We start from the raw sequence: 56,271 nt of genomic DNA, 5'->3' as shown, positions 1-56,271 counted from the left end.
CGCCGGCCTCGCCGGGGACGACCGCCGCGACATCCCCGCCACCGTCCGCGATCACCCGCGCGTTTTCGCCACCCTCACCGCCCCCTCGTTCGGTCCGGTCCACAACCGGCCCGACCACGGCGGCCCCTGCCGCTGCGGCGACCGGCACGCGTCCGACGCCCCGGAGCTGGGCACCGCCCTCGACCCGGACGCCTACGACTACGCGGGCGCCGTCCTGTTCAACAACCACGCCGGACAGCTCTGGCAACGCTTCACCACCCGGCTCCGCCGCGAACTCGCCGCCCGCGGCGGCCTGTCCCGCCGGGAACTCGCCGACCATCTGCGCGTCTCGTACGGCAAGGTGGCCGAGTTCCAGAAGCGCGGGGCCCTGCACTTCCACGCCGTCGTACGCCTCGACGGCCCCGACGGACCCGGCGCACCGCCGCCCGCCTGGGCCACGCTCGACGTACTCACGGACGCGATACGGGCCGCCGTCGCGCACTCCTACACCTCGGTCTCCGTCCCGGCCGCCGCCGACCAACCCGCCCGGACGTTCCGATGGGGCCGACAGCTCGACGTCCGCCCGGTCAAGGCCTTCGGGGACGGCTCCGACATCACCGAACAGGCCGTCGCCTCCTACGTCGCCAAGTACGCCACCAAAGCCGCCGAGAACACCGGCACTCTCGACCGCCGCATCGGCGAACTCTCCGAACTCGACCGCCACGGCGTCCCCGACCACACCCGGCGGCTCATCACCGCCTGCCGCGACCTCGACGCCCTGTACCCGGACCGACGCCTCTGGGCCTGGGCGCACATGCTCGGCTTCCGCGGGCACTTCTCGTCCAAGTCGCGCGCCTACTCCACCACCCTCGGCGCTCTCCGCCAGGAACGCGCCGACTTCCGCGCCGCTCAAGAGGCGTCCGCCCTCGGCCTCGACGACCGCGAACCGGACACCGTCCTCGTCCTGACCGACTGGCAGTACGCCGGCCACGGCCACACCCCTGGCGAAGCCGCCCTCGCCGCCACCATCGCCCGCAACCTCCAGACCAACCGCGAGACCGCCCGCGACGCCCTGCGTGACAACTTCACCGAGGAGGGAACCGCAGCATGACCACCGCCACCGCCACCGCCGAACTCCTGACCGTGCCGGAGGTCATGGCCCGGCTCAAGCTTGGGCGTTCCAAGGTCTACGACCTCATCCGATCGCACCGCCTCGCCTCCATCAAGATCGACGGCGCCCGCCGCATCCCTGCCCACGCCGTCACGGACTTCGTCCTCGGCCAGATCGAGGAGGCTGCCTGATGGCCGGTCAGCGCAAGCGCAACCCGAACGGCGCCGGCACCATCACCAAGCGCAAGGACGGCCGCTTTCACTGCGCGGTCTACGTGCTCCAGCCGGACGGCACCCGCGCCCGCAAGTTCGCCTACGGCAAGACGTGGGCCGAGTGCGACGCCAAGCGTCGGGAACTGCTCGACAAGGTCGACCAGGGCGTGCCCGTCCCCACCAAGTCCGCCAAGCTCTCCGAGTGGCTGCCGTACTGGCTGGACAACGTCATCAAGCCCCGGCGCAAGCTCAGCACCTTCGACAAGTACGAGGCGCACGTCCGCCTCTACCTCGTGCCCCTCCTCGGCTCCAAGCGGCTCGAATCCCTCGGCGTCGCCGACGTCCGCCGCTTCCTCGTGCGCCTGGAGAAGGAGACGACCGCCGCAACCGCCAAGGAGTCGCACCGGGTTCTGCGCTCGGCGCTGACTTCCGCCTGTCGCGAGGAACTCATCACGCGCAACGTCGCCAAGCTCGTCGAGCCGCCGCGCACGGACAATCGGGAGTTGCAGCCCTGGAGCCTCGACGAGACGCTCGACTTCCTCGCCGCCTCTCGTAGGGATCCGCTCTACGCGGCCTTCGTCCTCGCCATCGCCATGGGCCTGCGGCGGGGCGAGATCATCGGTCTCCGCTGGTCCGACCTCGACCTCGACAACCGCGTCCTCCACGTCCGCCAGCAGACCCAGCGCCGTCGCGGCGTCCTCTACGACGACGATCCCAAGAGCCGGCGCCGGCGTATCGTCCCGCTGCCCGCGCTCTGCATCGCGCCCTTGCGCTGGCACCGGATGCGGCAGGCGGCGGCTCGGGCCAGGGCGGGGGAGACCTGGCAGGAGTCGGGCTACGTCTTCACCACCCGTACCGGTCGTCAGGTCGAGCCGCGGAACGTCTACCGCTCCTTCACCCGTGTCGCCGAGTCCGCCGGCCTTCGCGTCATCCGGCTGCACGACGCTCGCCACGGCACCGCCACCCTCCTCACGGCGGCCGGAGTCGCGCCCCGCGTCGTGATGGAGATTCTCGGGCACAGCCAGATCAGCATCACCATGGACGTGTACACGCACGTCGTGCAGGACACCCAGCGCGAGGCCATGAGCCACATGGACCGGTTGTTGAAGAGGCGTCCCGATTCGAGCTGACCGCCGTCATCCCCCATACGAGACACGGAGCCCCTGGACCATGACAGTCCCGGGGCTCCGTGGCCTTTCAGAGGTTGGTCTCGGGCCCTCCGTGCTCGACAAACGCGCGGGCGGCGACAAGGACCTCTTCCTTGAGCTGCTCCAGCGGAGTGCTCCAATCGGCGTTCCAGTCGTCCAGCTGGATGGCAAGCTCGACGATCGGCTGCAGGCGGTCGGGATAGTCGAGTTCCATCGCTGCTTCGCCCCATATGAGGTCGGCGCCGGTTGCCGGGTCCAAGGAACCGTCAACGATCTGAGCGGCCAACCAGGAGGCCAAGGCCCACTTGGCGGTGATCGGATCCGCAGGTGCCTCGAATCCCAACCCCAGCTCGTCCACGACGTGGTCGAACAACTCCTGTGCCTCATGCTCCTCACGGCGGCCCAGGCCGGCCAGGAGGGCAAGCGACGGGGAATCGACATCGGCCAGGAGAGCGTCGAGGCCGGCTTGGATCAGGCGGTCCGAGCCGACGTGACGTCCGAGTGCCCGAGCTCGTGCCAGCTGCCTCAACCGGTCGAGGCCCTCGTCCCTCGTCACGCCGGATGCACCCCGTTCCGCCCGCGTTGATGTCAAAACTGGATGTCAAAGGCCCCGGACCATGATCGGTCCGGGGCCTTTTCCCTGGTGCCCCCGGCAGGATTCGAACCTGCGACACCCGCTTTAGGAGAGCGGTGCTCTATCCCCTGAGCTACGAAGGCGTGGACCCGTGCGTGTGGGTCCAGGCGTCAGCGTACCGGAATCGGTTGGGGGTGTGGGGGTCAGGTCAGGGGGACGGGGGTGAAGCGGGAGGCCGTGTGGAGGTCGGTCTCGATGTGGGTGGCTGTGGTGGTCAGGGCGGGGAGGAGGGTGTCGAGGCAGTCCTGGGGCGTGCGGCGGGCGGTGTGGGTGGAGGTGGTGAGGGCGGCGACCGTGTGGCCGGTGCGGTCGTGGAGGGGGACGGCGAGGGTGCGGACGCCTTCCTCCAACTCCTCGTCGGCCAGGGCGTGGTCCTGGTTCGCCAGGAGGACGCGGCCCACCGCCGTGTCGGTCGTGGCCGGGACTCGCGCACCGACGCGGATGTCGACGCGCATGACGTGGCGGGCGGTCACCCGGGCCGTGTACTGGATCTCGTCGCCCGTTTCGGTGAGGGCCGCGAGGCAGGTCGTCTCCTGGATGCGGTCGGTCAGGGTTCGCAGGTGGGGTTCCGCGAGGCGGGGGAGGGGGGTCCCCGCGAGCGGGGGGAAGCCGAGGGAGAGGACTCGGGGGGAGAGGGTGAAGGTGCGGTCGGCGGCGTCGTGGGTCACCAGGTTCAGGTGTTCGTAGGTGATCAGGGCTCTGCGGGCCGTCGCCCTGGCCAGGCCCGTGGCCTTCGCCACCTCTGTCAGGGTCAGGGCCGCCCGGCCCTCCCCGAACGCCGTGAGCACGGTCAGGCCGCGGGCCAGGGATTCGATGAACTCGCGGCCCAGTTCCTGCTTCGACGCGCTCGTCCAGGTGGCCAGGCCCGTGGGCGGTGGGCCCGGTTCGGCGTACGGGGCCCGGCGCAGGTCCTCCTCCATCGCCGCAACGGCCCTACGGAGCCGGGGCAGGAGGGTGTCGCGCAGGTCGGCCGCCGTGTGCCGGCTGGTGTGGCTGACGACGTTGGCGACGCAGGCGAGGCGTCCCGTGCGGGGGGCCCGTACGGGCGCGGAGACCGCCACCAGGCCGGGTTCGATCAACTGGTCGTCCAGGGACCAGCCGTCCACGGCCGCCCGCTCGGTCCTGCGTACGAAGTCCTTGTCGTCGTCGTCCTCGTCCGGACGCGTGGGCGGGACCGGGGCCGGGACCGGAGGGACGGCGGGGAAGGTGCGGTCCTGGGGGTCCGCCGACCGGCGGGTGCGCCAGCGGGTCCAGTCCGCTTCGGTCCATTCGGTCGCGAACAGCGGCCCGGGGGCGGTGCGTTCGGCCGGGAGCAGGTCTCCGATGCGGAAGCTGAGGGACATCGCGCGGCGGCGGGTCGCCTGATGGATGAAACGGATGCCGTCGCGGTCGGCGACCGCGAGCGACACGGACTCGTCGAGTTCGTCGGCGAGGGCGTCGGCTCGCGATCCGAGGAGGACGGGCAGGCGCAGTGCGGCCAAGTAGGCGTTGCCGAGTTCCATCACCCGCGGGGTCAGGACCGCGTCCCGGCCGTCCATGCGGACGTACTCCATACGGGCCAGCGTCGCCACGATCCGGTCGACCGTGGAACGGGCCAGGCCGGTGGCGCGTTCCAGGGCGCTCGGGCTCGTCGTGCCGCCCGCCGCGGTCAGCGCCTCCAGGACGGCGACCCCGCGGATCAACGGCGTGACCGCCCCCTCCGGTACCCGGCTGCTGTCCGGGGCGGTGACGGTGGCGGCCGGGGTGGCGATCGGGGTGGGCGTCCTGGCGGGCATCGTCTCTCCGGTACGGCGGTGGCGGGTACGGCGGGCGGGGCGGTGGCGGGTACGGCGGTCGCGGGCGGGGCGGTGGATGGTGCGACGGTCGTACCCACGACCGTCGTGGGTACGGCGGTCGCGGCAGGTCGCCTACGCTAGCCGCGCCCCGGCACACCCGGCGTCCGGGACACCGGCCTCCACCGGCACGCCCGGCGCCCGGCGCCCGGCGCCCGGCGGTCGGCGAAGGCCGGTCACAGGCCCTGCAGCCGGCGGAAGGCCTGTCGCACGCCCTGCAGCAGGCGAAGGCCGGTCACACGTCCTCCGGCCGGCTACTTGCGGGTGATCCGCACCCGGTACGTCCCCTCCAGGTCCGCCGCCACCACGGAGACGCGCACCCCTCTCTCCGTGTCCTTGAACGTCTCGCCCGGCACGAGCGGCGCGTCGGACAGCTCGGCGTGGACGTTCGGGCTGCGGGTGCAGCCGCCGCTGTCGCGCTGGGAGTCGTGGACCGTGACCGGGCCCATGCCGGTGTCGATGTTTGCGTCGACCCGGTAGACGAGGACGCCGGGGCGGCACACGGCCTCGTCGTTGCCGCCGCGGGTGCGCAGTTCGACGGCGTACCCGGCGCGGCTGTTGAGCGGGACGAAGACCAGTTTGGGGCCGCCCCGTTCGGAGAGGGGGGTGAGTGCGTACTCCCTGGTGCCGGGGGCGGACGCGCAGCCGATCTGGTCGGCGTCCAGCCAGCCCAGCTTCCATTTGTGCCAGCCCAGGAAGTCGTTGTTGGCGCCCCAGTCCTCGCTCATGATGTCCCAGTGGCCGACCGCGCCGCCGCCCTCCTGGGTGTAGAGGTCGGGCAGGCCGAAGACGTGGCCGTTCTCGTGCGGCAGGACGCGGTAGCCGGTGCGGTCGTAGGAGCCGGAGCCGTCGTCCTGGCGCGAGTAGACGAAGGACGCGTTCGCGACGGGGACGCCGTCGGCGACCGGGGCCTCGTGATTGCCGGCGAACGTCACCGACAGGACGGTGTCCAGCGCGGAGGGGCCCGCGTTCGGGGTGACCAGCACGTTCAGGAAGTCGTACGCCCGGAAGTCGACGGTCGGGTCGGCGGCGGCCACGATGTCCTGGACCAGCTCGCGGTAGCCGGGATCGAAGGGCGCGCCGCGCTCTATGCCGTACGACCGGAACGGCTTGGGCATGCGCAGCCAGTCGGGTACGGGGGTCTCGGCGCGGTAGTCGAGACGGCCGTAGGACGCGGTGCTGAACCACTCCTGGGTCTGGGGGAAGAACTCGCGGAACCGGTCCTGCGCCTTGCCGCGGCCGGGCGCGTCCGAGAAGTCGATCATGAGGGTCAGGGCGCGGACGGTGCCCGTGGCGCGGGCGTAGCCGCCGGTCGTGGGGACGCCCTCGGACATCTGGACGGTGGATCCGGCGGTGATCAGGCAGGGAGCGAGGGCGGGGGTGCGGGCCAGCGAGATCGGACCCGCGCCGGCCGGGCTCGGGCGCGGCGCGAGGGGACCGGTGCCGGCCGAGGTGCTGACCGCGAAGGTCAGCGCGGTCACACAGGCGAGTCCGGCCGTGCGCCGCCGGCGTATGCGTCGGCGGAGCGGCTCCTGAGGCGTGCCGCGACGGCCTGCCCCGGGTCGCTCAGGCTGCGGCTGCATGCGGGAACCCTTCGCGCCAGGCAGCCGCAGGTCACCGGCTGCACCCTTTCGATCACCCTTGTCGGGAGCGGTCGGCGGCGCGCGCTGAAGCGGCCGATCGTGGGTTACCGGGGGGTAGGCGGGAGGCAGGAGGGTCTGTGACCCAGGTCACGTGAAAAGAATCGGCATCCGGGAAATAACCGGGGATCGTCTCCCCGTTTAGCCATGTGTCCGACCGAAACGGGGAGAGCTTCCCCGGATCGCGCGACAGCGGCGGCATCAGCAGTACGTCGCAGCGTCAGCGGCACCATCAGCGTCATCGGCACCACCGGCACCACCGGCACCATCAACGCCACCGGCACCATCGGCACCGGTGCCGACAGTGGCACCAGCACCATCGGTACCGGCAGCGGCATCGGCGCCGGCGGTACCGACAGCAGTACCGGCAGGCATTGCCCGTCACGTCATCGACCCGAGGAGTACGCCGTGCAGACCGCCACCGCCCCCGCGCAGCGCAAGGTGACCCGGCCGCGCGCCGACGCCCTGCGCAATCGGGAGCGGATCGTCACCGCCGCCCGCGAGCTGTTCGTCGAACTCGGCCCCGAGGTGCCGCTCGACGACATCGCCCGCCGGGCCGGTGTCGGCAACGCCACGGTGTACCGCAACTTCCCCGACCGGCAGGCGCTCGTCCGCGAGGTCGTCTGCTCCGTCATGGACCGTACCGCCCAGGCGGCCGCCCAGGCGCTCGCCGAGACGGGCGACGCCTTCGGCGCGCTGGAGCGCTTCGTGCACGTGGCCGCCGACGAACGAGTCAGCGCGCTGTGCCCGATGATCGCCAGCACGTTCGACGAGAACCACCCGGATCTCCTGGCTGCCCGCATGCGGGTCGAGCGGCTCGTCGAGGAGGTCATGGAGCGTGCCCGGCAGGCCGGTCAGCTCCGCGACGACGTCGGCTTCGGTGACCTGATGGTCACCGTGGCCCAGCTCAGCCGGCCCCCGGCGGGCACCGCCTGCCTCAACGCCGACCGCTTTCTCCACCGCCATCTCCAGGTGTTCCTGGACGGACTGCGGGCCCCGGCCCGGTCGGTCCTGCCGGGTACGGCCGTGACCATGGAGGACCTCCGCCAGGCCTGAGTCACCGCAAGCCACCGCGAGTTACCGCAAGCAGGCAACTGCAAGCCGCCGCGAGTCACCACAAGCAAGCCACCACAAGCAAGCCACTGCCAGCCACCGCAAGCCACTGCCAGCCACCGGAAACCATCCCGAGCCACCGGAAACGGCCACCGGCCCGCCGCCGACCGACTGATCGGCGCCGTCGGCCGACCGATCCCTCCCGCGACCGTCGCCGTCGACGAGCCGCCCTCTCGCTCCGCCCTTTTTCTTTCACCAAGTCATGACTTTTCCGTCACGAAGTTCCGAAGTGGGTACCTCCATGTCTGACACAGCCACCACGGCTCCGGGCGTCCGCCACGCGGACCCGGCCCGCTGGAGAGCGCTCGTGTTCATCGCGCTCGCCCAGCTGATGGTCGTCCTCGACGCGACCATCGTGAACATCGCGCTGCCCTCCGCCCAGCAGGACCTCGGGATCTCCGACGGCAACCGCCAGTGGGTCGTCACGGCCTACGCCCTCGCCTTCGGCGGTCTCCTCCTCTTCGGCGGCCGTATCGCCGACCTCTGGGGCCGCAAGCGCACCTTCGTCCTCGGCCTGGTGGGCTTCGCCGCCGCCTCGGCACTCGGTGGCGCGGCCACCAACGAGGCGATGCTGTTCGGCTCCCGCGCGCTCCAGGGCGCCTTCGGCGCGCTGCTCGCGCCTGCCGCGCTCTCCCTGCTCGCCGTGATGTTCACGGACGCCAAGGAGCGCGCCAAGGCGTTCGGCATCTACGGCGCCATCGCGGGCGGCGGCGGCGCGGTCGGCCTCATCCTCGGCGGTTTCCTCACCGAGTACCTGGACTGGCGCTGGACGTTCTTCGTGAACATCCCGTTCGCGGTCGTCGCCGCGGCCGGTGCCTACTTCGTCATCCGTGAGCCCGAGGGCGGCCGCAACCGCTCCCCGCTGGACGTCCCGGGCGTCGTCCTGTCGACCCTCGGCCTGGTGGCCCTGGTCTACGGCTTCACCCGCGCCGAGTCCGAGGGCTGGAGCGACGCCCTGACGATCGGCATGTTCGTCGCGTCCGTGGTGCTGCTGGCGGCCTTCGTGGCCGTCGAGGCGCGGGTCGCCTCCCCGCTGCTGCCGCTGCGCGTGATCACCGACCGCAACCGCGGCGGCATCTACCTCTCGCTGGGTCTCGCGATCATCGCGATGTTCGGCCTGTTCCTCTTCCTGACCTACTACCTCCAGATCGTGAAGGGATACACGCCGGTCAAGACCGGTTTCGCCTTCCTCCCGATGATCGTGGGCATGATCACGGGCTCGACCCAGATCGGTACCCGGCTGATGACCCGGGTCGCGCCCCGGCTGCTGATGGGCCCCGGCTTCCTGGTCGCCGCACTCGGCATGCTGCTGCTGACCCAGCTGGAGATCGGCTCCTCGTACGCGGCCCTGCTGCTGCCGGCGATGCTGCTGCTCGGCCTCGGCATGGGTACGGCGTTCATGCCGGCCATGTCCCTGGCCACCCAGGGTGTCGAGCCGCGGGACTCCGGTGTCGCCTCCGCGATGGTCAACACCTCGCAGCAGGTGGGCGGCGCGATCGGTACGGCGCTGCTGAACACGATCGCCGCCTCGGCCACGACCTCGTACGTCGCCGACCACATCGGCGACGCGGGCACCCGCTCCCAGCAGGAGCTGGTCCAGCTGGAGGGCCTGGTGAACGGCTACACCAGCGCGATCTGGTTCGCCGTCGGCATCCTGGTCGTCGCCGCCACGATCGCCCTGACCTTCGTCAACGCCGGCAAGCCGGACATGAGCGCGTTCACGGGCGCCGGCGAGGGCGCCGAGGAGGCCGTCCCGGTCCCGGTGGTCGCCCACTGACCTGACGTACCGCCCCGGCCGCGGCGGTCAGGGCCTGTCCGGCACGATCCGCCGGACAGGCCTCAGCGCAGCCAGGGCAGGTCGGCACCCGCTTCGTTCGGCTGGAGTCCCTCGGCGACGATCTGCATGATCTCGCCGAGGGACTTCTGCTGTTCCGGGGTGAGCCGGTCGAAGAGCGCGTTGCGTACGGCGGCCACGTGGCCCGGTGCCGCGCTCCCGAGGACGTCCAGGCCCTCGTCGGTCAGCACCGCGAACTGGCCGCGCTTGTCGGAGGGGCAGTCCTCGCGCCGTACCCAGCCGTTCTTCTCCAGGCGCGCGACGGCGTGCGAGAGACGGGAGCGGGTGATCTTGGCGTCCCTCGCGAGTTCGGTCATCCGCAGCCGGTGGTGGGGGGACTCGGCGAGCTTGACGAGGAGGCCGTAGTAGACGTGCGGCATCCCGGCGTCGCGTTGCAGCTGCCGGTCCATGTGGTCCTCGAGGAGGGTGGTGGCGTGCAGATACGAGCGCCAGATGCGCTGCTCCTCTGCGGTGAGCCACTGCGGCTCGGGAGCGGGTGCGGCTGCCTTCGTCATGCGTTCCACTCTACGGGCTCTATTCTTGAAAATTAAACAAGTGGGGTCTACAGTTACGTACGAACGGGAAATTTAGAGTTCAAGGAAATGTGGGCCCGTCCCGTCCGCACACGCCGAGCCGCCGAGGGAGTTGCCGCCATGTCCGCCGCCACCCAGGAGCGTGCCGTTCCGCGGGAGCGCATGCCCGCCCTGTATCTCAGCCACGGCGCCCCGCCCCTCGCGGACGACCCCGTCTGGCCCGGCCAGCTCGCCGCCTGGTCGGCCGGCCTGCCCCGCCCCAAGGCGATCCTCATGGTCTCCGCCCACTGGGAGGAGGCCCCCCTCGCCCTCGGCGCGGTCGAACCGGTCCCCCTGGTCTACGACTTCTGGGGCTTCCCCGAGCACTACTACCAGGTGCGCTACGACGCCCCGGGCGCGCCGGCGCTCGCCGAGAGCGTGCGCAAGCTGCTGAGCGCCCCCGGCGCCCCCGTGCAGGACATCCCCGACCGGGGCCTCGACCACGGCGCGTACGTCCCGCTCGTCGAGATGTTCCCGGCCGCCGACATCCCGGTCCTGCAGATCTCCATGCCGACCCTCGACCCCGTGAGGCTCATGGAGATCGGCCGCAGGCTCGCGCCCCTGCGCGACGAGGGGGTCCTCATCGTCGGCTCCGGGTTCTTCACCCACAACCTGGCCGCGCTGCGGCACACCGGCGGGGGAGTGCCCACCTGGTCCTCCGAGTTCGACGACTGGGGGCGGCGCGCCCTGGAGAACCGTGACTGGGACGCCCTGCTGGACTTCCTGCACAAGGCCCCGGCGGGCCGGTACGCCCACCCGCGCACCGAGCACTTCGCCCCGCTGTTCGTCACCATGGGCACCGCGGAGGTCTTCGGTGAACTGGACGCGCAGAAGTCGGTGATCGACGGGTTCTGGCTGGGGCTGGCGAAGCGGTCGGTGCAGTTCGGCTGACCCGCCCGCCCGTCGGCCCGCCCGTCCGTCGGCCCGCCCGTCCGTCGGCCCGCCCGTCCGTCGCCCCGCCCATCCGCTGACCTGTCTGCTCGCCTGCCTACCCGCCCGCCCGCCGACCCACCGGTCTGCCCGCCGGTCGCCCCGTCGGCTACAGGGGCTTCTCGTACCAGGCGACGTCCCAGTAGCGGCCGAACTTGCGGCCCACCTCGCGGTAGGTGCCCACGTGCCGGAAACCGAAGCGTTCGTGCAGCCGCACGGACGCTTCGTTGGGCTGGGCGACACCCGCGTACGCCCGGTGCAGGTCCTCGCCGGACAGGGCCTCGAAGAGCGCCTCGTACAGCAGCGTGCCGACGCCGCGGCCGCCCGCGTCCGGGCGGAGGTAGACCGTCACCTCGACGGAGGTCGCGTAGGCGGGCTTCGCGCGGAAGGGGCTGGAGGTGGCGTACCCCAGAATTTCCTGTGAGTGCGGGTCCGTGGCAACCATCAGCCGGTACGGGCCGTCTTCAGGGTGGGAGAGCAGCCAGGGGCGGCGCTCCTCCGGAGTGAAAACCACGGTGTCGAATGTGATCGGCGTCTCACGTATGTAGTGGTTGTAGAGGTCGGTGAGGGCTTCGAGGTCCTCCTCCATCCCCGGCCTGACCTGCGCCTCTGTACGTTCCGACCACATGCGTCCTCCTCCTGGGGCCGGACAGGGTACTGCATGATCAGAAAAATCGAGGGACGGGTGGGGAATTCTGTCCTGATTCCAGTCGTTGTATCCGTCGGATGCAGGGCACCCGAGGAGAGTCCCGAGAGAGTCCCGGGAGGACCCGAGTCGGTGCACCGGTGTCCACGGACCACCCGCTGACCCCACCATCGCAAGGGAGCACGCATGGCAACCCGTGCCGTCGCCCGTCGTCAGTCCGCCTCCGGCGAGACCGGCGCGGCAAGCAGCGCTCGCGTCCACGGCGGAGAGATCGCCGACCGCGATCTGGTCGGCATGTACCTCGACGAGATCGCGCGCACGCCTCTGCTCGACGCCGCCAAGGAAGTCGAGCTGTCGCAGATCATCGAGGCGGGTGTGTTCGCGCGGCAGGTCCTCGACGGATACGAGGAGTCCACGGCGGACGCCTCCCGTGAGGAGCTCGAGGCGCTCGTCGCCGAGGGAGAGCGCGCCAAGGACGTCTTCATCCGTTCCAACCTCCGGCTGGTCGTCGCGGTCGCCCGCCGCTACCCGCGCAGCGGCCTGCCCCTGCTGGACCTGGTCCAGGAGGGCAACGCCGGCCTGGTGCGCGCGGTCGAGAAGTTCGACTACCGCAAGGGCTTCAAGTTCTCCACGTACGCCACGTGGTGGATCCGCCAGGCCATCACGCGGTCCATAGCGGACCAGTCGCGCACGATCAGGCTGCCCGTCCACCTGGTGGAGGAGCTGGGCCGTATCCGCCGCGTACAGCGGGAGTTCAACCGCGAGCACGGCCGCGACCCGGAGCCCCTGGAGATCGCCACCGAGCTGGGTTCCACGCCGGAGCGCGTCACCGACGTGCTCGACTGGGCGCGCGACCCCGTCTCGCTGAACATGGCGGTCGACGACCAGGGCGAGACCCAGTTCGGCGACCTGCTCGAGGACACCTCGGCGGTCTCGCCGGAGCAGTCCGTCCTCACGCTGCTGCGCAGCGAGGAACTGGACGGCCTCATCGACCGCCTCGACCCGCGCACGGCCTCCATCATCAAGATGCGGTACGGCATCGAGGACGGCCGCGAGCGCACGCTGACCGAGGTCGGCAAGGAGCACGGTCTGACGCGCGAGCGGATCCGTCAGATCGAGAAGCACGCGCTGCTGGAACTGAAGAAGCTGGCCCGGGACACCGGGTTCGAGGCGGCGGCCTAGAGGGACGCCGCACCCGCGGGGGTTCGCGTCCGGGACGGTGTTCGTCCCGGGCCGGGGCCCCGGCGGGTGCGGAGCGTGCCACCGGCGGGTGGCGGAGCGTGCTACCGGCGGGTGGCGGAGCGTGCTACCGACAGGTGCACAGCCCGCCCACGGGCGTACGCGGGTGGCGGAAGTACGCGCAAACATGGCGCAGAAGGTCGCTTTCAACCGGTGGCGCCGGGGAAAAAGACTTCTGGGCGCGGGAGTTCGGGCGCAGAAGTGCGGACCGACCCACCGGACCCCGTAGCCCTACGGCGTCTGCGCAACCTCTCGTTTTCCGTGTCCGGTGACCTCTCGTGAACGACATGGGCGTCATGAGAGACGTCCACTGAGTCACGTCCAGCCACGTCCCGACGCACACCCCCCCGGCGCCGGGACTCTCCCGAGTCGGGCTTCGGCGCCTCCCCCCCGGCGCCGGAGCCCGACCCCTTTGGCGGAGCCCTGAAATCAGGGCACGGGCGGGAACCCTGACGTCCCGGACCGGGCCTCGGATTGCGGCCGCACACGGGAGGGGAGGGCCGCCGCGGCAGCGACGCGGCCACCCGGGGCGCGGCCGTGCGGACGTACCGGCATGCTGAAGGGCGGGGCACCCCGTACCTGAACTCCGGGGTGACCCGCCTGGATGGCAGATTGTGCCACATGGGCATAGCCTGCCGATGTGACAAGCTCCACCCCCGCACCGCCTCCCTCCTCCGCCACCCCACCGGCCCCGGCTTCGCTCACCGAGCGGCGCAAAGCGGCGACCAGGATGGAGATCGCCCGAGCGGCCGCCCGCCTCTTCGCCGCGCGCGGGCTCAGGGCCACCCGCGCCGAGGACATCGCCCAGGCGGCCGGCGTCGCACCGCGCACGTTCTACCGGTACTTCGCCACCAAGGAAGAGGCGGTCGCCCCGCTGTACGCGGCCGGCGCCCGGCGCTGGGTGGAAGCGGTGCGCGAGGCCCCGCCCCGCCTGTCCACGCCCGAGGCCCTGGAACACGCGGTACGGCAGACCCTCACGCCGGGCGTCGGCGTGTCGGCGGCGTCCTGGGAGTGGGTCCGCACCCTCATCCGCCTCGCCTCGACCAGCCCCGCCCTGGGCAAGGTCTGGGCCGAGGTCTGCCACACCTCGGAGGGCGCCCTGGAGGAGGTGCTCAGGGTGCGGGGCGCGGGGGACGGGGCCGGGCTCGACAACGTTGCCGAGCCCGCCGAGCCCGCCGAGCCCGCCGAGCCCGCCGAGCCCGCCGAGCCCGCCGCGTGCGCCGGGTCGGCCGAGTCCGCTGAGCCAGCTGAGTCCGCTGAGTCGGACGAGCCTGCCGCGCCCGCACAGCCTGTGGGTCCCACCGGGCCCACGGACCCTGCGGGGCCGATCGAGCCCGCCGAGCCGATCGAGCCCGCCGGGCGAGCCGAGCCCGCCGAGTTCGCCGGGTCGGCCGCGCCCAGCGGGCGGGCCGCGCCCGCCCCTCGCCGTCGCTTCGTCGCGGCGGTCGCATGTGCCGCGGTCCGTGTCGCCGTGGAGAGCTGGGCCGCGACCGACAGCTCCCCGAGCGGTCCGCGGGGCCCGGCGGAACTGGCCCTGCGGAACCTGGAAGCGGTGCGGGGGATGGAGTGGGGGAGCGGCGCCGGCGCCTCCGGCTGACCGGCACCTCCGGCTGACCGTTCCCACCGGGTTCCGCGGCCGTGCCGGGTTCCGCGGCCCCACGGGCGTTCCCTGCCGCCAGGGTCGCCTCCGCTCCGGCCCCCGCTGCCGGTTGCGCTCAGGCCCCCGCTGCCGCCTGCGTTCCGGCCCCCGCTCCCGCCCGCCCCAGCCGCCTCCCCAACTCCTGCACGCACTGCACCAGTTCGCTCGGGGAGTGGACCGTGAACTCGTGGCCCAGCACGGCCAGGCGGACCGCCAGCCATTCCACGGGATCGCCGGTGACGGACCGCAGGCGGCAGCCTCCGGGGGTCGGCTCCGGGCGTTCGAGCCAGGCCGGGAGCTGTGCGGCGACGGTCTCCGCCGGGGCCTGGAAGGTGACCTCGAACTCGTACGTCTCCCCGTGGCGTTGGATCGACCGGCGCAGGTATTCCGCCGCGTCCCCCTGCGGTACCTCGCGCGGGGCGAACCGGGTACCCGTGGCGAAGGGCTCGCCCACCCGGTCGACGCGGAAGGTGCGCCAGTCGTCGCGTTCGAGGTCGTAGGCGACGAGGTACCAGCGGCGGCCCGTCGAGACCAGGCGGTACGGCTCGGTCAGGCGGCGCGACCCGGTGCCGTCCTTCGCGCGGTAGGCGAACCGCAGCCGCTCGTGTCCGGCCACCGCCGAGGCGATGACGGTCAGCGTCTCGGGCGCGATGCTGGCCCCGTCCCCGCTGGTCAGCGGGGTGGTCGCGGCCTGGAGGGTGGAGACCCGGCGGCGCAGCCGGGCCGGCAGTACCTGCTCCAGTTTCGCCAGGGCCCGCACCGACGCCTCGTCCACCCCCTCCAGCGCGTGTCCGGCACCCGCCCGCAGGCCGACCGCGATCGCCACCGCCTCCTCGTCGTCGAGGACGAGCGGGGGCATCGCCTTGCCCGCGACCAGCCGGTATCCGCCGTCGGAGCCCTTGGTCGCCTGGACGGGGTAGCCCAGTTCCCGCAGCCGGTCGATGTCCCGCCGGACCGTGCGGCGGGACACCCGGAGCCGGTCGGCGAGTTCGCCGCCGGGCCATTCGCGGGGCGTCTGGAGCAGGGAGAGGAGTTGCAGCAGCCGAGCCGGGGTGTCCGTCGTCATGCGTCGAGGATGCCGTACCACTAGGACACGTTCTGGCCTACTGGCTCCCTAGTGTCCTCGCATGACCTCCAACGAGACCAAGTTCTCCGCCGGTTCCGGCCCGGCCGAGCGCCCCGCAGGAGCCGATGTCCGGGCGGCCGGGGACGTGGCCGACCGCCGCCGGTGGTTCGCTCTGGCGATCGTGATGACCGCGGCCTTCATGGACCTCGTCGACGTCACGATCGTCAACATCGCCATCCCGTCCATGCAGCGCGACGCGGGCGCCTCCGACAGCCAGATCCAGTGGATCACCGCCGGTTACGCGCTCGCCTTCGCCGCCGGCCTCATCACCGGCGGCCGCCTGGGCGACATCCACGGCCGCAAGCGGGTGTTCCTCCTCGGCATCGGCGGCTTCACCCTCGCCTCCGCCCTGTGCGGCTTCGCCGCGAACCCGGAGATGCTCGTCGCCTCCCGGCTCCTCCAGGGCGCCATGGCGGCGCTGATGGTCCCGCAGGTGCTGTCGATCGTGCACGCCACCTTCCCGGCGCACGAACGCGGCAAGGTCTTCGGACTCTTCGGGGCGATCGTCGGCCTGGGCGCGGTCTCCGGACCGCTGCTGGGCGCACTACTGACGGAGTGGAACCTGTTCGGACTGGAGTGGCGGCCGATCTTCCTCATCAACCTGCCGGTCGGCGTCGCGGCCCTGATCCTGGGCGGTCGCTTCATCACCGAGTCGCGGGCGCCGAAGGCGCTCAAGCTCGACCTGGTCGGCGTCGCGCTGGTGACGCTCGGTCTGCTGATGCTGCTCTACCCGCTGACCCGCGGCCGTGAGCTGGGCTGGCCGCTGTGGGGGCACCTGTCGATGGCCGGCGCGTTCGTCGTCTTCGGCGCGCTGGTGGCGTACGAGCGGCGCAAGGGCGCGCGGGACGGCTCGCCGCTGATCGAGCTGTCCCTCTTCCGGGTCAAGAGCTTCGCCGCCGGCATCGCCGTGCAGACGGTCTTCGGCGTCAGCCTCGGCATCTTCTTCCTGGTCTGGACGCTGTACCTCCAGATCGGCCTCGGCTGGAGCGAACTGCGCGCCGGTCTGACGGGCATCCCGTTCTCCCTCGCGGTGTCGACGGCCGCCGGTCTCTCCGTGCAGAAGCTGGTCCCCCGCTTCGGCCGCAAGGTGCTCCAGGCGGGCGCGCTGACCATGGGGGCGGGCGTGCTCCTCTACCTGTGGGAGTCCGGGCGCCACGGCCTCGGCATCGCCCCGTGGCAGATGATCCTCCCGCTCACGGTGATGGGCGCCGGCATGGGGCTGATCGTCGCCCCGCTGACCGACGCGGTGCTGTCCGAAGTGCCGCGCGAGCACGCCGGGTCGGCGTCCGGCCTGATCAACACCGTGCAGCAGATGGGCAACGCGCTCGGCCTCGGCCTGGTGTCCGTCGTCTTCTTCGGCCGGATCGGCGACCGGCTGGCCCCCGCCGACATCGGCCCGGAGTTCGTGGCCGCCTTCCGGTACGCGCTGGGCTGGGTGGCCGCCGTGATGGGCGTGATCTTCCTGCTGATGTTCGCCCTGCCGAAGCGGCCCGCCCAGCACGTGGAGGGCGCGGGGGAGACGGGGCTGCCGGTGACCGGGAAGGAGCCGGAACTCGTGTCCTGAGGGGCGGAGGGTCCGGAACGGCCGGGACGGTACCGGAACGGTCGGGACGGTACCGGAACCGGCCGGGGCGGGACCCGGCCGGCCGGGAAGGGCCTGGCACCCGTGAGGGTGCCGGGCCCTTCGCTCGTGTCCGGGCGCCCGCGGGTGCAGGTGAGTGAGCGCGCGCTGGTGCCTGCGGGCGCCCGCGGGTGCAGGTGAGCTCACGCGGGTGCACCCGGGGCGTGATCGGGCGACACCGGAAGTCCGTTCATGCCCGAATGGCATCCGAATCTGTTTACTTTCCGGAAATCTGGGCGTAGCCTCCGGGTGAAACCACAAATTCGGGCATGAACCCGGGAGCGGTCGGAGGCGAACGGACATGTACGCACCGGAGCGGCAGCAGGAGATCCTGCGGCTCGCCCGTGACGGCGGCCGGGTGGACGTCCTGTCGCTGGCCGAGGAGTTCCAGGTCACGGCGGAGACCATCCGCCGCGATCTGAAGGCCCTCGACCGCGCCGGGCTCGTCCGCCGCGTGCACGGCGGTGCCATACCGGTCGGACGCCTCGACTTCGAGCCGGACCTCGCCGAACGCGAGTCCACCTCCGCCGACGAGAAGGACCGCATCGCCAAGGCCGCCCTGACCGAGCTCCCGGCCGAGGGCACGATGATCCTCGACGCCGGTACGACGGTCGCCCGCCTGGCCGCCGCCCTCCCGCTGGAGGCCTCCCTCACGGTGGTCACGCACTCCCTGCCGATCGCGGCCCGCCTCGCCGACCACCCCGGCATGCAGCTCCATCTGATCGGGGGGCGCGTACGGCACCGTACGCGCGCCGCCGTGGACGCCTGGGCGCTGCGCGCGTACGGCGAGATCCGCGCCGACGTCCTGTTCGTCGCTGCGAACGGGTTCTCCGCCGAGCACGGACTCACCACCCCCGACCTCGCCGAGGCGGCGGTGAAGCGGACGGCGATGGCCGCGGCCCGCCGGGTCGTGCTGCTCGCCGACTCCTCCAAGCACGGGCAGGAGCACTTCGCCCGCTTCGGCGGCCTGGGCGACGTGGACCTGCTGATCACCGACAGCGGGCTCAGCCCCGACGACGCGGCCGCCATCGAGCGCGGCGGCACGGAAGTAGTACGCGCATGATCCTCACCGTCACCCCGAACCCGTCCCTCGACCGCACCTACGAGGTCCCCTCCCTCGACCGCGGCGAGGTCATCCGCGCCACCGGTGAGCGCATGGATCCCGGCGGCAAGGGCGTGAACGTCTCCCGCGCCGTCGCCGCCGCCGGACGGCGCACGGTCGCCGTACTGCCCCTGGGCGGTGCGCCGGGCGCGCTCGTCGCCGACCTGCTCGACGCGCAGGGCATCGAGGTCGCGCCGGTCCCGGTCGCCGGGGCCACCCGCTCGAACATCGCCCTCGCGGAGTCCGACGGCGTGCTGACGAAGATCAACGCGCCGGGTCCGGAACTCTCCCCGGCGGAGCAGGAACTCCTTCTGGAGACCGTGCGCGGGCAGTCCCGCGACGCCGACTGGATCGCCTGCTGCGGCAGCCTGCCCCGCGGGCTCGCGCCCTCCTGGTACGCCGAGGTGGTCGCGCGGGCGCACGCCGGGGGCGCGCGGATCGCGCTGGACACCTCGGGGCGCGCGCTGCTGGAGGCGCTGCGCGAGCGGCCCGACGTGGTGAAGCCGAACGCCGAGGAGCTCGCCGAGGCCGTCGGACGCCCCCTGGCGACCGTGGGCGACGCGGTGAAGGCGGCGGAGGAACTGCGCGAGATGGGCGCGCACGCCGTGCTCGCGAGCCTGGGCGCCGACGGGCAACTGCTCGTGGAGGACACGGGCACCTGGTTCGCCACCGCGCGCGTCGACGCCGTCCGCAGCAACGTGGGGGCGGGGGACTCCTCCCTCGCCGGGTTCCTTATCGCCGGCGGCAGCGGCCCGCAGGCGCTCGCCTCCGCCGTCGCGCACGGCGCGGCCGCCGTCCAGCTGCCCGGCAGCGTGATGCCGACCCCGGCCGACCTGGACCCGGCGGCGGTGACGGTCACCTCGGACGTACCGGTGGACCGCGAACTGAAGGAGCCCGTGTCATGACCCCCGACCCGGCGCCCGGCACGGGCTTTTGTCCGGCCCCCGTCGTGGCTCTTCGAGCGAGGCCCGCCACGGCCGTCCACTCCGCGCCCGCCACGGCCGTCCACTCCGCGCCCGCCACGGCCGTCCAACCGGGGCCGTGCCAGGCGGCCACGCCACCGGTCCCGTCCGCACCGGCGGCCCGTACGGAGTTCCGCACCGGGACCCGTACGGGGGCGAGGGCCGGGGCCCGGACGAAGGCCCCGACACCGGCGCCCGCACCGGCTCGAACAGCGGTAGGGGTGCGGCGGGGTTCCCCCTTACTCGCCGCCCAGCACGGGCGGCGGGGCGTCCCGAGCCGCCCCGCCGACCCGGGCGCGCAGGACCCTGACCGGCCTGCCGCCCAGCGGAAGCGGGGCTTCCCCGGCCCCGTCTCCGTACGCCTCACCTCCCCCCACCGCACCCCCGTCCCCTTTTGCGCCCAGCACACCCCCCGGGCGATACGCGAGCGAAGGAGCCCGCGATGAGCGAGATGATCACCGCGGAACTGGTCGACCTCGACCTGTCCGCCGACACCAAGGAAGCAGCGGCGCGGTCCCTCGCCGAGCGCATGGTGGCCCAGGGCCGGGTGACCGACCTGGAGGGCTTCCTCGCCGACGTCGCCGCCCGTGAGGCCCAGATGCCCACCGGCCTCGACGGCGGCATCGGCATCCCGCACTGCCGCAGCGCCCACGTCACCGAGCCGACGCTCGCCTTCGGGCGCAGCGCCGCCGGCATCGACTTCGGCGCCCCGGACGGCCCGGCCGACCTGATCTTCCTGATCGCCGCTCCCGCGGGAGCCGACGACGCCCACCTGACGATCCTGTCGTCACTGGCCCGTCAGCTGATGAACGCCGACTTCACCTCCGCGCTGCGGTCGGTGCGGGCCGCGGCGGCCGCGGCGGCACTCATCCGGGGGGAGGAGCCGGGCCGGGCAGCCGCGGAGGGCGCGAGCGCCCCCAAGGACACCGCTGTGGCGTCGGCGGCGGCCTCCGCCGACGCCACAGCGGCTGACACGGCACCCACCGGCACCCCGTCCGCCCCGGCTCCGGCTCCGGCCCCGTCCGCCCCGGCTCCGGCCCCGTCCGCCCCGGCCCCCGCCGCGTCCGCACCGGACGCCGCCCCCTTCCGCATCGTCGCGGTCACCTCCTGCCCGACCGGTATCGCCCACACCTACATGGCGGCCGAGTCCCTGGAGAACGCCGGACGTGCGGCGGGCGTCGAACTGGTCGTCGAGACGCAGGGATCGGCCGGTTTCACCCGCCTCGACCCGGCCGTCATCGCCGCCGCGGACGGCGTGATCTTCGCCCACGACGTCCCCGTGCGCGACAAGGACCGCTTCGCGGGCAAGCCCACCGTGGACGTCGGCGTGAAGGCGGGCATCAACCGGCCCGCCGAGCTGATCACCGAGGTGCGGGGCAAGGCGGAGCGCGGCGAGGTCACCTCCGGGTCCGCCCCCGGCACACCGGTCGAACGCGCCGGTGACTCCACCGAGGGCTACGGCACCAAGCTCCGCAAGTGGCTGATGTCCGGCGTGAGTTACATGGTCCCGTTCGTTGCCGCGGGCGGTCTCCTGATCGCCCTCGGCTTCGCGATCGGCGGCTACGAGATCAACAAGGCGCCGTCGGTCATGGAGCACTTCGTCTGGACCCAGGCGGACAGCTGGGGCGCCCTGCTCTTCCAGATCGGCGCCGTCGCCTTCGGCTTCCTCGTCCCGGTCCTGGCCGGTTACATCGCCTACGGCATGGCGGACCGGCCCGGTCTGGTGCCGGGCTTCGTCGGCGGCGCGATCTCGCTGACCGTCAACGCGGGCTTCCTCGGCGGTCTGGCGGCCGGCCTGATCGCCGGTGGCGTGGTGATGGCGATCCAGAAGGTCCGGATCCCGGCGGCGCTGCGCGGCATCATGCCGGTGGTGGTGATCCCGCTGATCTCCTCGGCGGTCGTCGGGTTCCTGATGTTCGTGGTCATCGGCAAGCCCATCGCCGAGGCCCAGAAGGGCATGACCGACTGGCTGAACGGTCTCACCGGCACCAACGCCGTCCTCCTCGGCGCCCTGCTCGGCCTGATGATGTGCTTCGACCTCGGCGGTCCGGTCAACAAGGTCGCCTACGCCTTCGCCACCGCCGGCATCGCCGTCGCCGACCCGAGCGACTCCGCGATGAAGGTCATGGCCGCGGTCATGGCGGCCGGCATGGTCCCGCCGCTGGCGATGGCCCTGGCCACGACCGTCCGGGGCAAGCTGTTCACCCGGACGGAACGCGAGAACGGCAAGGCCGCCTGGGTCCTGGGCGCCTCCTTCATCTCCGAGGGCGCGATCCCGTTCGCCGCGGCCGACCCGCTGCGCGTGATCCCCGCCTCGATGGTGGGCGGCGCGATCACCGGCGCCCTGTCGATGGCGTTCGGCGCGACCCTGCGCGCCCCGCACGGCGGCATCTTCGTGGTCCCGCTGATCGGCAACCCGTTCCTCTACCTGGTCGCCATCGCGGCCGGGGTGTGCGTCACGGCGGCCCTGGTCGTCGTCCTCAAGGGCCTGCGCAAGCCGGTCACCGGGGCCGCCGCCCCCGGCACGGAGAACGGCGCGGCCGCCACGGCGGCGGGGCGGAAGCAGCCGGTGGCGGCGTAACCCCGCACCGCAGGGGGCCTTCGGGCGACCTGCACCCACCTGCGAGATACGTCACGGTCCGGGACGAAAGTCCCGGACCGTGACGTGCGCGGTGTCTACTGGTCGGTATGCCTGAGTTCCTCTCGATCCCCCACCCGACGGGCGCGGCGGCCGTCGCCCTCGCCGTGGCGGGAGTCGCCTGGCTGGTCGCGGTGACCGTCCTGCTGCGCCGCGGTCGTCCGGGCGAGGGCGCCTGGGGCTTCCGCGCCGGCGCACGGCGCACGCGGCGCCCGGCCCTGGGCGCGACGCGCCCCGGTTCCGACGCGATACGCCCGGACAGGGGCCTGCGCCGTCCGGACCCCGCCGGTCCGCCCCGCTCGTCGGACCAGCGGACCCTCCCCGCCGTCCCGCCCCAGGGGCAGGCCGGACCGCACCGGGAGGCCGTCGAACTGACCCCGGCGGAGCGGGCCGCCTTCGAAGGCCTGGTCCGCCGGCTCAGCGGCGACCGCTGAGGGGAAGCCCGGCCCGGTGCTCCGGGCGGGGCGCCGCGGGCCGGTGGGGCCGGCCCGGCTCAGGAGACCTGTGCCGCCCGCCGCTCCATCGCCTCGCGGGCCGCTTCCTCGGTGGGATACACCTCGCACATGTGCCGCCCGTCGGGTGTGGCCGTGTGCTCGACCTCCCAGAGGGAGACCTCCCGGCCGTCACGGAGCAGGAACGCGTGCTCGTACAGCGCGAAACCGAGGCCGATGCGCCCCGCACGGCAGGGCCGGCCGAACGCCTGGGTGATCTGGTGTGCGAAGGCCGACCGCAGCAGCGCGGCCGTGTCGGCGCCCGGCCGGTCCGCGTTCTCCGCGCGGCGCAGCAGCCGGCGCGCGTGATCGGCCGAGTCGTCCGGCACGTACACGTGCCGGGGGGCGGGGACCGGCGCCAGCTGGACCAGTACCGGCAGTTCGAAGTCCGGCGCGTCCGCCGGGAGCGGCAGCCGGGTCGTGGCGGCCCGCAGCTCCTCCTCGTCGACGTACACCTCGTGCTGCGGTTCGCTGCCGGGGGTGGGGTTGTGCACCAGCTCCCACAGGGTGAGCGCGGAGCCGTCCGACAGCAGCCAGGTGTGCCGGTACGTCTCCCGGTGCAGACCCGCACTGTGGTGCGCGGAGTGCAACGAGCTGTCGTGCGCCAGGGCGCAGTCCAGCCGTCTGACGCACTCGTCGGGCAGTTCGAACGAGTTCAGGGCGCGACCGAGGAGCCGCGCGAGGTGCTCCTCCGGAGTCTCGGGCGACTCGGCTGCTTCGTGCGCTGCCGTCTCGTACGGAACGCTCAAGGTTTCTCCCGGCGTTGCTGCATGTCACCTTGTGGGTGCATACCGTAGCCCCTCGGTCGGACATCATGTCCGGGAACCGAGAAAACGTACGCCGGGAAAACGCGAAAGCCGCGCGAGAAGTTCCCGCGCGGCCCGATTTTCCGTCAGGAACCGCCGGTCGGGGGCCCCTTCCGCCGGAACGGAGGGCTCCCGGACCGTCAGGCCGTGCTCCCCGCGCTTCCCGCGATCCACTCGCTCCACGCCAGGTTCCACCCGTTGAGGCCGTTGTCCGGGGCGACCGTCTTGTCGGGGGAGTTCTTGACGATCACCACGTCGCCGACGAGGGAGTTGTCGTAGAGCCACTTGGCGGGGGTGTCGCCCTGCGCGCCCCGCACGTCCGCGAGCCCGACGCAGCCGTGGCTGGTGCCTTCCCGACCGAAGGGCGGATTGCCCTTGTCGTACCAGTAGTTGCCGTGGATGAAGGTGCCGGACTGTGTCAGACGCATCGCGTGCGGCACGTCCGGGATGTCGTACTCGCCGCCCAGGCCGACCGTCCGGCTGTTCATCCGCGTCTGCGTGAACTTCTCCGTGATCACCATCTGGCCGTTGTACGTCGTGTGCTCGGCGCTGCCCGAGGAGATCGGGACCGTCTTCAGCGTCGTCCCGTCCCGCACCACCGACATGGTCTGGGCGCCGACGTCGACCGTGGAGACCTGCGAGCGCCCGATGGTGAAGGTGACCGTCTTCTTCTGCACGCCGTGGACGCCGTCGGCGCCCCGCACGCCGTCCAGGTCGATCTTCATCGTGACCTTGGAGCCGGCCTTCCAGTACTCCTCCGGCCGGAAGTCGAGCCGCTGCGACCCGAACCAGTGCCCGACCACCTTCTGGCCGCTGCTCGACGAGACCGTGATGTGCGACTGCACGGCCTTCTTGTCGTCGATGGCCTTGTCGAAGGTGAAGGACACCGGCATCCCGACACCCACCGTCGTGCCGTCGTCCGGCGTGTACGTCCCGATGAAGCTGTTGGCCGGGGACACCGTGGTGAAGACCGAGTCGGCCGCCACCGTCCGGCCGTTCGCGCCCTTCGCGGTCGCCGATATCTCGTACTTCGTGCCGCGCTCCAACTGCTCCTTCGGCTTCCAGCTGCTGCCGTCCGCAGCCAGTGAGCCCGCCACGACCTGCTGCGTCCCGGCCACCGTCATCCTCACGGTGGTCAGCCGGCCGTCGCTCACCTTCACGCCGGTGCGGTTGATCGACGCCCCCGTCGAACCGTCCTCGGCCGAGATGGTGATCTTCGCGGTGGCCGTCCCGGAAGAGCCCTTGCCTCCCTTGCCGTTGTCGTCCTCGGCGTTGGCGCTGCCGCCGCAGGCGGTCAGGGTGAGGGCGCCGACCACCAGGGCGGCACAGGCCCCCAGTGCGCGCCGCGCTGTTTTGTTCGGCGTTGTCACGGTCTGCTCCAGCTTCGTGTGAGGTGCGTGGTCCGCTCCAGTACGCCGGTGAAGAGGACCACCGCGGCCGCCGGGGTTCCCGTCGTCCGCCCCTGAGCCCATCGCGTGACAGAACCGGGACAATGACCCACGCGTCGTGACGACTCCGGGCTCCTTCCGCCGGTCCTACCGTTTTCCGTACAGCTCCCCGTACGACGGCCACGTCCCGCCGGCCGCCGTCACCGACTCCGCGGCCCGTACGGCACGCACGATCGCCCGCGTCACCATGTCCGCGCCCGCCGCGAGGACGTCGTTCAGGGCGAGCGGATGCGTGGTGCCGAGAAGGCCGGCGCCCAGCGGACGCGTGCCGGTCGCCAGTGCGAAGACCGTGTCCCCGTCGTGCAGCAGATGCACCGGCCGGGCGGCGCGGGCGATGCCGTCGTGCGCCGTGCCCGCCAGCTTCTGCGCCTGCGCCTTCGTGAGGTCCGCGTCGGTCGCGACCACCGCGAGGGTCGTGTTCAGGGGCGGGGGCGCGCTCGTCGCGGCGCTCTCCGCCAGGCGCCGACGCGCGGACTCGTGCACCCGCGTCTCCGGATACCGCACCCGCCCCTGGAACAACTCCCCGTACAGCACGCCCGTTTCCGGGGCCATGACCGAGCCCGCCGCGTTGGCGACCACCAACGCGGCCACCGTGATGCCCGAGTCGAGCACGACGGCGGCGGTGCCGACGCCGCCCTTCATCGGTCCGACCGCGGCGCCCGTCCCCGCGCCCACACAGCCCTCCGGCACCCGGGCACCGGGCCCGCTCGCCGCGGCGGCCTCCACCGCGGCGCGGCCCAGCGCGGCGTCCGGCCGGGCCCGGAAGTCGCCGCCGCGCCCCAGGTCGAAGACGCACGCGGCGGGCACCACCGGCACGACGTGCGCCGGGTCCGTGCCGACCGGCACCCCGCGGCCCCGCTCCTCCAGCCAGGCCATCACCCCGGACGCCGCGTCGAGTCCGTAGGCGCTCCCGCCGGTCAGCACGATCGCGTCCACACGCTGTACCACATTGCGCGGATCCAGGGCGTCGGTCTCCTTGGTGCCGGGACCACCACCGCGCACATCCACGGCGGCCACGGCCCCGCCCTCCGGCGCGAGGACGACCGTGGTGCCGGTCAGCCAGCCGTCACCGGCACGACCGGCATGCCCCACGTGGATCCCCGCGACATCGGTCAGGCCACCGACTGTCAGAGCGTCAACTGTCATACGGCCCAGTCTCCCGCGCCGCCGTCCCGCGCCGCCGCGCCGCCGCGTCCCGTTCCGCACGGCGGCCGTGAGGGGGACGCCGTCACCGCCAACGTCACACGGCTCCCCTCACACCACCTCCCCGGCGCTCCGCGGTACGCCCTCGCGCACGGTCGTGCGGGCCGTCAGCGCCGCCCCGGTGACCACCGACAGCGCGCACACCAGGCCCGCCGCGAGGACCGCCCAGTCACCGAGGAAGGTGCAGCAGATCACCAGCAGCGCGGCGCCCGGCAGCACCATCTGCTGGGCGAGGCCCACCTTGAAGTGGCGTGAGTGCAGCGCCCAGACGGTCAGCAGGTACAGCGCCGTCGGCAGGGTCACCGCCGCCGACGCGGCGAGCGTCGACAGATGCGCCTCGCCGACCGCCTGCTCGACCGCCACCTCCAAACCGGCACCGATCGCGGCGGCCGAGGCGAAGACGACGTAGTGGCCGTAACCCCACCGGAAGGCCTCCTTGCTGGAGCGCAGCCGACCGTGGACGGGCACCGTGAAGTAGATCCACCAGGCGGAGAAGATGACGAGCAGGCCGCCCGCGGCGATCGGGAGCAGTTCGTCGAGTGCGTCGTTCTCGTCGATGCCGACCTTCACGGCGATCGTGGCCGCGGCGATCGTCTCGCCGAGCACGATGATCGTGAACAGCCCGTAGCGCTCGGCGATGTGGTGCGGGTGCCAGGAGGTCGGGTGGTCCTTCTCCGCGTAGACCGGAACGCTCATCTCCAGCAGCGCCATCACCAGGAACAGCCACGGTCTGCCGCCCTCGGGCAGGAGCAGCAACCCCAGCCAGCCGACCTGGCAGAGCGCCACGCCGACGGCGTACCGCAGGGCCATCGCTCTCTCCGGGCCCTCGCTCGACAGGGCGACGCGCAGCCACTGGGCGGTCAGGGCGAGCCGCATGACCAGGTAGCCCACCACGACGGCCAGCCAGTCGTGCTCCTCGAACGCCCGCGACACCCCGGCGGCCAGGACCAGGACACCGGCGATCTGTATGAGGGTGACGACCCGGTACAGGACGTCGTCGTTGTCGTAGGCCGAGGCGAACCAGGTGAAGTTCATCCACGCCCACCAGATGGCGAAGAAGACCATCGCGTAGTTGAGGACGCCCTCGCCCGCGTGGGACTCCGCGACGGCGTGCACCAGCTGGATGCCCGCCTGGGCGATGGCCACGACGAAACAGAGGTCGAAGAACAGCTCGAGCGGGGAGGCGACGCGGTGGGCCTCGCCCCGTCCGCGAGCGGTGAGCCTGCGCAGCGGCTTGGCATGAGCCGGCACGCCGGGGGAGGAAGGGGGCGAAGGGGAGGAGGGGGACGCTGGAGAGGACGACGAGGACGACGAGGACGGCGAGGACGGCGAGGACGGCGAGGACGGCGAGGACGGCGAAGGGAGGGGACTGGACGTCATGGACCCCAGCACAGCAGATGAACCAGGGAAAATCTTGCCGAGGAGCGCACGATCGGGAGCCCGGGTCAGCCGCGCGTGAAGAGGCGGATCAGAAGGGTTCCGCAGGGTCCGAGAGGTGGGGACCCTGGTGCGGCCCGAGACCAATCCCGGCCCCCGTCCCGGCCCCCGTCCCGGTCCTCGTTCCGGCCCCCGTCCCGGCCCGCGCCCGGGACCGTACCCTGGAGGCATGAGCACCCCCGCCGCCCCCGAGCCGCGCGAGCCCAAGGCCGCGCTGGTCTTCGACGACCCACTGGACCGGCAGTCCTCGGACGACACGGACCACGGCTGGGGCGAGCGGTCCGGATCCGGCTCGGACAGCGCGGCCGACCTCAAGCGCTTCCTCGACGAGAAGCCGCCCCACCACATCTGAACCCGGCAGGCCCGGACCGCCGCCCGCAGCTCCCCGCACAGGACCGCTACGGCTGCCGCTGCCCCTCGCCGTGCCCGGAGCCGCGCTGGGCGACCAGGGCGTCGCGAATCTCCTTGAGCACCTCCAGCTCGGTGACCTCCATGACCTCGCGCGTGCTCTCCTTGGCCTTCCGGCGGGCTTCCATCCTCGCCAGGTACTTCGACATCGGCAGGACCATCAGGAAGTAGACGACGGCCGCCGTGATCACGAAGGTCAGCGTCGCGCCGAGCACGGAGCCCCAGAGGATCCGGACACCCGTCGCGGTGTCGCCGGTGCCGGTGCAGGGGCCCTTGAGGCAGGAGCTGTAACTGTCCAGGTTCTTGGTCCCGACGGCCCCGACCAGCGGGTTGACAACCCCCTTCACCACCGAGTTGACGATGTTCGTGAAGGCCGCGCCGATCACTACCGCGACTGCCAGATCGACGACGTTCCCGCGCATCAGGAAGGCTTTGAAGCCTTGCAAGACGCTCGTCTTCTCGCTCACCTAGGTGACACTCCTCACATGTACAGGTTGTAGAACAAACAGCTCCGCAACCTACGTCACCCAGATGCGGGCGTGTCCAATTCGGCAACCCCGAGGAGGGGCTCGACGGCAAAGCCCTCCAGGGACGGACGGTGAGACTCACCACAGGGTCACCGCCAGCCGGGCCGTGACACTCGCGCCCGCGAGGCGGGCCGCAGTGGACCGGGCCACGGACAGCACGACCAGCGCGCCGTCGTCACCGGCCCCCTCGACGCCCAGGTCGGTACCCCAGTCAGCGCCGTCGTGACCGGCTCCGTCCGAGCCGGCCGACGGCTCCGGCACCCTCGTCACGAGCGCACCGCGCACGACCACCCGGGCCTCGCCGTCCCGCACGCCGGGCCGCTCGGCAGGGTCGACGGCGATGACGTCCACCCGGTCACCGGGGCGCAGCAGCCGGACGGTTGCCGCGTCGGCGATCCGCACCGGCGCCCGCACCCTTCCGGCGGTGCGACGGCCCTCGGAGGGGGCGCGCGCCGACGACTGCGCGCGGACGTGAGAGCCCCCGCCCGCACAGGAGGCTCCGCCCGGGTGTCCGCGAGCCGTCTCGCCGTCGCGAGGGCCCGCCGCCACGAGCGCGGCGGTCGTGACGGCGAGGCCGACCGCGAGAGCCCGCCTCCGGGTCCGTACCAGCAGGCGCAGTCGGTGCAGCCCGCCCCGCACACGCACCGGAGCGAACTGCGGTACCTCGCACGAGGGCGGCACGGGCAGAGACGGAGACGGAGGCACACCGGGAGAAGGAGGGGCAGGAAGAGAAGCAGAGACAGAGGAAGGGGAAGGCACACGAAAAGACAACGGGATCACCACCAGTGACGACGGACGAGCCTGCCCGTCCACGATGGGTCCTGCCGTCGCCGCCCGCCCGAGCCGGTGGATCACCGCCCGACTGTGGACAACTTCCTCACCCGAACGATGAGTTCCGCCCAGCGTTCAGGCCCCCAGGCCCTCGGCGCCCAGGCCCCCAGGTTCCCGGCGCCCAGGGGATCCCCCGGTCGTCGAGGGATATCCCGCCCGCTACGGCAGCTCGAACCCCGGGTTCAGCCCGCCCAGCGCGTTCACGCACAGACAGTTCCGTTCCTCGGCGGAGGGCAGCGCGGCCACCGCGTCGAACAGGACGCCCCGCAGCCGGTCCACGTTGGCGGCGAACACCTGCAGCACATCCTCGTGGGAGACGCCCTCACCCGTCTCGGCCCCCGCGTCCAGGTCCGTGACCAGTGTCAACGACGTGTAGCAGAGCTCCAGTTCACGGGCGAGAGCTGCCTCGGGGTGGCCCGTCATGCCCACCACCGACCAGCCCTGCGCCTGGTGCCACAACGATTCTGCGCGGGTGGAGAAGCGGGGTCCCTCGATCACGACGAGCGTTCCGCCGTCCACCGGCTCCCACTCCCGCCCGCGCGCCGCCTTCAGCGCGGCCGAGCGGCCGGTGGGGCAGTAGGGGTCGGCCAGGGACACGTGCACCACGTTGGGCACCGAGCCGTCGGGCAGCGGCAGTCCGTCGAAGTACGTGCCCGGCCTCGACTTCGTCCGGTCGACCAGCTGATCCGGCACCAGCAGTGTCCCGGGGCCGTACTCGCTGCGCAGACCGCCCACCGCGCACGGGCCGAGGACCTGGCGCACGCCGACCGAGCGCAGCGCCCACAGGTTGGCCCGGTAGTTGATCCGGTGGGGCGGGAGATGGTGACCGCGGCCGTGCCGGGGCAGGAAGGCGACCCTCCGGCCGGCGATGTCACCGAGGAAGAGGGAGTCGCTGGGCGGCCCGTAGGGGGTGTCCACCTGGATCTCGGTCACGTCGTCCAGGAACGAGTAGAAGCCCGAGCCGCCGATTACACCGATCTCTGCGTTCGCCATGACCAGCACAGTAGCGGGCGCCGCTGCCGCCCCGGATCCGCCTCCGGAATCCCGGCGGCTCCCCGCGCCATCGGCCACCCGGACCCACCGGGCTGACTCCCCGGGCCGGGCCCGCCGACCGGCTCCCTCGACCGGCTCCCCCGACCCGCTGACCGGCTTCCCCGACCCGCCGACCCGCTGACCCGCTGACCGGCTCCCCCGACCCGCCGACCCGCCGACCGGCCACCCCGGCCTCACCGACCGGCCACCCCGGCCTCACCGACCGGCTCCCCGGGCCCGCCGACCGGCTCCCCCGAGCAGTCGGCCGAATCCCCGAGCAGCCGGCCGGTGGCGAGGGAACACCGAGGACCCCGCCGTCGTACGACGGCGGGGTCCCGGAAGGGAGTCCTACGCGGCGGAGGTGCCCGCCGAGGTGCCGGAGCCGGCCGGCTTCGAGTCCGAGGAGGACGACGAAGCGGTCGAGGACGCCGAGGACGCCGACGACTTGGACGTCGAGGACGCCGGCGAGCTGCTCGACGAGGAGCCGCGGCTGTCGTTCCGGTAGAAGCCGGAGCCCTTGAAGACGATGCCGACGGCGGAGAACACCTTCTTGAGGCGGCCAGCGCAGTTGGGGCACTCGGTCAGGGCGTCGTCGGTGAACTTCTGCACCGCCTCGAGGCCCTCGCCACACTCGGTGCACTGGTACTGGTAGGTCGGCACTGTCTTCCTCCTGGCACTCTCACTCAATGAGTGCTAACGACGGTCCATACTGACGCATTCCCCGGGTTCAGTCCACTGTGACCGGCGAGCGGTGACCGACGCCACGTGCGACGGTGCGTGCCCGCGGGCGTGCCACCAGCCGCGAACGCAGTGCCAGCAGGGTCCCCAGGGCCAGGACCGTACCGGCCAGCGGCACCAGGAAACCCGCGCCGCCCCAGAAGCGGTCCTCCAGCTGGCCGGCGGCGGTGACCGCCGCCGCCTGACCGAGCGCCACCGCGCCGGTGAGCCAGGTGAACGCCTCGGTGCGCGCGCCCGCCGGGACCAGGCTCTCGACCAGCGTGTAGCCGGTGACCAGCGCGGGTGCGATGCACATGCCGACGAGGAGGCCGAGGCCGGCCAGCAGCGGCACGGAGTGCGCCGCCCACAGGCCGGAGGCCGTCAGGGTCAGCGCCGCGTATCCGGCGACCAGGCGGTGCTGAGGGGCCGCCTTCCAGGCGACGGCGCCGCAGACCAGGCCGGAGATCATGTTGCCGGCGGCGAAGGTGCCGTACAGGACGCCGTTCAGGCCGGGCTCGCCGATCGACTCGGTGAACGCGGCCAGCGAGACCTGCATGCCGCCGAAGACCGAACCGATGCCGAGGAAGGCCACGATCAGCACGCGCACCCCGGGGATCCGCAGGGCGGAGGCGTGCTCCACGCGCGCGTGCCCGTCGACGGCGACCGGCGGCTGGGTGCCCTTCCGCGCGGCGAACAGCAGACCGCCGAGCAGGGTCAGCGAGGCCTCCGTCACCAGTCCGGCGGCCGGGTTCACGGCGGTGCACAGGGCGGTCGCGAGGAGCGGGCCGACCACGAAGGTGAGTTCGTCCGTGACGGACTCGAAGGCGGCCGCCGTGGTCATCAGGGGCGAGCCCTTCAGCTTCACGCCCCAGCGGGCCCGCACCATCGGGCCGACCTGCGGGACCGAGGCGCCGGTGGGCACGGCCGCCGCGAACAGTGCCCACAGCGGGGCGTGGGCCAGCGCCAGCGCCGTCAGGGCCAGCCCCGAGGCCGCGTGCACCAGGACGCCGGGGACCAGTACGGCGCGCTGGCCGTAACGGTCGGCGAGACGGCCGGTGTACGGGGCGAACAGCGCCATGGAGACGCCGGTGACGGCCGCGGCGGCGCCCGCCACGCCGTAGGAGCCGGTGGTGTGCTGCACGAGCAGCACGATGGAGATGGTGAGCATCGCGAACGGCTGCCGCGCGGCGAAGCCGGGCAGCAGGAACGTCCAGGCGCCGCGGGTGCGCAGCAGTTGCCCGTACCCCGGGCGGGGTGAGGCCGACGAGTCCTTCGACGGCTCGGAGGTGACCGTGGATGCCACGGCCCGTGCCTTTCTGCCGCCTGGTAGCGCGACCCCTCGTGTGTCCGGGCGGCGCCGAGAGCTGTCCTCTTGCGCGCACTGCGGTAGATACCGGTGCCCACTCGGGAGGTGTTCCGGCCGCCATACGGTCGCGCCAGCTCTGCGTCAGGCAGAGTTGGTTCGATCAAGGTGCGCCTTCATCGTACAGGGATCACTGCCCGCGGTGCCTGTGAAAGTGAGCACCATGGGCGAGCGCGCCTCCGAATGAAGGGGGTGTGAACGGTATGAAACCTGTACTTAACGTGCGCCGGAACGCGTCCTCACCGGGTGTCCGCGCCGTCCGTGCCCAGCCAGTCGGCCAGTTTGCCGCCGTGGCCCACGGCGCGCAGCCGTCGCTCGGCCGCGTCCCGGACCGGGTCGGTGGCGACGACGAGGAGTTCGTCACCGCGTCGCAGCACCGTCGTCGGCAGCGGCACGAAGGAGGTGCCTTCGCGCACGACCAGGGTGACGGCCGACCCGGCGGGCAGCCGCAGCTCGTTGACCTCGACGCCGTGCATCCTGGAGCCCTCGGGGATCCCCACCGACAGCAGGTGCCCGCGCAGCCGCTCCAACGGCGCCGACTCGATGCCGAGGTCGGCGGCCTCGGCGTCCTCGCCCAGCCGCAGCTTGCGGGCCAGCCAGGGCAGCGTCGGCCCCTGGATCAGGGTGTAGACGACGACCAGGACGAAGACGATGTTGAAGATCCGGCGGCTGCCCTCGATGCCGCTCACCATGGGGATCGTCGCCAGGATGATGGGGACCGCGCCGCGCAGTCCGGCCCAGGACATGAGCGTCTGCTCCTGCCAGGGCACGCGGAACGGCGTCAGGCAGAGCACGACGCTCAGCGGGCGCGCCACCATGGTCAGCACCAGGCCGATGACGAGCGCCGGCACCACGTCGTCGCCCAGTTCGTGCGGGGTCACCAGCAGGCCGAGCAGGACGAACATGCCGATCTGGGCGATCCAGCCGAGTCCGTCGGCGAAGCCGCGGGTGGCGGGCCAGTGGGGGAGTTTCGCGTTGCCCATGACCATGGACGCCAGGTACACGGCGAGGAAGCCGCTGCCGTGCGCCAGGGCGCCCGCCGCGTAGGCCGTGACCGCGATCGCCATGACGGCGATCGGGTAGAGGCCGGAGGCGGGCAGGGCCACGTGCCGCAGCCCCCACGAGCCCAGCCAGCCGACCGCGAGGCCGACGGCGGCGCCGATGACCAGCTCCAGCGCTATCTCGCCCAGCAGCACGTACCAGTGCTCGACGGGTCCGACGGTCGAGAAGGCGACGACCAGGATGACGACCGGGGCGTCGTTGAAGCCGGACTCGGCCTCCAGGGTGCCCGTCACGCGCGCGGGGAGCGGGATCCTGCGCAGCACGGAGAAGACCGCCGCCGCGTCCGTGGAGGACACCACCGCGCCGATGATGAGCGCCTGCCGCCACTCCAGCCCGACGAGGAAGTGGGCGGCCGCGGCGGTGACGCCGACGCTCACCGCGACCCCGGCCAGCGCCAGTACGGAGGAGGCCGGCAGCGCCGGCCCGATCTCCTTCCACTTCGTGCCGAGGCCGCCCTCGGCCAGGATCACGACCAGGGCCGCGTAGCCGATGACCTGCGTCATCTCGGCATTGTCGAAGTGGATGTCGCCGATGCCGTCCTGACCCATGAGGACGCCGATGCCGAGGTACACGAGCAGGCTGGGGAGCCCGCTGCGCGAGGAGATCCGGACCGCTGCGACGGCGACGAGCAGGACGAGCGAGCAGACGAGCAGGAGCTGGTTGAGGTGGTGGACAGTCAGCGGCGGTTCCCTTCGCTGGTCCGCGCTTCTCGCGCGCGGGACGCACACGTACATCGGACACGAAGCACTGGCGTCATGGATCCGATTACTTCGTTACCTTACCTAACTCTTGACGATTTCTTGACGCTCGCCGTTGGAGGATCGAACATCCTTACGCGCTGGTTGCCGACTCCGCGTCAAGTGGCGCGGACCCCTGCGCCTATGGTTGCTCCAGCGCTCATTCACAGTCATGGCCCGACCTGCCGCTCGCGTTAGGACAGCAAGGACAGCGATGCCCCCCAACACCACCGCCACAACGGGTGACCAGCCCGCCAAGTCCGGCAGGAAGAAGGGGCGCAAAGCCCGACTTATCGTCCTCGTCCTGGTTCTGGCACTCATCGGAGGCATCGCGTACGGCGGGTACTGGTCCATCAGTACCGTCCGCGCCTCCTTCCCGCAGACCAAGGGTTCGATCACGCTCGACGGCCTGTCCGGGCCGGTGGACGTGAAGCGGGACGGCTACGGCATCCCGCAGATCTACGCGTCCTCCGACGAGGACCTGTTCATGGCGCAGGGATTCGTCCAGGCGCAGGACCGGTTCTACGAGATGGACGTGCGCCGGCACATGACGTCCGGCCGCCTGTCGGAGATGTTCGGCAAGAGCCAGGTCGACAACGACGAGTTCCTGCGCACCCTCGGCTGGGACCGGATCGCCGAGCAGGAGTACGACAAGGTCCTGTCGGCCGACACCAAGAAGTACCTCCAGGCGTACGCCAAGGGCGTCAACGCCTACCTCCAGGGCAAGGACGGCGAGGAGATCTCGCTGGAGTACGCGGCTCTCGGGTTCACCAACGACTACAAGCCCGCGCAGTGGACGCCCGTCGACTCGGTCTCCTGGCTGAAGGCGATGGCCTGGGACCTGCGCGGCAACATGCAGGACGAGATCGACCGCGCCCTGCTGACCAGCCGCCTCGGCCCGCAGCAGATCGCCGACCTGTACCCGCAGTACCCGTACGACCGCAACAAGCCGATCGTCCTGGAGGGCCAGTACGACGAGCTGTCCGAGGCGTTCGAGCAGAGCGGCTCCGGCAGTTCCGGCAGCTCGGACGGCTCCGGTGACTCGGAGGGTTCCGGCTCCTCCTCGGACGGCTCCTCCTCGGACGGGTCCTCCTCGGACGGCACGACCGGCGGCACCGGTACCGGCTCCGGTACCGGCACCTCCTCCGACACGTCGGGTTCGGCCCTGGAGAGCCAGCTCGCGGGCCTCTACGACGTCCTGGACGACCTGCCCACGGCGGTCGGCGTGAACGGCAACGGCATCGGCTCCAACTCCTGGGTCGTCTCCGGCGAGCACACCATCACCAACAAGCCGCTGCTGGCCAACGACCCGCACCTGTCGGCCTCGCTGCCGTCCGTCTGGTACCAGATGGGCCTGCACTGCCGCAAAGTCTCCGACAAGTGCCGGTACGACGTCTCCGGGTACACCTTCGCGGGCATGCCCGGCGTGATAATCGGCCACAACGCGGACATCGCCTGGGGCATGACGAACTCCGGCGTCGACGTCACCGACCTCTACCTGGAGAAGCTGTCCGGCGACGGCTACCTCTATGACGGCAAGGTCAAGCCCTTCCTCACGCGCGAGGAGACCATCAAGGTCGCCGGCGGCGCCGCGAAGAAGATCGTCGTCCGGCAGACCGCCGACGGGATGCCCCTGCTGTCCGACCGCAGCGACGAACTGGTCAAGGTCGGCAGGAAGGCCACCGTCGACGACGAGGCCCCCGACCGCGGCAACGGCTATGCGGTCGCCCTGAAGTGGACGGCGCTGGAGCCGGGCAACACCATGGACGCCGTGTTCGCCATGAACAAGGCGGCCGACTGGGACGGCTTCCGCGAGGCGGCCGAGAAGTTCCACGTGCCCTCGCAGAACCTCGTCTACGCCGACACGAAGAACCACATCGGGTACCAGCTGCCCGGAAAGATCCCCACGCGCGCCGAGGGGCTCGACGGCTCGGTCCCGACCCTGGGCTGGGAGTCGAAGAACAAGTGGGGCGACTACCTCGACTTCGACCAGCTGCCCTACGAGTACGACCCGAAGCGCGGCTACATCGTGACCGCCAACCAGGCCGTGGTCGACCCGGAGAAGTACCCCCACACGCTCACCACGGACTGGGGCTACGGCACCCGCAGCCAGCGGATCACCAGCCTGATCAAGCAGAAGACCGAGGGCGGCGGCAAGGTCTCCACCGACGACATGCGGCAGATGCAGACGGACAACGCCAGCGAGATCGCGAACATGCTGGTGCCGACGCTGCTGAAGATCAACCTGGACAACCCGGACGTCCGTGAGGCGCAGGAACTGCTCCAGGGCTGGAACCGCACGCAGGACGCCGACTCCGCCGCGGCCGCCTACTTCAACGCGGTGTGGCGCAACATCCTCAAGCTGGCCTTCGGCCACAAGCTGCCCAGGGAACTGCGGGTCGAGGGCCAGTGCCTGTGGGTCGACCCGGTCGACACCACCGGTCCGGTCGACGACAAGAACAAGGTCCGCGAGTGCGGGCAGCGCGACGGCGACCAGGCGCAGCCGGACGGCGGCGACCGCTGGTTCGAGGTCGTGCGCAACCTCATGGAGAAGCCGGACAGCGACTGGTGGACGACGCCCGAGGCGGGCACCCGCCCCGGTGCGGAGAAGGACCGTGACGCGCTGTTCGAGCGCGCCATGATCGACGCCCGCTGGGAACTGACCGCCAAGCTCGGCAAGGACATCGACTCCTGGAGCTGGGGCCGGCTGCACCGCCTGTTCCTGAAGAACCAGACCCTGGGCACCAGCGGTCCCGGCTTCCTCCAGTACGTCCTCAACCGCGGCCCGTGGAAGCTCGGCGGCGGCGAGGCGGCGGTCGACGCGACCGGCTGGAACGCCGCGGGCGGCTACGACGTCGTGTGGGTGCCGTCGATGCGGATGGTGGTCAACCTCGACGACCTCGACAAGTCGAAGTGGATCAACCTCACCGGCGCCTCCGGGCACGTCTTCAGCGCCCACTACACCGACCAGACGGACAAGTGGGCCAAGGGCGAGCTGCTCGACTGGCCGTTCAGGGCCAAGGCGGTCGACGACAGCACGGTCGACACCCTCGTGCTGAAGCCGTGAACCGGTGAACAACGGGAAGGGGCCCTCCACGCGCGCGTGGAGGGCCCCTTCCCGTTCGCCGTCAGCCGGTGAAGCGCCGCACCCCCGACGGCGTCACCACGGCGTCGACCGGCCGGTCGTGCGGCTCCTCCTCGAGGTGCTCGACGACCTCGCTGTCGTACAGCAGCACCACCAGGAAGGGATCCGCGCCCGCGCGTTCCAGCCGCGCCAGCACGCGGTCGTACGATCCGCCGCCGCGGCCGAGGCGCGTGCCGCGCGCGTCGACGGCGAGACCCGGCAGCAGCACCACGTCGGCGTCCGTCACGGCGTCGGGTCCCAGCCGCTCGCCCGCGGGCTCGAAGAGGGTCATCTTTCCGCCATGCCGGACCCGCGCGAGAGAGCCCTCGCCGGTGTAGGCGCCCCAGTCGAGGTCGTCGTCGGGCAGCAGCGCCGGGAGCAGGACGCGCACCCCCCGCGCGAACAGCGCGTCCAGCAGCGCGAGCGTGCCCGGCTCGCTGCCCACGGAGACGTACGCCGCGACGGTCCGCGCGGTGGCCGACTCCGGGAGTTCCAGGGCGCGCGCGGCGAACAGGGCGGCGGTTTCCCGCAGGTCGTCCGTCGTCAACCTGTTCCTCACCGTGAGGAACTCTCGCCGCAACATACGTTTGTGAGACTCTGCTCCGCCTTCGGTCTGGCTCATGTGTGACTCCCGCGCGATCCTCGTACGTTCATATGATCATGAATTAGCCGGAGCTGCAGATACCTCACATAGCCACCGGATAAGGTTCCCGACATGACTCAGTCGCACCCCAGGATCAGCAAGGCTGTCATCCCCGCGGCCGGCCTCGGCACCCGGTTCCTGCCGGCGACCAAGGCCACTCCCAAGGAGATGCTGCCGGTCGTGGACAAGCCCGCGATCCAGTACGTGGTCGAGGAGGCCGTCTCCGCCGGTCTCGACGACGTCCTCATGATCACCGGGCGCAACAAGCGCCCGCTCGAGGACCACTTCGACCGCAACTACGAACTCGAGTCGGCACTTCAGAAGAAGGGCGACGCCGCCCGCCTGGCCAAGGTCCAGCAGTCCAGCGACCTGGCGACCATGCACTACGTGCGGCAGGGCGACCCCAGGGGACTCGGGCACGCGGTGCTCTGCGCGGCCCCGCACGTCGGGCAGGAGCCCTTCGCCGTCCTCCTGGGCGACGACCTGATCGACCCCCGCGACCCGCTGCTCCAGCAGATGATCGAGGTGCGGGAACGGCACGGCGGCAGCGTCGTCGCCCTCATGGAGGTCGCCCCCGAGCAGATCCACCTCTACGGCTGCGCGGCCGTGGAGGACACCACGGACGGCGACGTCGTCAAGGTGACCGGCCTGGTGGAGAAGCCGGAGCCGGCGGACGCCCCGTCGAACTACGCGATCATCGGACGCTACGTCCTCGACCCGGCCGTCTTCGACATACTGCGCCGGACCGAGCCCGGGCGCGGCGGCGAGATCCAACTCACCGACGCCCTCCAGCAGCTCGCGCAGGACGAGAAGGCCGGCGGCCCGGTGCACGGCGTCGTCTTCAAGGGCCGCCGCTATGACACGGGCGACCGCGGCGACTATCTGCGTGCCATTGTCAGACTCGCGTGCGAACGTGAGGATCTGGGGCCGGACTTCCGGTCCTGGCTTCGCAGTTACGTCACCGAGGAGATGCAACAGCCTTGAGCACCGCCGCGCCCCGCACCGCCGGACAGGACCGTCTGTGGTCGGTGGACGAGCACCTGGAGGACATCCTCGCCGCCGTCCGCCCCCTGGAACCCATCGAGCTGCGCCTGCCCGATGCCCAGGGCTGCGTCCTGGTCGAGGACGTCATGGTGCCCCTCTCGCTGCCGCCCTTCGACAACAGCTCGATGGACGGCTACGCGGTACGGGTCGCGGACGTCGCGGGCGCGAGCGAGGAGTACCCGGCCGTCCTGGAGGTCGTCGGGGACGTCGCCGCCGGCCAGGCAGACCTCCTGAACGTCGGGCCGGGACAGGCCGCCCGGATCATGACCGGGGCCCCGCTGCCGCCCGGCGCCGAGGCCGTCGTCCCGGTGGAGTGGACCGACGGGGGCCTCGGCGAGGGCCCGGTCGACGGGATGCGCGCCCGCAGCCTCGCCCCCGAACAGGCCTCGGGGCAGGTCCGCGTGTACCGCTCCGCCGAGGCCCGCGCGCACGTGCGCGCCCGGGGCAGCGACGTGAAGGCCGGTGACCGCGCGCTGGAGGCCGGCACCGTCCTCGGCCCGCCGCAGATCGCCCTGCTCGCCGCCGTCGGACGCGGCACGGCGCGGGTCCGCCCGCGCCCGCGCGTGGTCGTCCTGTCCACGGGAAGCGAACTCGTGCAGCCCGGCGAGGAACTGCGCGGCGGCCAGATCTACGACTCCAACAGCTTCGCCCTCACCGCCGCCGCCCGCGACGCCGGCGCCATCGCCTACCGGGTGGGCGCGGTCGCCGACGACGCCGAGACCCTCCGGTCCACCATCGAGGACCAGTTGGTCCGCGCCGACCTGGTGGTCACCACCGGCGGCGTGAGCGTCGGGGCGTACGACGTCGTCAAGGAGGCCCTGTCGCACGTCGGGGACGAGGACGAGGCGGGCAGCGGCATCGACTTCCGCAAGCTCGCCATGCAGCCCGGCAAGCCCCAGGGCTTCGGCTCCATCGGCCCCGACCACACCCCGCTGCTGGCCCTGCCCGGCAACCCGGTGTCGTCGTACGTCTCCTTCGAGCTGTTCGTGCGGCCCGCGATCCGTACCCTCATGGGACTCACGGACGTCCACCGGCCCACCACCCGCGCGAAGCTCGTCGCGGACCGGGCGCTGTCCTCGCCGAAGGGGCGCAGGCAGTTCCTGCGCGCGACCTGCGCCGAGGGCACCGTGCGCCCCGTGGGCGGCGCCGGCTCGCACCTGGTCGCGGCCCTCGCGCACGCCGACTCGCTCATCGTCGTCCCCGAGGACGTGGAGTCCGTCGAGCCGGGGACCGAGGTCGAGGTCGTCCTGCTCGGCTGAGCGCACCCGCGTCCGCGGGTCCGCGGGCCGGTCCTGGTCCGCTGCGGGCCCCCGCATGGGGGTACCGTGTCGCGCACAACACGCCCGGACCGGGAGCGCCACACCACCATGACTGTGCCTTCCCGGGGGAAGACCCCCGGACCCCCTGTGCAGGACCGACTGACGCACATCGACGAGGCGGGCGCCGCCCGCATGGTCGACGTGTCCGGCAAGGACGTGACGGCGCGGACGGCGCGGGCCAGCGGGCGCGTCGTCGTCTCGCCCCGTGTGGTCGAGCTGCTGCGCGGCGAGGGGGTGCCCAAGGGGGACGCGCTGGCCACCGCCCGGATCGCGGGCATCATGGGCGCCAAGCGCACGCCCGACCTCATCCCCCTGTGTCACCCTCTGGCCGTCTCCGGTGTGAAACTGGACCTGTCGGTCGCGGACGACGCCGTCGAGATCACCGCCACGGTGCGGACCACGGACCGCACGGGTGTCGAGATGGAGGCCCTCACCGCGGTCTCCGTCGCCGCGCTCACCGTGATCGACATGGTGAAGGCGGTCGACAAGGGAGCGGTCATCACGGACGTGCGGGTCGAGGAGAAGACGGGCGGCAAGTCGGGCGACTGGAGCCGGCCGTGAGCGCCGCGCCGTACCGCGCGCTGGTCGTGACGGCCTCCAACCGCGCCTCGGCCGGTGTCTACGAGGACCGGGGCGGCCCGCTGGTCGCCGACGGCCTCACGGGCTTCGGGTTCGCCGTCGACGGGCCGCGGGTCGTGCCCGACGGGGACCCGGTGGAAGCCGCCCTGCGCGCCGCCGTGGCGGCCGGGTACGACGTGGTCGTCACCACCGGGGGCACCGGCATCTCGCCCACCGACCGCACCCCCGAGGCGACCCGCGCGGTGATCGACCGCGAGGTGCCGGGCATCGCGGAGGCCATCAGGGCGTACGGCCGTGGGAAGGTGCCCACCGCGGCGCTGTCGCGGGGCCTGGCCGGCGTGGCGCAGCGCACGCTGATCATCAATCTGCCGGGTTCCACCGGCGGGGTCAGGGACGGGCTGGCCGTCCTGGAGCCCCTGCTGGCGCACGCCGTGGACCAGCTCCGCGGCGGTGACCACCCCGGACCCGGCGCCGGTCCTGGGGGTGCGAGCTGAACAGTCCGTTCTGGCCCGTCGAACTGACGGAGGGCGACATCGTCCTGCGGCCGATAAAGCTGCGCGACCAGCGGGCCTGGCGCGAGGTCAACCGGCGCAACCGGGACTGGCTGCGCCCCTGGGAGGCGACCATCCCGCCGCCCGCGCCGAGCGGGCCGGTCACGCACCGGCCGACCTACCGGCAGATGGTCCGCCACCTGCGGTCCGAGGCGAACGCGGGCCGGATGCTGCCGTTCGTCATCGAGTACCAGGGGCGGCTGGTCGGGCAGTTGACGGTCGCCGGGATCACCTGGGGGTCCATGTGCTCGGGGCACGTCGGCTACTGGGTGGACGAGTCGGTGGCCGGCCGCGGGGTGATGCCCACGGCCGTGGCGATGGCCGTGGACCACTGTTTCCGCAGCGTCGGGCTGCACCGCATCGAGGTCTGCATTCGACCCGAGAACGGGCCCAGCCGCCGAGTCGTGGAGAAACTCGGATTCCGCGAGGAAGGGCTGCGGCCGCGTTATCTCCACATCGACGGGGCCTGGCGCGACCACCTCGTGTTCGCGCTCACGGCCGAGGAGGTGCCCGAGGGCCTGCTGAGCCGCTGGCGGCGCAACCGTCCGCGAAGTGCGCCCCGTGACCCGCAGAACACCCGAGGGAATCCCGCGAGCCCCGGAAATTGAATAAGTGTTCGAAAATGACCGTCCGGTGACTGTCTGGGGCATTGAATTCACCGCTCCGGTGGCCTGCTGATCGGATCGGTCACAAAAAAAGCTCGAAATATCAGCCAGATCGTGCGACACACCGGCCCAATTGGCGGATGGCCTCATGCAAACCCCTCTACCGTGTGAGGCGTGAGCAGCAGCGGCCTGATCTACGCAGTCATCGTCGGGGCCTGGGCCGCCTACTTGGTGCCGATGTGGCTCCGTAGGCAGGACGAGCTGAACGAGGCCCGTCCGACCGAACGCTTCAGCACCGCCATCCGGCTTCTGTCCGGGCGGGCGGGCATGGAGCGCCGGTATGCCAAGGGCCTGCGGGCGCGCTCCGCCGAGGAGGAGGGGTCCGACGCCGACATGCCGGACATCCCCACCGACTCGGTGGACGTCCGGGCCTTCGCCATGCCCCCGGCCCAGCCCAAGGTCACGGCGACGGTCCAGGAACGCGAGCAAGCCCGCCCGGAGCCGGCCCGCGAGCAGTCCCGTCCGGAGCCGGCCCACGAGCACTCCGCCAGGGCACCCCGTGAGCAGGCGGCCGGGCCCGCGCAGGAATCCGGCACCGCGCCGGCGCACCCACGCGTGCCCGAGACGCGGCGCGCGCCCTCCGCGCCGGCGGCCTCCGCCGCCGAATCCGCGCAGGCGCAGGCGGCTGCCGCACGCGCCCGGCGCTCGAAGGTCCTCGCGCGCCGCAGGCGCACCACCGTCGTCCTCTTCCTCGCCTTCACCCTCGGCGCGATCGTCGCCGCCGTCGGCGGACTCGCGTTCCTGTGGGCGCCCGGCGTGCCCGCCGTCCTGCTCAGCGGATACATCGCCTACCTGCGCTCCCAGGAGCACCGTCGGTTCGCGTACCAGATGGACCGCAGGCAGGCCGAGGCCGCCGCCCAGCGGCTGCGTGAGCGGCAGCCGCGCCGGCGGGCGGCCACCTCGGCCGCGCACGGCTCCGCCTCCGTCGACCCCGGCCTCGACGACGGCGCAGAGGAGCCGCACGAGGGCCCCGAGGCCGAGACCGACCCGGGCCTGGTGGCGCTCGCCGCGGACCGCAGGGCGCTCGTCGAGCAGACCGACCACGCCGAGTGGGTCGACCAGCAGCGCGAACGCCAGCGACGGCCGGGCCACGGCGACAGCTGGGACCCGGTGCCGGTGCCGCTGCCGACGTACGTGACCGCGCCGGTCGCACCGCGGGCCACCTCCGACGTGGACCTCGGGGCGCCGGACACCTGGAGCTCGGCCCGGTCCAGCGCCGTCACGCCCGAGCACGAGGCGGCCGACGAGGCACCCGACCGGGACGCCGAGGACTGCGCGGACGGCGCGGAGGACGTGCCGGACGGGGACGCGGGACGGCCCGAGGACGGCGAGCGCAGCGACGCGCGCCGCGCGGCCTCCGCCCGGCGCTCGCGCGAGCGGGGCCGCACGCCGCTGTTCGACCAGTACGAGGACGGCGAGCGGCCGCGAGCCGCCAACGAGTGAGCGGCGAGGCGGATCCGGCGACGCGTGAGTGACGCCGTATCCGCGGTGGTCGGGGGGCCGGGGAACGGATTTCCAAGCACCCCGACGGGGATGCTAGAGTTTCACTCGTTGCAAGGGCCTGTGGCGCAGTCCGGTAGCGCACCTCGTTCGCATCGAGGGGGTCTGGGGTTCAAATCCCCACAGGTCCACGCATCATGAAGGCCCGTTCCTGATATCAGGAACGGGCCTTCTGCCATGTGCCGGTGTGTCACGGAAGCTGACACGGAGCCCCTGTCGGCGAGGCCGGCGGGGGCTCCACCGGGTGCGGGCTCACCGCGTGGGGCCCGGCCCCGTCACGGCAGGAGTCCGTACGCGGCGCCCAGGCCGACCACGACCGTCGCCGCCAGGGTGTGGCAGGTGTAGGTGATCCGGCCGGCCACCGGCCACCAGCCCCGGCACCAGGCCAGCACCGTGCAGACCAGGAGCAGGGCGGTTGCCGCCGCCGCGGCCGCGACCAGGTGGGGGATCAGGGTCAGCAGGGGCGAGTCGCCCACCAGAACGGTCCGGTTGAGGGCGTTGCCGTCCCCGGTGAGCCGGACGAAGCACACGGTGGCCGTGGCCAGCATCGCGCCGGTGAGCCAGGCCAGCGTCCAGGCGAGCCGGCCGCCTGGCGCCCTGGCCCGGTGACGCCGTACGAACGCCACCACCGGCAGGAACAGAAGGGTCGCGCCGAGGACCGCGAGGCCGGCCAGCAGGGCCTGCTGGTGCAGGGCCGGCGACTGGTACCGGGCGAGCTTGTCGAAGACCTGGGACGGGTCGGAGGCCAGGGCCAGCCGGCCGTCCCGGAAGGCGATCCGGTCCTGCCCGGCGCGCTCCTGGAAGACGCCCGGCGCTACCGGCACCCAGTACTGCTCGCCGACCCGCGGGTCCCGGGCCAGGCCGGTGGTGGCCAGGGTGCCGTCGGCGTCCGCGGTGACGTGCACGGAGGAGGTGAGCGCCGCGACCCGGGTCAGGTCCGAGGCGCTGGTGCGGGTGGTGCGGTAGTAGCCGCGGTAGAGGGAGGCCGCGGCCTTGTCCTGCCGGGTGGGCCGCGCCGGGGCGTCGGCCGGGGGCCTGCCGTCGGCGTCGCCGCGGCCGGTGGCGGAGGGGGCGGCCGCGGACCCCTCGCCGCCGGCACCGAGCCGGTCCGCCACCCGGTCGACCAGTTCCTGTCCGGCGTAGGAGGCGCTGCCGTCGACGCCGTCGCCGTTGTAGACGACGTAGACGCCGACTCCGGACGCGGGGAACAGGGCCAGGTTGCCGTGGAAGCCGGGCAGGTCGCCGTCCTTCACCCACAGCCGCTGTCCGGCCCGCCGGCGTTCTTCCAGCAGGTAGCCGATGCCGGGCAGCCGGGGGTCGTTGGCGAACTGGCGGTGCAGCATGGCGCGGGTGGATGCGCGGGTCAGGACGGGGCCGCCGTCGTCGAGCAGGGCGCCCATCAGGCGGCCCATGTCGGCGGCGGTGGTGACGGCGCCCGCTCCGGTCGGTGTCCAGGCGCCGTACTGTCCGTCCTCGGCGCGCTGCCGGCCGCCGTCGGGCCGGTAGCCGAGGGCGAGGGCGTCGGCGGTGCGGGCGTCGGGCCGGGCGAAGGTGGTGCGGGTCATGCCGAGGGGCGTGAGGACGGCGTCGTCGACGTAGGTGGCGAACGGGGTCCCGGTGACCTGCTCGACCAGGTGACCGGCTAGCGCCACACCGTAGTTGTCGTAGCTGGCCACCTCGCCGGGCGGCCGTACCCGCCGGGGCTGGTGCTTGCCGAGGCTCTCGCCGAGGGCGCCCGCCGGCGCGGGCACGGTGCCGCCACGGCCCAGGACGCTGGTGTCGAACCCGGCTGTGTGCGTGAGGAGATGACGGACGGTCACCGGACGGCCCGGGTGGCTGTCCTTGATCTTGAAGGCGGTCAGGTACCGGTTGACGTCGGCGTCCAGGCTCAGCCCGCCCCTCTCCACCTGCTGGAGCACGGCGACCGCCGTGAACAGCTTGGCGTCGGAGGCCATGAAGTAGCCGGTGCGCCGCGGGTCGCTGCGCACGCCCCGCTCGACGTCGGCCAGCCCGTAACCCCTGGTCAGCGTCCGGCCGCCGCGGTTCACCACGACGACGGAGGCGCCCGGGATCCGGTACTCGGCCAGCTGCTCCGGCACCAGGTCGTCCAGCAGCGCGGACAGGTTCCCGCCCTGCCGCGCGGACGCCGTACCGGCGGCGGTGCCGGAACCGGTACCGGCGGTGATGCCCGTGCCGGCGCCGGGGCCCGAACGGCCGTCCGCGGCGGCCGGGTTCACCAGGAACAGGACGGCGGTCACCACGGCCGCCACCACGATGAGGATTCGCTCTCGGCTCGTCATGCCGTCGATTCCACCCGCCGCGGCCGTCGCGTCCCAGGGCCCTGGGTGGTGTCCGGGGGGTACCCAGGTACACCCCCCGGGAGGGGACGATAATCCCGTGATCGGCGGCACGTGGCCCACCAGGATGTAACACGTGGGGCGGCAACGGGCCGCCGGATCCGAGGAGTTGGGTCATGAGTATCGCCAAGGACGCGCGTGCCGCCGTCGCCGGGATCCCACTGGCCGGGCTGGCCCTCGCCGAGGTCCTCTTCTTCTCCCTGCTGGTGACCGCGATCTCCCTGCTCGGGGCGGGCATCGGCCTCTTCCTCGTCCCGGCGGCCGCCCTCGCCGCCCGCGGCACGGTGAACGTCACGCGTCGGCTGGCCGGCGCCCGCCTGGAGGGCGGCATCCCCGAGCCGTACCTGCCGGAACCGCCCCGCGAGGGCGGGCTCAAGGGCTGGTGGACCCGCACCCAGTGGATCCTCACCGACCCCGCGACCTGGCGGGACCTGGCCTGGACGCTGGTCAACCCGGTCGTCGGGATCCTCATGGTCCTGATGCCGCTCGCCCTCATCGCGTACGGCGTCCTCGGTCTGCTGATGCCGTTCCTGTGGGAGGACATCTCCGGCAGCGGCGGCAACAACTGGTACACCTTCGTCAAAGTGACGGACGGTCGGTCGGCCCTGTACGCGGCCGGCATGGGCATTCCGCTCGTCCTGATGGGCCTGTTCACCGCCCCCGCCGCCCTGCGCGACCACGCCAGACTCGCCCGCGCCCTCCTCGCCCCCACCGGGACCTCACGCAAGGTCCTGCACCTCACCCGCACCCGCTCCGAGGCCGTCAGCAGCTCCGCCGCCGAACTGCGCCGCATCGAGCGAGACCTGCACGACGGCGCCCAGGCCCGGCTCGTCGCCCTCGGCATGAACCTCGGTGTCGCCGAGCAACTCCTCGCCAAGGACCCGGAGGCGGTCCGCGCGATCCTCGCCGACACCCGCAAGGCCTCCGCCAGCGCCCTGAACGAGCTGCGCGACCTGATCCGCGGCATCCACCCGCCGGTCCTCGCCGACCGCGGCCTCGTCGACGCCGTCCGCGCCCTCGCCCTGGACAGCCCGCTCGACGTCTCCGTCACCGCCGAACTGCCCGGCCGCGCCGACGCCCCCGTCGAGTCCGCCCTCTACTTCGCCGTCTCCGAGATCCTCACCAACGCGGCCAAGCACGCCGCCCCCACCCACGTCACCGTCGACCTCCGGTACGCCGACGGACAAATCCGCGCCCGGGTCGGCGACGACGGTCACGGCGGGGCCGACCCCTCGCGGGGCACCGGCCTGCGCGGCATCGAGCGCCGCCTCGCCGCCTTCGACGGCGTGCTCGCCGTCGACAGCCCGGTGGGCGGACCCACCATCCTCACCCTGGAGATCCCTTGCGCGTTGTCCTAGCCGAAGACCTGTTCCTCCTGCGCGACGGCCTGGTCAGGCTGCTGGAGGCGTACGACTTCGAGGTCGTGGCCGCCGTCGACAACGGGCCCGGCCTCTTACGGGCCCTCGTCGACGAGCGGCCCGACGTCGCGATCGTCGACGTACGCCTCCCGCCCACCTTCACCGACGAGGGCCTCCAGGCCGCCCTGACGGCCCGCAGGCAGGTTCCCGGCCTGCCGGTGCTGGTCCTCTCCCAGTATGTCGAGCAGCTCTACGCGCGTGAGCTGCTCGCCGACGGCAGCGGCGGCATCGGCTACCTCCTCAAGGACCGCGTCTTCGACCCCGACCAGTTCGTGGAGTCCGTCCGCCGGGTCGCCGCAGGCGGCACCGCCATGGACCCCGACGTCGTCGCCAAGCTGTTCGCCAAGGACAGCAACGGCCCCACCGGCTCCCTCGCCCGGCTCACCCCGCGCGAACGGGAGGTGCTGGCGCTGATGGCCGAGGGCCGCTCCAACGCCTCGATCGCCCAGTCCCTGGTGATCACCGAGCGGTCCGTCATCAAACACACCTCGAACATCTTCGCCAAACTCGACCTGTCGGTCTCCGGCGACGCCAACCGGCGGGTCCTCGCCGTCCTGACGTTCCTCAAGTGAGGTTCTCCCCGGACGACGTGCGCGGCGGCGGCCCGCCGCAGGACGCCGGCGGTCCCGGCCGACCTCAGGAGCTGAGCGGCTTGGCGTAGCAGCGGCTGGCCTCGTGGAAGCGGTAGTAGCCGAACTTGGCGCACGGCTCGTAGCCGCTGGAGGTGTACAGCGCGATGGCCTCCGGCTGCTCGGTGCCGGTCTCCAGCACCATGCGCAGCCGCCCGGCCGCGCGGGCGTCCTCCTCCAGCTCGGCCAGGATCCGGCGGGCCAGCCCGCGCCCCCGCGCCTGCTTGACCACGAACATCCGCTTCAGCTCGGCGTCCCCGTCCCGGTTCCCCTCGCCGTTCTCGTCCTGGCTGCGCCAGCCGCCCGTGGCGACCGGCCGGTCCAGCTCGTCGTAGGCGATGAGGTACACGCCGCGCGGCGGGTCGAAGTCGGCGGGCGCCAGCACCGTGGCGTCACCGCCGTCGCCGTAGCGCTCGTGGTACTCGGCCTGGACCTCGTCGTTGAGCTTGACGGCGTCCGGGTGGTCGAAGGCGACCCGACGTATATTCATGCTGCTCAAAGTACATCCATGCATCAGTAGTCGGCGGACAGGGAACTGGACCTCGTCCAGTGTGCCGGTATCGTGCCGGGGTGCTGACCGTGACCTAGGACAACGTGTCCTTTCCATCGGGTCACCCGTGAGGTCTGGGAGAGTGTTTTGCTGACGGTGACCTCCGTGAACGTGAATGGGCTGCGGGCCGCCGCGAAGAAGGGTTTCGTGGAGTGGCTCGCCGACACCTCCGCCGACGTGCTGTGCCTCCAGGAGGTGCGCGCCGAACCGCAGCAGCTGCCCGAGACGGTCCGCGCCCCCGAGGGCTGGCACGTCACCCACGCGCCCGCCGCCGCCAAGGGCCGCGCGGGCGTCTCGCTCTACACCCGCCGGGAGCCGGACGCCGTCCGCGTCGGCTTCGGCTCCGCCGAGTTCGACACGGCCGGCCGCTACGTCGAGGCCGACCTGCCGGGTGTGACGGTCGCCTCCCTCTACCTCCCGTCCGGAGAGGTCGGCACCGACCGCCAGGACGAGAAGTTCCGCTTCATGGGCGAGTTCCTGGCCCACCTCAAGGACCTGCGCCAACGCGCCGCCGCCGACGGCCGCGAGGTCCTGGTCTGCGGCGACTGGAACATCGCCCACCAGCAGGCCGACCTGAAGAACTGGCGTGCCAACCAGAAGTCCTCCGGCTTCCTCCCGGAGGAACGCGACTGGCTGACCCGGGTCCTCGCACCTGCGGACGGCGGCTACGTCGACGTGGTCCGCGCCCTGCACCCGGACGTCACGGGCCCGTACACGTGGTGGTCGTACCGGGGACGGGCCTTCGACAACGACGCGGGATGGAGGATCGACCTTCAGGTGTCGACCCCCGGCCTCGCGGCCAAGGCCGTGAAGGGCCTGGTGGAGCGGGCGGCCACGCACGGCGAGCGCTGGTCGGACCACGCGCCGGTGACGGTGGTCTACGACCTCTGAGGCCCCGGCCCTGGTCCCGGCTCCTGCCCTCGCCCTGGCCCGGCCCGGCCCGGCCCGGCCTACGGACGCTGGACCCGCCGCAACCGCCGGTCCAGCGCCAGGGACAGTTCCGCGTCGACCACGCTGCGCGCCAGCGGGCGCAGGCGGGGCAGGTCCTCCTCGCCGGCGTGGGCCAGGATCGCCGTGGTGAAGAGTTCCGCGAGGGCGTCGGCGTGTTCGCGGACGCGGGCGCCCGCGGCGAGGACCTCCGCGAGGGGGATGCCCTCGCGGACCAGGGCGGCGGAGACGTCCAGCAGGCGGCGGCTGATGTGGACGATCTCGTCGCCGTCGGTGCCCAGGTAACCGAGGTCGAGGGCGGCGGCGAGGTTCTCCGGGGTGACCTGGCCCTCGAACCGGGCGGCGAGTTCCTCGGGGGTGAGCCGGACCGGTTCCTCCTCGGTGGGGCCGCCGACGCCGAGCAGGTCGGCGACGTCGCGGCCGTGGTCGAGGGCGTCGGCGAGTTCGGCGATGCCGGTCAGGGTGTGGCCGCGTTCCAGCAGGGCCGCGATGGTGCGCAGGCGGGCCAGGTGGTGGTCGTCGTACCAGGCGATGCGGCCCTCGCGCCGGGGTGGCGCGAGCAGTTTGCGCTCACGGTAGAAGCGCAGGGTGCGCACCGTGATGCCGGCCTCCCTGGCCAGCTCCTCCGTCCGGTACTCCCGCTTGTCCGTCACCCGGGAAGCCTATGCCGTACCGGCGGTAACTTGTCTCCTCCGCCCCCTACCCATCGGTACGGGGCTGCTCTACGCTCCGATTGCGCCAGTATTCACTGGCAGAGTCGTAGATGCGCGGAGTTGTCGCAGTGTCGCGAGGCAGGGAGGCGTCGGGATGACCGAGCACGAACACGTGCGGGTGGCGGTGATCGGGTCCGGGTTCGGCGGACTGGGGGCCGCGGTGCGGCTGCGCAGGGAGGGGATCACCGACTTCGTCGTCCTGGAACGGGCGGGCGGCGTCGGCGGCACCTGGCGGGACAACAGCTACCCCGGGTGCGCCTGTGACGTCCCGTCCCACCTGTACTCCTTCTCCTTCGCGCCCAACCCCGACTGGCCGCGCACCTTCTCCGGGCAGGAGCACATCCGCGCCTACCTGGAACACGTCGCGGACGTCTTCCGGCTGCGCCCCCACATCCGCTTCGGCGCCGAGGTCGAGCGGATGGCGTGGGACCCGGAGCGGCTGCGGTGGGACATCGAGACCGCCGCGGGGCGGCTCTCGGCCGACGTCGTCGTCTCCGCCACCGGGCCGCTGTCCGATCCGAGGATCCCGGAGATCCCCGGCCTGGACTCCTTTCCCGGCAGGGTCTTCCACTCCGCTCGCTGGGACCACGACTACGACCTCACCGGCAAGCGCGTCGCCATGGTCGGCACGGGTGCCTCGGCCATCCAGATCGTGCCCGCGATCCAGCCGCAGGTCGGCCGCCTCACCCTCTTCCAGCGCACCCCGCCGTGGGTGATGCCCCGCATGGACCGGGCGATCAGCGGCGCCGAGCGCCGGCTGCACAAGCGGGTGCCGTTCACCGCGCAGGCCCGCCGCGGGCTCCTGTGGGGCATCCGCGAACTCCAGGTGCAGGCCTTCACCAAGCACCCGGAACAGCTCGGTTTCGTCGAGCGGCTCGCCAAGCGGAACATGGCCGCCGCGGTCAAGGACCCGGCCCTGCGCGCCAAGCTCACCCCGGACTACCGCATCGGCTGCAAGCGGATCCTGCTGTCCAGCGAGTACTACCCGGCGCTCACCCGCCCCAACGTGGACGTGGTGGCGAGCGGGCTGCGCGAGATCCGCGGGAGCACCCTCGTCGCCGCCGACGGCAGCGAGGCCGAGGTCGACGCGATCGTCTTCGGCACCGGTTTCCGCGTCACGGACATGCCGATCGCCGAGCGGGTCGTCGGCGCCGACGGGCGGACCCTCGCGGAGAGCTGGAAGGGCGGCATGGAGGCCCTGCGCGGGGCCAGTGCGGCCGGGTTCCCCAACTGGATGACGATCATCGGCCCCAACACCGGCCTCGGGAACTCCTCCATGATCCTCATGATCGAGTCCCAGCTGAACTACATGGCGGACTACCTCCGCCAGCTGGACGTCCTGGGCGGCCGGGCCGCCCTCGACGCCCGCCCCGGCGCCGTGCGCGCCTGGAACCGGCGGGTGCAGGACCGCATGACGCGCACGGTGTGGAACACCGGCGGCTGCACCAGCTGGTACCTGGACGCGAACGGCCGCAACACCACCGTCTGGCCGGGCACCACGGGCGAGTTCCGCCGCGCGACCCGGCGGGTGGACCTCGCCGAGTACGAGATCCTGCGCGCCCCGGCCGCCCAAGAGACGGCTGCCACGGCCGCTCCCGAGGTGGCGGGCCGCGGCGAGCGGCCGGAGGTGACCGCGTGACGGCCCCCGTCGCCCTCGGCCCGTACGCCCCGCCCGCCCCGGCCCGGGTCCTGACCGCGCGTTCCGCCGACGGCACCGAGCTGCACGTCGAGGTGCACGGCCCGGACTCCGCCCCGGCGGTCGTCCTCGCGCACGGCTGGACCTGCTCGACCGCGTTCTGGGCGGCGCAGATCCGCGCCCTGTCCGCCGACCACCGGGTGATCGCCTACGACCAGCGCGGTCACGGCCGTTCCCCGGCGAGCCCGGTGTGCAGCGCGGACATGCTCGCCGACGACCTGGAGGCCGTGCTCGGCGCGACCCTCGCGCCGGGCGAGAAGGCCGTGGTCGCCGGGCACTCCATGGGCGGCATGACCGTCATGGCCGCCTCCGCGCGGCCCGCGTTCCGTGCGCACGCGGCGGCCGTCCTGCTGTGCAGCACGGGCAGTTCGCGGCTGGTCGCGGAGTCCACCGTCGTACCGATGCGGCCGGGCCGGCTGCGGACCTGGCTGACCGGGCACGTCCTCGGCTCGCGGGCCCCCCTCGGCCCGGTCACGCCGCTCGCCCGCCGGATCCTCAAGTACGCCACGATGGGCGCCGGTTCGGCCCCGCACATGGTGGAGGCCTGCGCGCGGATCGTGCACGCCTGCCCGCGCCGGGTCCGGCACGCCTGGTCGAACGTCCTCGACCTGCTCGACCTCGACCACGCCGTAAGGGAGTTGTGGGTGCCGACGGCCGTGATCGTGGGGTCGGCGGACCGGATGACCCCACCCGTGCACGCCCGCCGGCTCGCCGAGGCCCTGCCGGTCTGCGCCGGCCTGACGGTGCTGCCCGGAGTCGGCCACATGACGCCGGTGGAGGCACCGGAGCTGGTCACCGGCACGATCCGGGACCTCGTCACCACCCACACAGCCACGAAGGAGGGCGCATGAGCAAGGTGAGCCTGGAAGGACAGGTCGCGGTCGTCACCGGCGCGGCACGGGGCGTCGGCGAGCTGCTCGCGCGCAAGCTCTCGGCGCGCGGGGCGAGCGTCGCGCTGGTGGGCCTGGAGCCCGACGCGCTCAAGGCGGTCGCGGAGCGGCTGCACGGCGACGCCGACCACTGGTACGCCGACGTCACCGACCACGTGGCGATGGCCCGGGTCGCCCAGGAGGTGAAGGCGCGCTTCGGCAAGGTGGACATCGTGGTCGCCAACGCGGGCGTGGCCACCGGCGGTCCGTTCGCCGACTCCGACCCGCAGGCCTGGCGCCGGGTCATCGAGGTCAACCTCATCGGCTCGGCGGTCACCGCCCGCGCCTTCCTGCCGGTGCTGACGGAGAGCCGCGGCTACCTCCTGCAGATCGCCTCCCTCGCGGCGATCACCCCGGCCCCGATGATGACGGCGTACTGCGCCTCCAAGTCGGGTGTGGAGGCGTACGCGCACAGCCTGCGCGCCGAGGTCGCCCACAAGGGCGTGCGAGTGGGCGTCGGTTACCTGTCCTGGACCGACACCGACATGGTGCGCGGCGCCGATCAGGAGGACGTGATGCGGGAGTTGCGGCAGCGGCTGCCCTGGCCGTCGAACAAGACGTACCCGCTCGGACCGGCCGTGGACCGGATCGTCGCGGGCATCGAGCGGCGTTCCCCGCACGTGTACGGCCAGTGGTGGCTGCGCGGGATGCAGGGGATCCGCGGATATCTGCCGGGGATCGTCGGGACGGTCGGGCAGCGGGAGATGAAGCGGTTCGAGCCCCGGCTGCGGGGCATGCGGACGGGCCTGGTCGGAGCGGGGGGCGCGGCCGACGAACAAGCCCGCGCTACGCAGCGTAGTTGATCGAAATGCGCGGAATGTCCTGCCGTGTGAATCTGGTCGAGGCCCCACCGAGGGCCATCCCCCTCACCCTCATTCGGGAGTGAACCCACATGGGTATGAAGGACAAGTTCCAGGACCAGGCCGAGCAGTGGCAGGACAAGGCCAAGCAGAAGATGGACGAGACGAAGGAACGTGCCGCGGAGCGCGGCCGTCAGCGTGGTGACCGCGAGCACGAGCGCGGGCAGGACCCGCAGCGCACGGTCCGGGACCACGAGCGGGACCCGCAGCGCACGATCCGGGACGAGGAGGACCGCTACGACGCGGACTTCGACCCCGAGGCGATGCGGTAACGCTGCCGCTGGGCTTGAGCGCACAGGGGTGCCCTCCGTCAAGGGGGGCACCCCGCGCTCGTGTTGCCGGTGCCGGTGCGTCGCCGGGTGCCGGCCGGTGAGGGCTGGTCGCGCAGTTCCCCGCGCCCCTGGGGAGTCGCGGTCGCCGTCGGCACAAAGGGCGCGGCAACCATGCGGACACGGCAGGGCATCCCACCCGGGGGGGCGGGGCTGTGGCGACATGCGGCTCCGCCGCGTGGGCGCCGCCGGCCGGCACCCGGCGACGCACCCTCAACGCCCCCGCGGAGGCAGCCGGGGGCGGGACCGGTCGGGGACGTCGGCGAGGCTCGGCGGGGACGCCGGCGGCTCCGTCTCGAGCAGGGCCAGCGCCAGCGACACCGCGTCGTCGAGCTGTGCGTACCGCCCCTCCGCCCAGTCCAGCGGGGTCCGCAGCGCCTCCAGGTCGGGGGCGACGCCGTGGTTCTCCACGGACCACCCGTAGGCGTCGAACCACGCCGCGTTCATCGGCACGGTGATGACCGACCCGTCGCCGAGCCGGTGCCGTCCGGTCATGCCGACGACCCCGCCCCACGTCCGCTGCCCCACCACCGGCCCGAGCTTCAGCAGCTTGAACGCGGCCGTGATCATGTCGCCGTCGGAGGAGGTCGCCTCGTCGGCGAGGGCGACCACGGGGCCGCGGGGCGCGTCGGTGGCGTACGACACGGGCTGGGCGTCGCGGGTGAGGTCCCAGCCGAGGATGGTGCGGGTCAGCTTCTCCACCACGAGTTCGCTGATGTGCCCGCCCGCGTTGCCGCGGACGTCCACGATCAGCGCGGGCCGGGACACCTCCATCCGCAGGTCGCGGTTGAACTGGGCCCAGCCGGAGCCGCCCATGTCGGGGATGTGCAGGTAGCCGCACCGTCCGCCGCTCAACTCCCGCACGACCTCGCGCCGTTTGGCGACCCAGTCCTGGTAGCGCAGCGGCCGTTCGTCGACGAGGGGGACGACGGCGACCCGCCGGGTCCGCCCCCTCTCGCCCTCGGCGGGGGTGAACGTCAGCTCCACCGTCGTACCGCCCGCTCCCGCCAGCAGCGGGAAGGGGCCGGTGACCGGGTCCACCGGCCGCCCGTCGACATGGGTGAGCACCGCGCCCTCGCGGATGCCGGTCCCGGCCAGCGGTGACCGCGCCCTGGAGTCGGAGGAGTCGCCGGGCAGGATCCGCTTGAGCATCCAACGGCCTTCCCGGCAGGCGAGGTTGGCGCCGAGGAGGCCCTGCCGGCGCTGGTAGTGCGCAGGGCCCTCGTTGCGGCGGGCGGCGGTGACGTAGGCGTGGGAGGTGCCGAGTTCGCCGAGGACCTCCCGGAGCAGGTCGGCGAACTCGTCGGGGGAGGCGACCCGTTCGACCAGGGGCCGGTACTGGTCCAGGATCGCGTCCCAGTCGATGCCGCACATCCCCGGGTCCCAGAAGTAGGCGCGGATGAGCCGGCCCGCCTCCGCGTAGGCCTGCCGCCACTCGGCGCCCGGGTCGACCTCGTGGAGGATGCGGCGCAGGTCGATCCAGACCGTGGAGTCGAGGTCGCCGGACTCGGTGGCGGGCACCGCGCGCAGCTCGCCCTCGTCGACGACGACCAGCCGGCTGCCGTCGCCGCTGACCGCGAACCAGTCGAGGTGCCCGACGAGTTCGGACCTCTTCGCCTTGCCGAGGTGGAAGTGCTCCAGGGTCGGCCGGCCGCTGGTGTCGTCGGGGTTGGCGAAGGTCTCGCCGAGCGCCCCGGAGATCGGCCAGCGCAGCCAGACCAGACCGCCGCCCGCGACCGGGAACAGCGCCGAGTACTTGGAGGCGGGCACCGGGAACGGTGTCACCCGGCTCGCCAGCCCCTCGACCTCGACGCTCACCGTGCCGTCGCCGCCCTCGTCCTCGGCCGGGTCGAGCCCGCCGGCGGCCGGCCGTCCCTCGGGGGTGAGGGCGAAGGGGGACGGGGTCGCGGAGTTCAGCGGCACCAGGTAGGGACGGCAGCCGAGCGGGAAGGACAGGTCGCCGGTGTGGACGTCGTACACCGGGTCGAAGCCGCGCCAGGAGAGGAAGGCGAGATAGCGGCCGTCGCGCGTGAAGACCGGGTTCTCGTCCTCGAAGCGCCCGTTCGTCACGTCGACGATCAGTGCGTCGCCCCTGCCCGGTCCGCAGATCCGGCCCATCTTGATCTGCCGCAGTGACCGCCCGATCCCCGGATGCGACCAGGTCAGCCAGGCCCCGTCGGGAGAGAACGCGAGGTCGCGCACGGGCCCGTTGACCGACCGGATCAACTCGACGACCTCACCGCCGGAGGTACCGGAGCCGCCGGAGCCGTGGGCCTCCCCGGCCTCCCCGGCCTCCCCGGCCTCCCCGGCCTCCCCGGCCTCCCCGGCCTCCCCGGCCTCCCCGGCCTCCCCGGCCTCCCCGGCCTCCCCGGCCTAC

The 56,271-nt window shown here is 72.5% G+C and carries 47 protein-coding genes, 2 tRNA genes and 2 pseudogenes (1 of these 51 cut by a window edge); 29 read left to right on the top strand and 22 right to left on the bottom strand.

Annotated elements, in window-relative coordinates:
- The 3 genes in view from repSA to ACGFQC_RS22425 are tightly spaced (each overlapping or abutting the next) and all read left to right on the top strand, a layout consistent with a single transcriptional unit that may run on beyond the window.
- A protein-coding gene (gene repSA / locus ACGFQC_RS22435; RefSeq protein WP_363086656.1) for a replication initiator protein RepSA crosses the window boundary here: on the top strand, positions 1-1,090 show its 3' portion. Its footprint begins 332 nt before the window's first position; 1,090 of the gene's 1,422 nt are visible here — the last part of the coding sequence; its start codon lies beyond the left edge, outside the window; the stop codon is at positions 1,088-1,090.
- Positions 1,087-1,281 carry a helix-turn-helix domain-containing protein gene (locus ACGFQC_RS22430; protein ID WP_290012560.1) on the top strand — a complete coding sequence of 65 codons (195 nt, stop codon included), beginning with the start codon at positions 1,087-1,089 and terminating at the stop codon, positions 1,279-1,281. The genes repSA and ACGFQC_RS22430 overlap by 4 nt, the downstream gene beginning before the upstream one ends.
- On the top strand, positions 1,281-2,432 hold the full coding sequence (locus ACGFQC_RS22425; RefSeq protein ID WP_363086655.1) for a site-specific integrase: 1,152 nt from the start codon (positions 1,281-1,283) through the stop codon (positions 2,430-2,432). Before ACGFQC_RS22430 ends, ACGFQC_RS22425 begins: the two co-directional genes overlap by 1 nt.
- Before the next feature lie 67 nt (positions 2,433-2,499).
- On the opposite strand, the gene ACGFQC_RS22420 is transcribed toward ACGFQC_RS22425, so the two are convergent.
- The 4 genes from ACGFQC_RS22420 to ACGFQC_RS22405 all read right to left on the bottom strand — a co-directional run bounded on the left by ACGFQC_RS22420 (position 2,500) and on the right by ACGFQC_RS22405 (position 6,499).
- Entirely contained in the window at positions 2,500-3,006 is a 507-nt protein-coding gene (locus ACGFQC_RS22420; RefSeq protein ID WP_363086654.1) for a hypothetical protein, read from the bottom strand.
- An 85-nt stretch (positions 3,007-3,091) separates the two neighbouring features.
- Positions 3,092-3,167 (bottom strand) — tRNA-Arg (locus ACGFQC_RS22415).
- A gap of 60 nt (positions 3,168-3,227) precedes the next feature.
- Positions 3,228-4,859, bottom strand: coding sequence for a helix-turn-helix domain-containing protein (locus tag ACGFQC_RS22410; RefSeq protein ID WP_363086653.1), 1,632 nt, complete (start codon positions 4,857-4,859; stop codon positions 3,228-3,230).
- A 311-nt stretch (positions 4,860-5,170) separates the two neighbouring features.
- Positions 5,171-6,499 carry a M6 family metalloprotease domain-containing protein gene (locus ACGFQC_RS22405; protein WP_363086652.1) on the bottom strand — a complete coding sequence of 443 codons (1,329 nt, stop codon included), beginning with the start codon at positions 6,497-6,499 and terminating at the stop codon, positions 5,171-5,173.
- A 465-nt stretch (positions 6,500-6,964) separates the two neighbouring features.
- On the opposite strand from ACGFQC_RS22405, the gene ACGFQC_RS22400 reads away from it, so the two are divergent.
- A complete protein-coding gene (locus ACGFQC_RS22400) occupies positions 6,965-7,612 on the top strand; it encodes a helix-turn-helix domain-containing protein (protein WP_363086919.1) in 648 nt (215 codons plus the stop codon).
- A 298-nt stretch (positions 7,613-7,910) separates the two neighbouring features.
- Positions 7,911-9,446, top strand: coding sequence for an MFS transporter (locus tag ACGFQC_RS22395; RefSeq protein ID WP_363086651.1), 1,536 nt, complete (start codon positions 7,911-7,913; stop codon positions 9,444-9,446).
- Between the two features lie 62 nt (positions 9,447-9,508).
- Here the strand turns inward: ACGFQC_RS22395 and ACGFQC_RS22390 are convergent, their stop codons facing one another.
- The gene (locus tag ACGFQC_RS22390) at positions 9,509-10,018 is read right to left on the bottom strand and encodes a MarR family transcriptional regulator (RefSeq protein WP_363086650.1); all 510 of its coding nucleotides are present in this window, start codon (positions 10,016-10,018) and stop codon (positions 9,509-9,511) included.
- Positions 10,019-10,156: 138 nt separating this feature from the next.
- Between ACGFQC_RS22390 and ACGFQC_RS22385 the strand changes: the two genes are divergently transcribed.
- Positions 10,157-10,966 (top strand): class III extradiol ring-cleavage dioxygenase, encoded by an 810-nt coding sequence (locus ACGFQC_RS22385; RefSeq protein ID WP_363086649.1) that lies wholly within the window; start codon positions 10,157-10,159, stop codon positions 10,964-10,966.
- A 148-nt stretch (positions 10,967-11,114) separates the two neighbouring features.
- Here the strand turns inward: ACGFQC_RS22385 and ACGFQC_RS22380 are convergent, their stop codons facing one another.
- The gene (locus ACGFQC_RS22380) at positions 11,115-11,633 is read right to left on the bottom strand and encodes an N-acetyltransferase family protein (RefSeq protein ID WP_363086648.1); all 519 of its coding nucleotides are present in this window, start codon (positions 11,631-11,633) and stop codon (positions 11,115-11,117) included.
- A gap of 204 nt (positions 11,634-11,837) precedes the next feature.
- Between ACGFQC_RS22380 and ACGFQC_RS22375 the strand changes: the two genes are divergently transcribed.
- Both ACGFQC_RS22375 and ACGFQC_RS22370 read left to right on the top strand, forming a co-directional pair.
- A complete protein-coding gene (locus tag ACGFQC_RS22375) occupies positions 11,838-12,833 on the top strand; it encodes a sigma-70 family RNA polymerase sigma factor (protein WP_363086647.1) in 996 nt (331 codons plus the stop codon).
- 787 nt (positions 12,834-13,620) lie between these two features.
- Positions 13,621-14,049: pseudogene (locus ACGFQC_RS22370) on the top strand (TetR/AcrR family transcriptional regulator); the annotation flags it as partial.
- 556 nt (positions 14,050-14,605) lie between these two features.
- Here ACGFQC_RS22370 and ACGFQC_RS22365 read toward each other — a convergent pair.
- Entirely contained in the window at positions 14,606-15,595 is a 990-nt protein-coding gene (locus tag ACGFQC_RS22365) for a YafY family protein (RefSeq protein ID WP_363086646.1), read from the bottom strand.
- A 61-nt stretch (positions 15,596-15,656) separates the two neighbouring features.
- Here ACGFQC_RS22365 and ACGFQC_RS22360 point away from each other — a divergent pair, with 61 nt between their 5' ends.
- The 5 genes from ACGFQC_RS22360 to ACGFQC_RS22340 all read left to right on the top strand — a co-directional run bounded on the left by ACGFQC_RS22360 (position 15,657) and on the right by ACGFQC_RS22340 (position 22,412).
- The gene (locus tag ACGFQC_RS22360; RefSeq protein WP_393288546.1) at positions 15,657-17,219 is read left to right on the top strand and encodes an MFS transporter; all 1,563 of its coding nucleotides are present in this window, start codon (positions 15,657-15,659) and stop codon (positions 17,217-17,219) included.
- A 358-nt stretch (positions 17,220-17,577) separates the two neighbouring features.
- Entirely contained in the window at positions 17,578-18,339 is a 762-nt protein-coding gene (locus ACGFQC_RS22355; RefSeq protein WP_363086645.1) for a DeoR/GlpR family DNA-binding transcription regulator, read from the top strand.
- Positions 18,336-19,283 (top strand): 1-phosphofructokinase, encoded by a 948-nt coding sequence (gene pfkB / locus ACGFQC_RS22350; protein ID WP_363086644.1) that lies wholly within the window; start codon positions 18,336-18,338, stop codon positions 19,281-19,283. Before ACGFQC_RS22355 ends, pfkB begins: the two co-directional genes overlap by 4 nt.
- Before the next feature lie 499 nt (positions 19,284-19,782).
- A complete protein-coding gene (locus tag ACGFQC_RS22345) occupies positions 19,783-21,921 on the top strand; it encodes a fructose-specific PTS transporter subunit EIIC (protein WP_363086643.1) in 2,139 nt (712 codons plus the stop codon).
- A 107-nt stretch (positions 21,922-22,028) separates the two neighbouring features.
- Positions 22,029-22,412 (top strand): hypothetical protein, encoded by a 384-nt coding sequence (locus ACGFQC_RS22340; protein WP_363086642.1) that lies wholly within the window; start codon positions 22,029-22,031, stop codon positions 22,410-22,412.
- Between the two features lie 59 nt (positions 22,413-22,471).
- Here the strand turns inward: ACGFQC_RS22340 and ACGFQC_RS22335 are convergent, their stop codons facing one another.
- The 4 genes from ACGFQC_RS22335 to ACGFQC_RS22320 all read right to left on the bottom strand — a co-directional run bounded on the left by ACGFQC_RS22335 (position 22,472) and on the right by ACGFQC_RS22320 (position 27,177).
- Positions 22,472-23,218: a DUF6227 family protein gene (locus ACGFQC_RS22335; RefSeq protein WP_363086641.1), complete on the bottom strand. Its 747-nt coding sequence runs from the start codon at positions 23,216-23,218 to the stop codon at positions 22,472-22,474.
- Between the two features lie 197 nt (positions 23,219-23,415).
- Complete coding sequence (locus tag ACGFQC_RS22330) at positions 23,416-24,645, bottom strand: Ig-like domain-containing protein (protein WP_363086640.1); 1,230 nt, start codon at positions 24,643-24,645, stop codon at positions 23,416-23,418.
- A 165-nt stretch (positions 24,646-24,810) separates the two neighbouring features.
- A complete protein-coding gene (locus ACGFQC_RS22325; protein WP_363086639.1) occupies positions 24,811-25,869 on the bottom strand; it encodes a P1 family peptidase in 1,059 nt (352 codons plus the stop codon).
- Between the two features lie 108 nt (positions 25,870-25,977).
- Positions 25,978-27,177, bottom strand: coding sequence for a low temperature requirement protein A (locus tag ACGFQC_RS22320; protein ID WP_363086638.1), 1,200 nt, complete (start codon positions 27,175-27,177; stop codon positions 25,978-25,980).
- A gap of 355 nt (positions 27,178-27,532) precedes the next feature.
- On the opposite strand from ACGFQC_RS22320, the gene ACGFQC_RS22315 reads away from it, so the two are divergent.
- Positions 27,533-27,715, top strand: a complete 183-nt coding sequence (locus ACGFQC_RS22315) for a hypothetical protein (protein ID WP_363086637.1) — start codon at positions 27,533-27,535, stop codon at positions 27,713-27,715.
- A 46-nt stretch (positions 27,716-27,761) separates the two neighbouring features.
- On the opposite strand, the gene mscL is transcribed toward ACGFQC_RS22315, so the two are convergent.
- From mscL to ACGFQC_RS22285, 6 genes are all read right to left on the bottom strand, one after another.
- Complete coding sequence (gene mscL / locus ACGFQC_RS22310; protein WP_363086636.1) at positions 27,762-28,238, bottom strand: large conductance mechanosensitive channel protein MscL; 477 nt, start codon at positions 28,236-28,238, stop codon at positions 27,762-27,764.
- Between the two features lie 138 nt (positions 28,239-28,376).
- A complete protein-coding gene (locus tag ACGFQC_RS22305) occupies positions 28,377-29,003 on the bottom strand; it encodes an RcpC/CpaB family pilus assembly protein (RefSeq protein WP_363086635.1) in 627 nt (208 codons plus the stop codon).
- 285 nt (positions 29,004-29,288) lie between these two features.
- Positions 29,289-30,122 (bottom strand): S-methyl-5'-thioadenosine phosphorylase, encoded by an 834-nt coding sequence (locus tag ACGFQC_RS22300; protein WP_363086634.1) that lies wholly within the window; start codon positions 30,120-30,122, stop codon positions 29,289-29,291.
- Positions 30,123-30,509: 387 nt separating this feature from the next.
- Positions 30,510-30,821 (bottom strand): FmdB family zinc ribbon protein, encoded by a 312-nt coding sequence (locus ACGFQC_RS22295; protein WP_363086633.1) that lies wholly within the window; start codon positions 30,819-30,821, stop codon positions 30,510-30,512.
- A gap of 67 nt (positions 30,822-30,888) precedes the next feature.
- The gene (locus ACGFQC_RS22290; RefSeq protein ID WP_363086632.1) at positions 30,889-32,181 is read right to left on the bottom strand and encodes an MFS transporter; all 1,293 of its coding nucleotides are present in this window, start codon (positions 32,179-32,181) and stop codon (positions 30,889-30,891) included.
- Positions 32,182-32,480: 299 nt separating this feature from the next.
- Positions 32,481-34,037 carry a potassium/proton antiporter gene (locus ACGFQC_RS22285; RefSeq protein WP_363086631.1) on the bottom strand — a complete coding sequence of 519 codons (1,557 nt, stop codon included), beginning with the start codon at positions 34,035-34,037 and terminating at the stop codon, positions 32,481-32,483.
- 217 nt (positions 34,038-34,254) lie between these two features.
- Between ACGFQC_RS22285 and ACGFQC_RS22280 the strand changes: the two genes are divergently transcribed.
- Positions 34,255-37,107: a penicillin acylase family protein gene (locus tag ACGFQC_RS22280; protein WP_363086630.1), complete on the top strand. Its 2,853-nt coding sequence runs from the start codon at positions 34,255-34,257 to the stop codon at positions 37,105-37,107.
- A 61-nt stretch (positions 37,108-37,168) separates the two neighbouring features.
- Here ACGFQC_RS22280 and ACGFQC_RS22275 read toward each other — a convergent pair whose 3' ends face one another.
- Positions 37,169-37,786, bottom strand: a complete 618-nt coding sequence (locus ACGFQC_RS22275) for a 5-formyltetrahydrofolate cyclo-ligase (protein WP_363086629.1) — start codon at positions 37,784-37,786, stop codon at positions 37,169-37,171.
- A gap of 93 nt (positions 37,787-37,879) precedes the next feature.
- Here ACGFQC_RS22275 and galU point away from each other — a divergent pair, with 93 nt between their 5' ends.
- The 7 genes from galU (at position 37,880) to ACGFQC_RS22240 (ending at position 43,596) form a co-directional block, all read left to right on the top strand.
- Positions 37,880-38,791 carry a UTP--glucose-1-phosphate uridylyltransferase GalU gene (galU, locus tag ACGFQC_RS22270; RefSeq protein ID WP_363086628.1) on the top strand — a complete coding sequence of 304 codons (912 nt, stop codon included), beginning with the start codon at positions 37,880-37,882 and terminating at the stop codon, positions 38,789-38,791.
- Positions 38,788-40,110 (top strand): gephyrin-like molybdotransferase Glp, encoded by a 1,323-nt coding sequence (gene glp / locus ACGFQC_RS22265; RefSeq protein ID WP_363086627.1) that lies wholly within the window; start codon positions 38,788-38,790, stop codon positions 40,108-40,110. Before galU ends, glp begins: the two co-directional genes overlap by 4 nt.
- Positions 40,111-40,218: 108 nt before the next feature.
- Entirely contained in the window at positions 40,219-40,731 is a 513-nt protein-coding gene (moaC, locus tag ACGFQC_RS22260) for a cyclic pyranopterin monophosphate synthase MoaC (protein WP_363086626.1), read from the top strand.
- A complete protein-coding gene (locus ACGFQC_RS22255) occupies positions 40,728-41,243 on the top strand; it encodes a MogA/MoaB family molybdenum cofactor biosynthesis protein (RefSeq protein ID WP_363086625.1) in 516 nt (171 codons plus the stop codon). Before moaC ends, ACGFQC_RS22255 begins: the two co-directional genes overlap by 4 nt.
- Positions 41,240-41,908: a GNAT family protein gene (locus ACGFQC_RS22250; RefSeq protein WP_363086917.1), complete on the top strand. Its 669-nt coding sequence runs from the start codon at positions 41,240-41,242 to the stop codon at positions 41,906-41,908. Before ACGFQC_RS22255 ends, ACGFQC_RS22250 begins: the two co-directional genes overlap by 4 nt.
- A gap of 171 nt (positions 41,909-42,079) precedes the next feature.
- Entirely contained in the window at positions 42,080-43,408 is a 1,329-nt protein-coding gene (gene glpR, locus ACGFQC_RS22245; RefSeq protein WP_363086624.1) for a gephyrin-like molybdotransferase receptor GlpR, read from the top strand.
- Positions 43,409-43,522: 114 nt separating this feature from the next.
- Positions 43,523-43,596, top strand: a tRNA-Ala gene (locus ACGFQC_RS22240).
- Between the two features lie 144 nt (positions 43,597-43,740).
- Here ACGFQC_RS22240 and ACGFQC_RS22235 read toward each other — a convergent pair.
- Positions 43,741-45,765, bottom strand: coding sequence for a serine hydrolase domain-containing protein (locus ACGFQC_RS22235; protein ID WP_363086623.1), 2,025 nt, complete (start codon positions 45,763-45,765; stop codon positions 43,741-43,743).
- A 173-nt stretch (positions 45,766-45,938) separates the two neighbouring features.
- On the opposite strand from ACGFQC_RS22235, the gene ACGFQC_RS22230 reads away from it, so the two are divergent.
- Together ACGFQC_RS22230 and ACGFQC_RS22225 are read left to right on the top strand one after the other, a co-directional pair.
- On the top strand, positions 45,939-47,180 hold the full coding sequence (locus ACGFQC_RS22230) for a sensor histidine kinase (RefSeq protein ID WP_363086622.1): 1,242 nt from the start codon (positions 45,939-45,941) through the stop codon (positions 47,178-47,180).
- Entirely contained in the window at positions 47,165-47,812 is a 648-nt protein-coding gene (locus tag ACGFQC_RS22225; RefSeq protein ID WP_363086621.1) for a response regulator transcription factor, read from the top strand. Before ACGFQC_RS22230 ends, ACGFQC_RS22225 begins: the two co-directional genes overlap by 16 nt.
- A gap of 64 nt (positions 47,813-47,876) precedes the next feature.
- On the opposite strand, the gene ACGFQC_RS22220 is transcribed toward ACGFQC_RS22225, so the two are convergent.
- Entirely contained in the window at positions 47,877-48,359 is a 483-nt protein-coding gene (locus ACGFQC_RS22220) for a GNAT family N-acetyltransferase (RefSeq protein ID WP_363086620.1), read from the bottom strand.
- A gap of 147 nt (positions 48,360-48,506) precedes the next feature.
- Here ACGFQC_RS22220 and ACGFQC_RS22215 point away from each other — a divergent pair, with 147 nt between their 5' ends.
- Positions 48,507-49,310, top strand: coding sequence for an exodeoxyribonuclease III (locus tag ACGFQC_RS22215; protein ID WP_363086619.1), 804 nt, complete (start codon positions 48,507-48,509; stop codon positions 49,308-49,310).
- Positions 49,311-49,369: 59 nt separating this feature from the next.
- Here ACGFQC_RS22215 and ACGFQC_RS22210 read toward each other — a convergent pair whose 3' ends face one another.
- The gene (locus ACGFQC_RS22210; protein ID WP_363086618.1) at positions 49,370-50,020 is read right to left on the bottom strand and encodes a MerR family transcriptional regulator; all 651 of its coding nucleotides are present in this window, start codon (positions 50,018-50,020) and stop codon (positions 49,370-49,372) included.
- A 154-nt stretch (positions 50,021-50,174) separates the two neighbouring features.
- On the opposite strand from ACGFQC_RS22210, the gene ACGFQC_RS22205 reads away from it, so the two are divergent.
- From ACGFQC_RS22205 to ACGFQC_RS22190, 4 genes are all read left to right on the top strand, one after another.
- Entirely contained in the window at positions 50,175-51,719 is a 1,545-nt protein-coding gene (locus ACGFQC_RS22205; protein ID WP_363086617.1) for an NAD(P)/FAD-dependent oxidoreductase, read from the top strand.
- Positions 51,716-52,627: an alpha/beta hydrolase gene (locus ACGFQC_RS22200; RefSeq protein WP_363086616.1), complete on the top strand. Its 912-nt coding sequence runs from the start codon at positions 51,716-51,718 to the stop codon at positions 52,625-52,627. Before ACGFQC_RS22205 ends, ACGFQC_RS22200 begins: the two co-directional genes overlap by 4 nt.
- A complete protein-coding gene (locus ACGFQC_RS22195) occupies positions 52,624-53,508 on the top strand; it encodes an SDR family oxidoreductase (protein ID WP_363086615.1) in 885 nt (294 codons plus the stop codon). Before ACGFQC_RS22200 ends, ACGFQC_RS22195 begins: the two co-directional genes overlap by 4 nt.
- An 89-nt stretch (positions 53,509-53,597) precedes the next feature.
- Positions 53,598-53,837: a hypothetical protein gene (locus ACGFQC_RS22190; RefSeq protein WP_363086614.1), complete on the top strand. Its 240-nt coding sequence runs from the start codon at positions 53,598-53,600 to the stop codon at positions 53,835-53,837.
- Between the two features lie 270 nt (positions 53,838-54,107).
- Here ACGFQC_RS22190 and ACGFQC_RS22185 read toward each other — a convergent pair.
- Positions 54,108-56,144: pseudogene (locus tag ACGFQC_RS22185) on the bottom strand (S41 family peptidase); the annotation flags it as partial.
- Positions 56,145-56,271 lie beyond the last annotated feature (127 nt).

Source organism: Streptomyces sp. NPDC048734, assembly GCF_043198675.1.
In the GTDB taxonomy this organism is placed as follows: domain Bacteria; phylum Actinomycetota; class Actinomycetes; order Streptomycetales; family Streptomycetaceae; genus Streptomyces.
This window is presented reverse-complemented; position numbering and strand designations above follow the sequence as displayed.

Excerpts from the sequence above, each read along its gene's own strand:
- ACGFQC_RS22430 (WP_290012560.1), top strand. The coding sequence starts at position 1,087 with ATGACCACCGCCACCGCCACCGCCGAACTCCTGACCGTGCCGGAGGTC.
- ACGFQC_RS22425 (WP_363086655.1), top strand. The coding sequence starts at position 1,281 with ATGGCCGGTCAGCGCAAGCGCAACCCGAACGGCGCCGGCACCATCACC.
- ACGFQC_RS22410 (WP_363086653.1), bottom strand. The coding sequence starts at position 4,859 with ATGCCCGCCAGGACGCCCACCCCGATCGCCACCCCGGCCGCCACCGTC.
- ACGFQC_RS22405 (WP_363086652.1), bottom strand. The coding sequence starts at position 6,499 with ATGCAGCCGCAGCCTGAGCGACCCGGGGCAGGCCGTCGCGGCACGCCT.
- ACGFQC_RS22395 (WP_363086651.1), top strand. The coding sequence starts at position 7,911 with ATGTCTGACACAGCCACCACGGCTCCGGGCGTCCGCCACGCGGACCCG.
- ACGFQC_RS22390 (WP_363086650.1), bottom strand. The coding sequence starts at position 10,018 with ATGACGAAGGCAGCCGCACCCGCTCCCGAGCCGCAGTGGCTCACCGCA.
- ACGFQC_RS22385 (WP_363086649.1), top strand. The coding sequence starts at position 10,157 with ATGTCCGCCGCCACCCAGGAGCGTGCCGTTCCGCGGGAGCGCATGCCC.
- ACGFQC_RS22380 (WP_363086648.1), bottom strand. The coding sequence starts at position 11,633 with ATGTGGTCGGAACGTACAGAGGCGCAGGTCAGGCCGGGGATGGAGGAG.
- ACGFQC_RS22375 (WP_363086647.1), top strand. The coding sequence starts at position 11,838 with ATGGCAACCCGTGCCGTCGCCCGTCGTCAGTCCGCCTCCGGCGAGACC.
- ACGFQC_RS22365 (WP_363086646.1), bottom strand. The coding sequence starts at position 15,595 with ATGACGACGGACACCCCGGCTCGGCTGCTGCAACTCCTCTCCCTGCTC.
- ACGFQC_RS22360 (WP_393288546.1), top strand. The coding sequence starts at position 15,657 with ATGACCTCCAACGAGACCAAGTTCTCCGCCGGTTCCGGCCCGGCCGAG.
- ACGFQC_RS22355 (WP_363086645.1), top strand. The coding sequence starts at position 17,578 with ATGTACGCACCGGAGCGGCAGCAGGAGATCCTGCGGCTCGCCCGTGAC.
- pfkB (WP_363086644.1), top strand. The coding sequence starts at position 18,336 with ATGATCCTCACCGTCACCCCGAACCCGTCCCTCGACCGCACCTACGAG.
- ACGFQC_RS22345 (WP_363086643.1), top strand. The coding sequence starts at position 19,783 with ATGAGCGAGATGATCACCGCGGAACTGGTCGACCTCGACCTGTCCGCC.
- ACGFQC_RS22340 (WP_363086642.1), top strand. The coding sequence starts at position 22,029 with ATGCCTGAGTTCCTCTCGATCCCCCACCCGACGGGCGCGGCGGCCGTC.
- ACGFQC_RS22325 (WP_363086639.1), bottom strand. The coding sequence starts at position 25,869 with ATGACAGTTGACGCTCTGACAGTCGGTGGCCTGACCGATGTCGCGGGG.
- ACGFQC_RS22315 (WP_363086637.1), top strand. The coding sequence starts at position 27,533 with ATGAGCACCCCCGCCGCCCCCGAGCCGCGCGAGCCCAAGGCCGCGCTG.
- ACGFQC_RS22300 (WP_363086634.1), bottom strand. The coding sequence starts at position 30,122 with ATGGCGAACGCAGAGATCGGTGTAATCGGCGGCTCGGGCTTCTACTCG.
- ACGFQC_RS22285 (WP_363086631.1), bottom strand. The coding sequence starts at position 34,037 with ATGTACGTGTGCGTCCCGCGCGCGAGAAGCGCGGACCAGCGAAGGGAA.
- ACGFQC_RS22280 (WP_363086630.1), top strand. The coding sequence starts at position 34,255 with ATGCCCCCCAACACCACCGCCACAACGGGTGACCAGCCCGCCAAGTCC.
- ACGFQC_RS22275 (WP_363086629.1), bottom strand. The coding sequence starts at position 37,786 with ATGAGCCAGACCGAAGGCGGAGCAGAGTCTCACAAACGTATGTTGCGG.
- galU (WP_363086628.1), top strand. The coding sequence starts at position 37,880 with ATGACTCAGTCGCACCCCAGGATCAGCAAGGCTGTCATCCCCGCGGCC.
- moaC (WP_363086626.1), top strand. The coding sequence starts at position 40,219 with ATGACTGTGCCTTCCCGGGGGAAGACCCCCGGACCCCCTGTGCAGGAC.
- ACGFQC_RS22235 (WP_363086623.1), bottom strand. The coding sequence starts at position 45,765 with ATGACGAGCCGAGAGCGAATCCTCATCGTGGTGGCGGCCGTGGTGACC.
- ACGFQC_RS22230 (WP_363086622.1), top strand. The coding sequence starts at position 45,939 with ATGAGTATCGCCAAGGACGCGCGTGCCGCCGTCGCCGGGATCCCACTG.
- ACGFQC_RS22220 (WP_363086620.1), bottom strand. The coding sequence starts at position 48,359 with ATGAATATACGTCGGGTCGCCTTCGACCACCCGGACGCCGTCAAGCTC.
- ACGFQC_RS22205 (WP_363086617.1), top strand. The coding sequence starts at position 50,175 with ATGACCGAGCACGAACACGTGCGGGTGGCGGTGATCGGGTCCGGGTTC.
- ACGFQC_RS22195 (WP_363086615.1), top strand. The coding sequence starts at position 52,624 with ATGAGCAAGGTGAGCCTGGAAGGACAGGTCGCGGTCGTCACCGGCGCG.
- ACGFQC_RS22190 (WP_363086614.1), top strand. The coding sequence starts at position 53,598 with ATGGGTATGAAGGACAAGTTCCAGGACCAGGCCGAGCAGTGGCAGGAC.